The organism is Litorivivens sp. (genome assembly GCF_041624475.1).
GTDB lineage: Bacteria > Pseudomonadota > Gammaproteobacteria > Pseudomonadales > Spongiibacteraceae > Litorivivens.
The window spans coordinates 53,880-110,714 of sequence record NZ_JBFJUX010000010.1; the positions used below are offsets into that span (position 1 = coordinate 53,880).

Below are 56,835 nucleotides of genomic sequence, written 5' to 3' on the forward strand. Positions count from 1 at the left end.
AAAACTCTGACATACAACCTGAGGGTGATTCGATGCCACCTGCGCCCCGGGCATTCAAGCCCTCGGAAGAAGTGCACGCTGATACGATACTGACCATGCCAGCCGATTTTTGATAACAGGCGATAAGAATGAAGATCCGACTGTCCAACGACTTTCTCTACCAGCTGTTTGCCCTGCTGATTTCCGTGATTGTGGTGCACACTGCCTATGTCACGGTAATCCGGCCCGAGGCGCGTTTGATCGAGCTGGAACAGCAGCAGCAGATCGCCGAAAACCCGGATTACCTGCCCGAGCGTTCCCTGCTGGTGATCATTCGCGATTTTGAGCAGGAGGCCTGTTTTATTCTGCTGTTCTGGGCCTTTGCGCTGTTAATCATGAAAGCCGTGGCGGTGAGCCGCCAGCGCGACCAACTCGACCAGAACCTGATTCAGGTGTCGGAGGGAGAAACGATACTGCCCGAAGATGCACGCCATCACGCCCGGATTATTGAAGCGCTGCCGGAGCCGGAGCGCAGTTATCTCTACCCGCGCACACTGCTTACGGCGCTGCGCCGCTTTCGCTCCACGCGCAATATTCAAAATGTGGCGGACGCCATTACCCATAGCTGTGAGGCTGAAATTGAACGCCTTGAGTCAGAGCTGTCGATGATTCGCTACATCGCCTGGGCGATTCCCTCGATCGGTTTTATCGGCACCGTGCGCGGTATTGGTGAGGCCCTAGGCCTGGCGCACAAGGCTCTGGAAGGAGATATCAGTGGGGTTACCGCCAGTCTCGGGTTGGCTTTCAACTCCACGCTTATTGCGCTGGTGCTTTCCATCATCCTCATGTTTGCGCTGTATCAACTGCAGCTAATGCAGGAGCGCCTGGTGCTGGATACTCAAACTGCCTGTGACCGCGGGCTGATTCAGAATTTGCAGAGCCAATAATGCTGATACTCGATTTCAACGACAGCGCACTGCGTCTGTTTGACGACGACCAGCTCCTCGCCAGCTCTCCGGCCTGCGCGGTGCTCGACGGTGAGGATTTTTTGCTCGGTGAAAAAGCACTCGCCAAATCCCGGCTTAACCCGCGCGCAACCTATCTGAAGTTCTGGGAACAGCTCGATCAGCAGCCCCTGAATCGGCCGGCGGGCAGTGCGCGCAGTCACGCCGATATCGCCTACTACCATTTGCGTGATCTGCTGGAGGCGGCGAATACCGGCGAGCGAAAGGTATTGCTGATAGTGCCGGCCCATTACGGCAGTGAACGCCTGGCGCTGTTGCTTGGCATTGTTCAGGCCTGTTCGTTAAGGGTAACAGGCATTGTCGAAAGCGCTGTGCTGGCGGCGGCTTCAATACCGGATACGCCAGCTGGCGGTGGCGACACACTGCGCTATCTGGATATCAGCCTGCACCGGGTCAGTGTCACCGACGTTAATCGCACGGATCATTTGCAGACCGGTACCGCGCGGGAGTTATGGACACCCGGTTTGAGCTGGTGTGTCGAGCAATGCATTCATCAGATCAGTCAGCGTTTTCTGCAGGAAACCCGCTTTGATCCGCTGCATGAGGCGGCCAGTGAACAGCGTCTATTTGATCAACTCCCCGGCTGGTGGCAGACCTTTCGGGAACATCCCAAACTAACCGTGGAGTTACCTGCGGGGCTACGCCAGCACCGCATTGAGTGGCGTCGTGAGCAGGCAGAGCTCGTGCTGGACAGCTGTTATCAGGAGTTGCAGAAGGTTGTGCAGGAGGCCGCGGGGCGGGTATTGATCAGTCATCGACTGGCCGCATTGCCGGGGCTGGTTGAAACACTGCGGCCTTGCGGCGAAACGCTGGTTTTATCGGATACTGCGCTAATCGACTGCGCGCGCGAGCAGCAAGAACGGTTGTGCAGTGAAGCAGAGGCACCGCTGTGGGTAAAGCAGTTGCCGCTGCCGAGCGCATCAGGTGAGCCCGGTGCTGCAGCTCCAGACGCAGATCGCAGCGATAAAACGCAGCTCCAGGCAACCCACCTTTTACACGACAGCTGCGCGACGCCCTTGGCCAGTGACTTGCGCTGGCCAGACCACAAGCCCTTGCTGCACTTTCAGGTTGTTGAGGGGCAGTATCAGGTAGAAGCGCTGGCAGCGGCTATCCAGCTCAACGGACAGCCTCTGGCTGGCGTCGCCACGCTGGCTTTGGGTGATATCCTGCGGACACCCCAGGGCGAGGTGCAAATGATTCAGGTTGAAAGCGGGCACTGATGCGTCGTCGCCGTGGCTTTGAGCAGTTCAGTATGTCCTTTCTGGATGCCATGTCCTGTGGCTTGGGCGCGGTCATTCTGATTTTTATGATTATCAATCACGCCAGTGAAATTCGCGCTACCGATTCCTACCGGGATGTCGCGCAAAATCTCAGCCTGCTGGAACAGGAAATCCTGGAAAAGCGCAGTGCGCTGGCGGCTCTGGCCGCCGCCTTGCAGGAAACGGACGCGCAATTGGAGGCTGCCAACCGCGAAGCTGCCAGCCTGAAGGAAATTATTGACCAAGAAGACGACTCCGATCAGGAAGTGCGCACCCGGGAAAAAAACATACAGGCGCTGACCAAAGAACTGAAAGCGATAGAAAAGCAGCTCGACACCCTGCGCGACAAGCAAGGCGAGGGTGATGCCACCCGCGCCTTTGCTGGTGAAGGGCGGCGCCAGTACCTGACGGGATTGAATGTGGGGGGCGAGCGGATTCTTATCCTGCTCGACAGCTCCACCAGTATGCTGGGGGAAAAAGTGGTGGAGGTTATTCGCCGGCGCAATATGAGTGATGCCCGCAAGCAGGCCTCGCCAAAATGGCAGCGCGCGCTGAATGCGGTCGACTGGCTCACCACCCAGATTCCCGCCGATGCCCGTTTTCAGATATACAGCTTCAATACCAAGGTTACGCCGGCGATCAAAGGCAGCGAGGGCAAGTGGTTAGCTACCGAAAAAGGCAAGCAGCTGAGTGAGGCCGTCGGAGCGCTGCGCCGGGTGGTGCCGGAAAACGGCACCAGCCTCGAGCTCGCGTTTAAAGCGCTCACCGAACTCAGCCCGGCACCGGACAATGTCTTTCTGATTACCGATGGCCTGCCCACTCAGGATGTCAGTGCATCCCAGAGCGGTGGGGTTTCCGGCCGCGAGCGTCTGCGCCTGTTTGCCACGGCGGCCAGCCGCTTGCCGAAGTCCGTGCCGGTGAATGTCATTCTGTTCCCGATGGAGGGTGATCCACTGGCGGCCAGTACGTTCTGGGCATTGGCCCGCAACAGCGGCGGCGTGTTTCTCAGCCCCTCGGAGGATTGGCCATGAAACGCCGTCGTCGCGACACCGAAACCTTTGGCCTGTCCTTCCTCGACGCGATCAGCTGCGGCTTTGGCGCCATTGTGCTGTTGCTGGTGCTGACCAAAATTGCCGAGCCGACCAGACAGAAAGACGAGGGGGTTGGCCTGCAGGCCATGGCCGAAAAACTGGCGGCAGAGCTGCCGGAACTGGATGGCAAACTCGACAGTCTGGAACAGAAGCTGGCGGAAAAAGGCAAGCGTTTGGCGGAGGCAGAGCAAACGCTGGCCAGTATGCGACCGGAAGCACGTGCACTGGAGGCCGAGCGCGCCGATGCGCAACTGGAAGCCGAAGCCGCTGCCGCCATTGAGAACCGGCTGGCGATTGCCCGCCAGCAATTGACCGAAGAAATGAAGCGCCTCTACGGCAGCGGGGTGCAGCCGCAGAACCAGTCAGTGGGTGGTATTCCCGTCGACAGCGAGTACATTATTTTTGTTATCGACACCTCGGGCAGTATGCATGGCTACGCCTGGCCAACGGTGATCAAAAAGCTGACGGAAACGCTGGACCTCTACCCCAAGGTCAAAGGGCTGCAGATCATGAATGATATGGGCGACTACATGTTCAGCCAGTACGCGGGCCAATGGATTCCGGATACGCCAGGGCGGCGCAAGGCCATTATCAGTCGCATGGCAAGCTGGCAGCCCTTCTCCAACTCCAGCCCCGTTGAGGGTATTACCCGTGCCATCCGGGCCTTTTATTCGGATGATAAAAAGATCAGTATTTATGTCTTCGGGGACGAATTTACCGGCAATTCCATCCAGTCAGTGCTGGATACGGTGGCGCGCATCAATCCACGTGGCGCCGACGGAAAACCGCTGGTGCGGATTCATGCGGTGGGCTTCCCGGTTCAGTTTACCCGCAGCGGTATTCGTCCAACGGGGGTGCAGTTTTCCATGCTTATGCGGGCCTTGTGCCAGCAGAACGGTGGCACCTTTGTGGGCCTGCAGACTCTGGAGTCGCGATAATGCTAAAAACGCGATTTTTTGTGATCGTTTCCGCACTGCTGCTCAGCGCCTGCAGCCAACATGTGGTGTTGAGCGTCGATTTTCCCGAGCCCATTGTCAGTCAGTTAGCAGAGCCGGTGGTTGTTTATATTGCGCCAGAACTGCGTCGTTATGTGCATCGCTATGAGCCTGAGCAGGGAACGGATTGGACCATCGTCTTCGGTGACTCTCAGGAGAAGCTGTTTCGGTCGGTGTTTAACGGCATGTTTGAGCAGGTCGAACTGGTGTTTGATGCCGAGGCGATACCTGAAGACGCCACGGTGCTTACGCCGGTGATGCGGGATTTTCAATTCAGCACGCCGGGGATGAGCAAAACTGACTACTACGAAGTGTGGGTCAAATACTCTCTCCGTCTCAGTCGGGGTGGTGGCAAGCCTCTGCTAGACTGGCCCTTTACCGCCTACGGCCGGGAAGAGGATGGTGGCGGGCGTTCTGCCGCGGGCGCGATGCGTGAGGCCTCGCGTCGGGCCATGCGCGATGCTGCTGCCGCGATTGTCTTGAACTTTCTGAAGCAACCGGCGGCGAAGAAGTATTTTGCGGAAACAACCACGGCTGATAGCGGGCGTCATTCGCCATGAGACGTTATGTGCGCTTTCCGTTATTGCTGCTGACCATTGTGCTTGGAGGCTGTGTCAGTTCTTCGGTGGAGCAGCTGCGCAAGGCACCGGTGGGGGTCTTGAAAAAAGGCGAGACTATTGTCGTGCTCGGTCGCCGTCAGAATTTTCGGCATCAGACGGAGGCGGATTTCACCCGTTGTGTGCAGCGAACTCTTACCCGCAAAAAATTGCCGGTCAAAGCCGAGCAGAAATTCATGGACGAAATGTTCCCCTGGTTTCAGCCGCGCATGGCGCCGCGCACGGCCGAAGCCCTCGCCAAACGTCTGCAGGAGCCGGTGATCGCCGAGCGACTGAAACAAACCGGTACCCGTTATATTGTGTGGCTGGACGGTATTACCCGTCGCGGCGAAGACGGCGGCAGCCTGTCCTGCAGTGTGGGGGCGGGCGGTGGTGCCTGTCTGGGATTGCTGTGGTGGGAAGACGACGCGGAATACGAAGCAGTGATCTGGGATATGCAAACCCTGAAGTCCATGGGCAAGATATCGGTGGAAGCCAGCGGCACGTCCTACGTGCCGGCAGTCATCATTCCGATTCCGCTGGTAGCGCCGACCCAGTCCGCCGCCTGCCGGGGCGTGGCCAATCAGATCGGCGAGTTTCTGACTAAAGCGATTGAATGATGAATGAGTGTTGCTAGCGACGCCAGCAATCGGCCACAGTCGTACCCGAGGCGTTGCCGTTGAGTGTGCGCGCGCCGGTGGAGCTGATTTCCAGATTGCCGCAGCGGTCGCCGGTCATTGAGCCTGTGCGTGTGGCGCGCAGGGTGAAGCTGTTGGCCGTTGGTGTGCCGGTGGCTGCGATGGTGTAGTGAGCTGAGCCGCTCTCCGGTGCCTTTGTCGGGTAAACGGCGGCAAGGTTGCCGTCGGCATCGAGATACGTTCCGTTGCTAGTGTAATAACGCTCCAGTGCCTGAGCGCCTGTGGCAAGCGCTGACGCCGCATCAGCGCGTTTGGCTTTGGCCACTTGTTCCTGATAGCTAGGGTAGGCAATACTGGTCAGTATCGCCACCACGACCACTGCAATCATCAGCTCGATTAAAGTGAATCCTTTAGCGTTCATTGAGCGTCCTTATTTGAGTTGTCGCCAAGACTGCCGGCCGAGAGAGGTATTCGAACCTTTTTCTCGTGTTACGCCAACGCGACCGCTGGATCCGGCTGTAAACTTGTATTCTACGTCCCCTGCGCTGACGATGGCGGGAGCTTCGATGATGTCATTCTGGCCAAGGCCGCTGACTGGGACATGGGCGCCGTCGACTTCTATAAAATCACCGTCGGTGAAAAACATATCATCGTTCATATCAAATGCCGAGTAATCCAGTCTGCCACCATTCTGGGCATCGAGTTCCATCAACCAGCTGGTGCCACCGTAACCGCAGGCATCCGGATTAGGTATCATACTGCTAAAGATAATTCGGTCTTCGCGCAGCACAGGTGTGGACACAACTCTTTCACCATTGCCTGATAATGCTTCGGGTGAGAGTAGATCCAACCTCCAGCCCTTGGTAGCGGCTGTCCCTGCGCCATTGTTGCTTATCACTCTCACGGACTGCTCAGTTGTCTGATTGTCAGTGGCGTCATCTTTATTGTTGACGATCTCTGCAAAGCCTTCAAAAGTAACAGTCTGTTCAAGCAGCTGGCTGCGACTGACAACCGCACCATCATCACGTATGCCGTAAAACGTTTGAACTTGCGGGTTATCCTCAATGAGCTCATCGCCAACCTCAAAGAATTGGCCCGTGCCAAAATAAATCATTAAACCACTTTCATCGTGACGGCCAACTACTGGCCGGGTGGTTATGGGCTGAGGGTTTCCGTTGCGGTCAACGGCTGTGAACAGCGGGGCTGGATCGGCCCCCGCTTTGTATGCAACTTGCCATCCGGTTGTGGTGGTGCCAGTTACGTCGAATTTCCAGAGGTTTCCTTTCAGATCTCCCGCGTATATCACATCGGTTATCCGATCAGCATTGGTATCGATCGGGACTACGCTGGCCAGACCGTTGTCGAAGCCGGTGACGCCGGTGTCGATGGCTTTGAGTAAGGCGCCGGTTGCCAAGTCGACCACCATTAGCTTGACGTTATCTTCCGAATTGTATCCGTTACCAAAAATCGCGACCCATTTGTTACTGGCCGCGAGGCGAACGATGGTGGGAGCACTCATCGCAACGCCGAGCTTGTGCGCTGCACTGGCGCTGGTAGAAAACTCCCAAAGCAGATCACCGGCATTGACGTTGTCGGGATCTGTGACGTCAATAGCAAATACGCTTTTGCCGCCAGCGCCCGTTGCCGCAACCAGTACCGAACGCCAAGTGCCGCTAAGGTAGGCGTCAGACACCAAGGGTGCCCCATCAACAAAATAGTGGTGAACGTAGTCGCTGGTCGTCAGGCTTTTGAGATTGTCATACACGCCCAGCGGAATGTAGGCGAATATCTCCTTGCCGGTCTTGGCGTCGAAACCGTGCAGCATGCCGTCATTGGCTCCCACATAAAGCATTTCGCGTCGTCCCAGTTTGCCGCTTTCTCCGCGGAATGCGGCATAACTTAAGCCCTCATCGCCCGGCAGTTTGGAAAAGCCAAAGTTTTCATTGCTGCCAACATAGAACGGGTCTGAATTTATAATATCGCCCAGCAATTTTGTCCTCACACGTAAGCCGGTATCACTCTCTTTGCTTTGGTCGCCGCGAAGCCAGTTAAGTGCATCTATTGCGTCTTGGTCTGTTCCGGCGCCTCTCAGTGCCCCTTGCTGGTAAACAGAGAAATTCGCGTAGTTGGTTTCATTGAAAGCTATGCCGAGTGTGGTTGTTGTACCAAGATCACCTAGAGCGGTGAAAATATTGCGTCCAGCATGAGCTGGAATCGAGCCACTGTTGTCGGTGTCCCAGACAACATTTTTAAGTGAACCGTCGGGGTTGATGTCATAGGCCACCAGTTGTCCTGACCAGTCCCGGGTGTCGAATCTGGCTTGATAAATTACCGTTTGGGTATTTAGCTTGGTGGAATTAGTCGCAATCGCGGCTGCGGATGAAAAGGCGTCGACGGATATTGCGTTGAGCACAGCTGTCAGATTCCGGGCAAATTCCTTCGGGTCGTTGGCGCTGAAAAAGCCACCCCGAGAATTCAACCCCGCGTGAAGCAAGTCATCGATGCGCGCGCCGCAGATTGCGCCACTGCACGTGCCGGTGTCGGGGGCCGGGTCGGGCCAGTTAACGGTCCCACCGGTAGATATCGCTGCGCGGGCATCGTCTGGATCTACTGAACCCTGTACGCCGAGCCCAATCCCGAAGGTCGACATGTGTTGCCAAAACGCAGGGTTTCTGGCGAGTACCGGCACATTGTTTTTAAGGTCTGGCCGCAGGTCGTTTTTCCAATAATGCATTGCAACATCAGCCAGGGTATTGCTGTGGGAATCGCTGAACGGAGGGCCGGCCGTATAGTTTTCTGTGCCGCCGCTGATATCTGTGTGCACCGGGCCGTCAGTGCCATCATTGTTAAGACGAGCGTCTGATGTATCGGCCTGATGGCTTGAGCCGCCGGACCAGTATCCATCGGTCATTAGTACGGTGTAGTTTCGCCGGCAGGAGAGGTGGGGGGTTGCGTCGTTGTTGCCGGGTTTTGCGCTCCAGGGGCCATTGTTGTCCTGGCGAAGAAAGTATTGTCCCGCGGTGTCGAGTGCACGCCGCAAAGGCGTGCTTCCACGGCTGAACGGATCTTTGTATAGCTTATCGTAAAAGGCTGTTTTGTTTTGGCCGCTAAATGAGCGTACACCTTTGGATATGACTTTTGTGGAAACGCTGTCCACATCGTTTGAATCTGTGTTCAGCGTGCCGTAACCAACGCGTAAGCCTTCTGTCTGCTCTGAGAAGGCATAGCCTGCTGCAGCTCTGGCAGCCAGTGCACGAGAGCGGTAGTAGGTGTACCAATTGGCGAAGTTTCTCATTTCTTCTGTGTAGGTACATTTAGCAAAAGTCGCCTGTTCGCAATCACTGCGATTCTGGCGACCCTGGCCGCTGTAACTCAGCTGTACGGGGCGTATTTCGGTCTTCTTGTAGCTGTTGAAGTCCCAGCCATCGGTGCCTTCCTGCCAGAAATAAGTGGCCGGCCAGAAAAACTTGGTCGACGAATCGATAGTGCAGGAGCCGGACGCATCGCAACTGCGCCAATCGTTCGCGTTGTAATTCGTATTGGCGAGGGCCAGGTTGCGGCAGTTTTCCGGGCCAATGCCCACTCGCTCCGGGTGGTGTAACGCACATTCCGGGTTGGCGTCAGGATACTTGCTGCCATCGGCTTTTACCCAGGGTTCATAGGTAACGCCGGGGTTGTAGTAAATGCTGTTCTGTTGCGGTGACCGCGTTCTGGCGTTAAACGCAACGTTATCTACCGTGGCAACGTTGTTTGCGTATTCGGTGCCACCATAAATTCCATTGGCTCGTGGATAGAGGTAGAAAACATCGCCATTGGCGACATTGCGATGGATTGCCTGATCGGGCATTAACTCCCAGTGCGTCGACCCGGAATCGTCCAGCAAGAACATGATGTTGGGCGAACTTTGCGACGTCAGGAACAGGGGCAGTTGCGATATCCCAGTGGGGGCCTCCGGGCTGCAGTTGGCTTTGTCGCCGGTAATCAGAAAGGTCGCGCGGCACCCCGGCAGCGTAGTAAATACATTATCGCTAAAGAGAAACTTGTTCAGCGAGCATGTTGACCACTTAGTGGGTTCCTCGATGATTTCGACCGTGTTGATAACGCTGATGTTGCTCAGCGAGACCGTTGTGGTTTGGCTGGGTGAGCCGAAATCTACCAGTGTTTGCTGGGTTTCACAGGGGTTTGTCTGAGCCCACGCGCCCGTTGAATTGCCGGCCAGACTTGAGACCGCGATCATCCATGCTGCGGTGCATTTTAGCGTGCGCTCAAAGTTCATCTTTGGAATCCTCAGTCAGGCATTTCATCGGGTTTGTGCAGTACACGCAGCGTTGTGATGCGGTTGCCCGACGTGATCAGATGTACAGTTTGGCCCACTGCCAGATGTTTCATTTTGAGCGTAGTCGTGTTGCTATCTGGCGCCGTGCCCACGAGGGCGTTTGAGCTTATACGATAGCGCCGATTATCGATTTCGATCGTATCGTTGCTAGTTGTCAGTGCCGTAATCGCGCCTACGCGATCGTCGGCATGTGCGCGACTGGCTATTAGCAGCAGGGCGGCAAACGCGCCGAAAATAACAGCCCGTCGCGATAACTTATGATTCATGGCTCAGTTCCTGCGATACGTTGTTTGTAGAACCACCATTGAACGGTTGGTGCTTCCAAAGCCTCTGCCCGTGACGCGAAAGGTTTCTTCAGGAGCTTTTGGGCGGTCAGAGTCCAGATTGCCTGAGGAGTTTTCGATGGCGGGATATTTCTCGATAATATATTCCGGTACTCGGCTGGTTCCCTCGAGTTTTTCGTTTAGCGTAATCCAGCCGCTTGAGGCGGGATCTTGCCAATCAGGGGTGTTGCAGGCCTGACGAGTGTCCTCTCTCGGGCAGACTTCAAAGCGGCCATTGGTGCCGCCGAAGTTCAGCAAGGTCGCTTTCTCCAGTTGCGCTTCCGCCTCGCGCAGAGCGACCTCTGCCGATTGAAAGGCAAGAATCCGATCGCGTGTGTTGCCGGCTATTTTCTCCTGTCGAGTGGCAACTTGCATGGAGGAAACGGCCAGCAGGGTGAGTACCGTTAATAACGCCATGGCAACGATCATTACCGCTCCTCGCTGGGATGTGATAAGTGGCTGATGTAGTTGCGTCATTTCACCTAACCCTGTTGCGAATGGTAAAGACGTTTTTAATCGCGGCGCGGTAACGGCCGTCAGTGTTGTTGACATCCGCACCGTTGAAACGTAATCGCTGTTCGGTAGCAGAGCCGGCAGTCCCGACGACGTTTTCCTCCTGACTCGCAACCAGGAGCTCGATACGCACACTGAGTACCTTGCCCCAAGCGGTTACCGACGCGGCGTCTACATAGGTGTTCACTGCACCGGTGTTATCTGTGTCTTCGCCGTAGGTTATCTGCATATTTTCAACACCTTCGACCAGCTCAGCGGGCGGCAACTCGCCTCCTTGGGAATCCTGTTTGCGTTTCTGTATGTAAAGCGCATGGATCGGGGCGCCGTCACTGGTTGTTCGTCCGGTATCGCGGATGAAGTAGTGTACGGTCTCCACGGCGAGAAATTGTGCGTCGCCGCCGTAAGATTTTGACAGGTGAGGTTGTGTATTGCCGGCAGCAGATACCGCATGGGAAATGGTGACGCTACCGCCTTGGTCCTTTGACATACTGGTGATGCGAAAGACATCGCTGGACACGCAGTCGGTGATCATCACAATATCGCCAACGTCAAAATTGAAAGTGTTTGCCCATACCTGAATATTGGCATTGGCCGCGTCCATGTTTTTTTCGAGCTTCGCCGATTCCGTTGTAGCACGCCTGATGGTTATAGCGTCTGTTCCGGCAACGGCATTGAATTGATTGGTTGCCGCCAAATTGTCATAGCCGACGACCATGGTGCTATCGTTGAGGATATAGTCGTCTGGCGAGTTAACGGCCCAGTTGTGAGGTGCTGCAGCATCGATGGATGCGCAACCCTGATAGCCGGCCATGCGAATATCCTGGCCCATAAAGTGCATGGCGTAGCGGCTTGAGGCCTGGATCTGTGCGAGAGCCTCCTGAACCCGATAACTGGAGCGGGTGGCTACAAAAACCTGGATCAGTGCAGCAGACAGCAGTAGGCCAAGAGTGATGGAAATCATCAGCTCCACGAGTCCAAAGCCTTGATATTTATGGTTTTTGGGTTTCATAGGCGGCTCTCGAACTGAAAACGGGCGAAGTCCCCGCTGTCTGCTTCGCGGGTTTCCTTCAGGCGAGATTCATCCCACTGCACAATGACGGTGGCAGTATCGCCATCAACCTCAATGGAGCCGCGGCCAGATGGCAGGCGCGTCGCCAGCTCATCCCGCCAATCGCGAATATCCTGCGCGACAAAATCGGAGCCTGTGGGTGGGTCGTCGTAGAGTGAAATGTTGTAGCGCCCACCAAGCGCCGCTGTCCGGTTCGCCCGCATGCGATCCATTCCGTCATAGGCGAGCAAGGTAGCGTGCGACCGGGTATTGGCTATGTGGTTGAACTTGACGGCATTAAGCTGAAGTGAGGCTGCACCCAAGACGCCCAGAGCAGTGATGAACGCTGCTACCATGACCTCTATTAATGTTGCCCCCTTTTCACCCCTTCTTCGCCCTGTTGGCCTTATTCTGTACATGCTCTTTCTCTGGCACTGACATGACCAGTGTAGACCAAGCTGATATCCCGGTCCCACTTGCAATTGTCGCTGGTTCTGTAGGAGATCACAAAACTGGTGCCAGTTACAGCATTCAAAAAGCCTTCGGCTGTGTACGTGAATGAGGTTGTGTCGCCTGCCTCAATAAGCGTTGAGGCAGAATTGAAGCCGGCAACGTCGATGATCTCCTCGCCAGCGTCAAAGGTCCCGTCGCCGTCTTCATCCGCCCACACTTGGAAACCTTCATGCCAGTTAGCCCCGGTCTTTGCGCTTACCGTAACACTGGTGCCGCGGGTGATGGCTTCAGAGCGCGCAAGCTGGAGACTGCTTAGCAGAGAGCGGTACTCGGTAGCAGAACGAGATGAGCCAATAAATTCAAAAAAGTTCGGGCCGGCGGAACCCAGCAGAATGGCGGCTACGGCCATTGCGGTGAGCATTTCGATTAAAGTGAAGCCGTTCTGCGCTTTTGTTTGAGTGTTCATGGTAACCCCCTGGTTTCCGCGTTCTCTCTGTCGTTGGTCTGATTTCTCAGTTTGTGGAGTTATGGTACTTAGCGGTGGGCAGTGCCAACATTCGTAAATACCCCTACCGGAGCTGCGTATTTCGAGATAAACCCGTTAATATGTTAGTGATCACTAACTTTTGGCCGTTCTTGGCTTTCGATAAAGGCCAACCAAAAGCGTTAAAGGAGAATGGGGGTGCCATGCCAGGACACCGTGAAGTCAGCGACACTCGGTGGCCTTGACTTTCGTGCGGCCGGTGTAGGTCACCTTGAGCTCGTGGTTCCAGCTGCAACCGCCTTCGGCCAGATAGTCAAAGGCTATCGCTTTGTTGGTTGGTGGCAAGACGAAGCCGCGGCGATCAAAATGAAACTCGGTCAGGCCGTTGCGTTCTTGAAGCTGGGCGTCGGTTGCGAGTTTCGGCACGGTATACAACAGTTCCTCAGCGTCAAGTCGCTGGTCACCGTTGTGGTCTATCCAGATTTCAATGCCGGCAGTCCAGTCGCCGTCGACGGCGCTGACAATCACGGTATCTCGCTGGGTGACAGCGGCTGAGCGGGCCAGCTTAAAGGCCTTGGCGATTTCCTGGGTTTCTGTGGTCGCGCGGTTATCCAGCACGATGGCGGTTACCGTAGGAACGACGGATCCAAACAGAATGCCGACCACGCCCAGCGATATCATGCCGTTTATCAGAGAAAAGCCGCGTTGTGTTCTTTGTACCTTGTTCATTGCCCTGCCCCCGGTGTTAATTTGTTCTTCAGCGTCTTTAACGTCTATGGGTGCCATCGTACGTCTATGTCACGTGGCTCCGTAATACGTGCATTTACCTAACTGACCAAGGAATGTCCGAGGGGTTGAGCTTTGCGGTAGCAACCCCATATAGGCAGTTCGGGCTTTGCAAATGCTGGGGGACTTATGGCGGGAAAAAACAACACAGGCGTGGTATTGGATGGCGAGATGATCAATGACGGCGGGCACAGCCTCGTCATTCCGGATTCGGTGCTGCCTTCCGTGCTTTATCTCATGCCGGTTCCCAAGCGGCCCTTCTTCCCGGCCCAGATCCAGCCCATCCTGCTGGAGATGAAGCTCTGGCAGGAAACTCTGGAAAAGGTCGGCAATAAGCAGAACCACGTGATGGGGCTGCTCTACTGCGGTGACGACAATCCCGCGAGCCTGGATGCCGACGCCGCGCCCACCATTGGCACCGCGGTACGGGTACACCACGCCCATCAGGAGGGCGACACCGCCCAGATCGTTGTACAGGGGCTGAAACGCTTTCGTATCCGTCGCTGGATCAACCGCAAACCGCCCTACATTGTTGAGGTGGACTACCCGGACAATATTGGCGACCGGGATGACGATGAAGTGAAAGCCTATGCCATGGCGATCATCCGGGCGATCAAGGAGCTGCTCGCCATCAACCCGCTGTACAGCGAGGAGCTGAAACAATACCTGTCGCGCTTCAGCCCCAATGAGCCTTCGCTGCTGGTGGACTTCGCCGCGGCCATTGCCAGCAGTGCCAAGGGTGATGAGCTGCAGGAGATTATCGAGACCCTGCCCTTGCTCCGGCGTATGGAAAAAGTCCTGCTGTTGCTCAAGCATGAGCAGGAAGTGGCTGAATTGCAGGGAAAAATCAGCGATCAGGTCAATGAGAAAATCAGCGCCAACCAGCGTGAGTTTTTCCTCAAGGAGCAGCTGAAGGTTATCCAGAAAGAGTTGGGAATATCCAAGGATGACCGTACCGCTGACGTAGAAGAATTTCAGGAGCGCCTGAAGGGCAAGGACTTACCGCAGGCGGCGCGCAAGAAAATTGATGAGGAACTGCGCAAACTGCAGGTGCTGGAAACCGGCTCGCCAGAATACGGCGTTACCCGCAATTATCTGGAGTGGGCCACCGCGCTGCCCTGGGGCGTTTACTCGGAAGACCAGCTCGATCTGAAACACGCGCGCAAGGTGCTCAATCAGCATCATCAGGGGCTGGACGATGTTAAAGAGCGCATTGTTGAATTTCTGGCGGTGGGCAAGTTCAAGGGCACCGTCGCCGGCTCCATTATTCTGCTGGTAGGGCCGCCGGGGGTGGGCAAGACTTCCATCGGCCGCTCGATTGCCGATGCATTGGGCCGCAAGTTCTATCGTTTCAGTCTGGGCGGTATGCGTGACGAGGCGGAAATCAAAGGGCATCGGCGCACCTATATCGGCGCCATGCCCGGCAAGCTGGTGCAGGCCCTGAAAGACGTTGAAACCGCCAACCCGGTCATCATGCTAGACGAAATTGACAAGGTTGGTGCGTCCTATCAGGGCGACCCCGCATCGGCCCTGTTGGAGGTGCTCGACCCCGAGCAGAACGTGGAATTTCTCGATCACTATCTGGATATGCGCCTTGATCTGTCCAAGGTGTTGTTTGTATGTACCGCCAACCAGCTCGACACCATTCCGGGGCCTCTGCTAGACCGCATGGAAAGCATTCGGCTGGCAGGCTATCTGGCCGAAGAAAAGCTCGAGATTGCCCGCAAGCACCTGTGGCCGAAACTGCTGCAGCGAAGTGGTATTGCCAAAAAGCGCCTGAGCATTACCGCTGCTGCCCTGCGTCATGTGATCGAAGGTTACGCCCGGGAGGCCGGTGTGCGGAATCTGGAAAAACAGTTGGGCCGTATCGTGCGTAAGTCCGCGGTCAAACTGCTGGAGGACGACACACTGACCCTGAAGGTCGGCGTAGAGGATGTGGAAGACTTTCTCGGCAAACCGATCTTCAAAAAGGACAAGCCTCAGCGTGGCGTGGGCGTGGTCAATGGCCTCGCCTGGACCGCCATGGGTGGTGCCACCTTGGGTGTTGAGTGCTCCCGGGTGCACAGCCTGAACCGCGCCTTCAAACTCTCCGGCCAGCTCGGCGATGTGATGAAGGAATCGGCGGATATCGCCTACAGCTATGTGATCGCCAATCTGGAAAACTTCGGCGGTGACCCGAAGTATTTCGATGAGGCCACCGTGCACCTGCATGTGCCGGAAGGCGCCACGCCCAAAGACGGCCCCAGCGCAGGTGTCACCATGGCCAGCGCGCTGTTGTCGCTGGCGTTGAATAAGGCGCCCAAGGCAGGCTTTGCCATGACCGGTGAACTGACCCTGACCGGGCAGGTTCTGCCGGTGGGTGGCATTCGCGAGAAGGTGATCGCGGCCAAGCGAATCGGCATCAAAAAGGTGATTCTGCCGGAAGACAACCGGCGAGATTTTGACGAGTTGCCGGACTATGTGAAAAAAGGCGTAACGGCGTATTTTGCTGAAAGTTTTGAGCAGGTGCGGGAGTTGCTGTTTGGCTGACAGAGTGTCGTGCCCCTATCTTTTGCACATGGTCTGCGAGCTTAATAAGCGCCTGTTGTCTGCAGTCTGATCCCAAGCGAGATAATCGAGATAGATCAAGGTTTCGAGCGATAATCTGTTGGAATGGTTTGGCCTTCCCTGAAGGCAAGTTAGGTTTTTGCGCCTAATATAATCGTTACGAGTAGCTTGTGAGGGTTACATCGGAAAGCGATTAGTTTGGTATTAGCTCGATCTCGATGGCGCCCAACTCTCTTATATTTCCGGAGACGAGTTCGTTGGTTTTGTCGGCGGACAGGATGGCCTTCAGTGGAATAACTCTCGGCTCTCCATCACTTGAAAAAACAACGTTATTAACGGGGGTGTAGTTGTCCGTTGTGAAGCGGAGCCAGCCGAATTCGGGCGATAATTCTCTCAGATCATCGTACAGGCCAATTCTGGCCGCTGTTACCGGGCTGCCATTCTCCAGCATCACAAGTCGGTAGTTCACGCCCTTTGGGCACGTGACCAAAAATGTTGTGCTTCTCTCCAAAGCCCTAACGGGCTCGATGTCGGTAAAATCCAATGAAAGTCCGCCAGTCGGGCTTAGTATCCGGCAGCTCTTTCGACGAACGCTTTTTGTGAGTTGGTCACCCAGTTCGTCAGGGCGAATGTCCAGCACAGGTCTCATGTCGCGGTCGAACAGTACATCGGTGTTTACGATAGATTTTCCCAGCTTTGTGGTTGCGTCTATCAATTTTCTGGATGTGTCGGTTCCGAAAATAACGCTGCTTGGACGTGGGTTGTTGGCTATCAACGCAGGGGATGCTTTGTAATCAGAGTTCGGACGTGGAGCGTCGAGTAGAGTATCTTTTGTCGCCGATAGGGCGGCGGACAAAGGAGGTGCTGAGTGTACCGGAAAAGAAAGCAGTATTAGCGTTGCCAGTGTCAAATATCGGGTCATTGTTTGTTACCTCTTCCCAGCGTATACGTTGGTAGAGAGTCGTCAAAGCTATCTATATTAAGTATATAGACCTGCCCTTCATAACGAATACGGTTTTCTCCAAGCAAGAGATTTTCAGCGAAAGCACCAAAGTTATAAAGGCGGTAGTCGCTACCATTTACATTGATGATTTCTCCCGCCGGTACGCCATCTATCATAATGAACGCGGCAGGTGAATTGAGTGTGAACTTGGCGAGCCCGGCTTGCCCTGGAACCGTGGAAACTTCCTCCAATGTGCGCTGGACCAGATTGTTTTCCGGGAGCGTGCTGGTGTCTATGCTGGCAAAGCGGCGCCCAAAGCCTGTGACGGGTAATATACCTTTTCCGTAGCGGTTGCTTTGAGAGGATCGTCCTTCCACTGAAAACCCAACATGGGGAAGCTGGGTATCAACAATAGCGAGGGCCTCATTGCTGGTTAGTTGTCGCCCGGCATATAGCGCGGGAGCGTTTGCAAAGCCAAGGGCAAAACCAAGATCCGCAAACTGCTCATAGCGCTCGTTTTGGTAGCGAGCCTCGTATGCCGCATTGAAATGGTCTGAAGCCCACCCTACACCTGCAGAGCCTCTGTTGCTGTGTGTCTGATCCTCGTGAAAGGCTTCGGCACGCCAGTTCAGAGAGTTGGTCTTATTTCTACCGCGCGCAACCAGAAACGATTCATATTTGTCTGAATATTCCCTTGTCTGGCTGCCGAGTTGAACATAGGAAACTGGGCCGCCAAATGAATAGCCAAAGGCCAGCGTGAACAGCGGGTCTTCGTCATCCTGCCCTTGAACACTGGCATCCATTGAAAATCGCCCGGCGCGCCAACCTAGGCCCAATCCGTACGATTGAATATCGTCAGTCTCAGAAATGTTGCCCGAAACGAAAACATGCCGAAAACTTAACCCAGCATAAGCTCGCCATCCCTCCAGCTGTCTACGTCGCCCGCCAATGGTCGTGAATTGATCGTCCTCCCGAAAGCCTGCAGCGCCGATGGAATAGTGATACCGGTTCCCAAGTAGCCCGGCTTTTCGCCACGACAGCCGATAAGAATCAGCTTTGTTTTCCAGATCGTCCCGCGATGTTTTGGCGGTAGCATCTAGCTGGCCAATGGCCGTGTTCCACAAGAGCGACGCGCCAGCATTCCAGAGATAGTCGTTGCCGCTGAACAGAGGGCTGGTTTCCTGATAGCTCGCGCCTTCTCCCAGCAATCCGAAGGTCAGTCTCTCTGTCACGCCGTATGCAACTCTGAAGGAGGCCGCCTGTGCGTCTTTGTCAATGTCTCCCTCGGCGTCGCGTAGATAGCCTCCCGCCAGTGAAAAATCCCAGACCCCTCTGCCCAGATTGCGTTGATCTACGATCAGGTCGGTTTCGACGAGACGCCGTGTTCCAAGTGCGTCGGTTATCACCAGAAGAACTTTGCCAGAGCCTGAAGGGCGATAGTCACTGAGTTGGACGGGGCCAGGCCGATCAATCTGCTGGCGCCGTTCAAGCTGACTGTTGCGATACAGCTCAATAACCGACGGACGTTCAGCCAGTGTAAAAAAATCATAAACCGGTCGGCTGGTAATATCGGGGCGGGTGGAAAAATTCCGGTAAATGCGGAAGCCGGTTATACCAATAGTGGCATCGTTGGGGTCCGCGTCGGTTCTGACTTCGCCGAGATCAAAGCTGATCTGCGAATCTATAAAGTGATTGACTAGTTTGGTTGGCAGTCTCCGGGTATCGCTTAGTTCGCCATTTTCTATATGGCGAACGCCTGTCTCGAGTACGCCCAGTGGGCCAAGGCTGAGGCTGGATTGGAGAATGCCGATACCTGCCGTATCTTCATCCTCTGCGTCCCGTACGGAAAAGGTAAAATTGTTGATAAAGGCAAAGCGACGCTGGAGGAATTGGGCTGATGCTTCCCTGGGCTTGAAAAACCGCAGGTTGTTGGTCGGCATCAGGTCGGGCCGCAGACTGAGATAGCCTTTACCGGAGCGACTATCTTCTCTATAGGAGCCAAGGTCATTGAGGCTTATGCAATTTACGCATTCTGGCGTGCCGATTCGCGGGAGCGATTCGAGCGCCTGACGGGCGATTGTGTCGGGCGGAATGTCCTCTGGGTCTATCAGTACCCCTTGATCGGTTTCGTGCAGGACAACGACTCCGGCGTCGGCATCTTCAACAGTAAGCTCGATCACGCGTTCGCCTGCCTGCGAAAGCATCGGCATAAACAGAAGGTACCACCAAGGCAGTCTACGGGCAGTCATCTTCAGTTCACAACGATGTCGTCGCCATAGGCCACTTTAAAGCGAAAGGGACGCTGCCAGTCCTTGAACAAAAAGAGTTCCTTGCGTCCGGGCAGGATGCGTTTGTTTAGCGGCTGGTCTCTGCCTCGGGCGTCGGTTGCCCCGCGAATTTCCAAAAGTGTGTTGCCGGTGTTGGTCACTAGCACCCGGAAGCCTTCCGGGCTTGGCTTCGTTTGTATTGAGGCCTTCGGTTTCACATTTCGATCGATATAGTAAACCGGAAAGCTTGTTGCAATGGGTATGTTTAGGCCGGACGAAGGCTGCTTTGGCGCTTCGCCAACGGGGTCGGATTCGCGCAGCACGAAGCGAAAAAACAGCGGCGGTGATAAAGACTTTTTATCGCGTAGCAAGAGACGAACGATTTGTGTCTCCTCGGGCCCGAGCTCAAACACGGGTGGGTAAGCGATCATTTCCGCTCCGGTAGCTTTGGTGGCCTCATCCCAGGGCTGGGCGACGACGCTGTATTCGCGCAGGCTTTTGCCCGGGTTAGAGACCTTGACGGAGACTGAGCGCTGATCTGCGTTATAGAAAATATGCTTTTGACTGATACGGTAATCGGCGTGGGAAGTAACATTGAAAAAGGCAATGATCAGCAAGATTGCCGGAAGCAAATTGTGCTTGGCCAGATGAAGTGCCATGAAAAAACCGTTTGGTTGATTGCGCAAGGGAAAGCGAAAGGCCGCGGGAGTTCCGCGGCCTGATGGTCACTTGTCGTTGGGTAAAATCAATCCACCCACACCGTAATGTTGCCGCTGCCACTCAAGGTGCCACCGCTACCACTGGTGATTTGGGTGGTATCCAATTGGGCGAACAGTGCTACCGCCGTTGCGGATTGATCACCTGCGCTGGTGTAGTCCGGGCTAGTTCCCCCGATCGCCGTGCCTGTCGACTGGTCGCCATTGTCGTCTGTCAGTACCGTGAGATCGACAGTGGTGTTGTTGGTGCCGTCATTGTAGGTGGCAGTCAATGTGTTTGAGCCAGTGCCTGCTTGCGGGTCAGTACCGGCAGTGGACAGATAGATATTGGTGGCCACCGTTTCATTGCTGCAAGTTACGGAGAATGCCACCGGGTCAGAGCTGGCCGTTGTGCCATCCGCGTCAATTGCGCCGAAATCAAAGTCAGTATCTGACGTCGTTACCGAGCAGCTCAGGCTGTTATTAACGGTCCCGGTAACGGTTACCGCGACGGTATCAACAAGTGCTGACGTGCCAGAAGGAGCTGGAGGTGTATCACCTGTAAGCCCGGCAATAGCAGACTGTACCGCGGGCTCGCAGGTGTCTGCCGCAGTATCGGTTGCGCAGCCTGCTGCGATGGCAGTTGCTGCCGCGATTACTGGCGCAGTAGGATCTTCTCCGCCGCCGCTGTTGGGAGTGCCAATAATCGTAGCGGCTGTGCTGTCAATGGTTGGGCCGACGCCGTCGATATCGCGAACCCCTTGGTCTGCTAGTGGCCCCGGCGCTTGATCGCTGCCGTCCATCAGTGTGTCTGCGGCGTCTGCTAGCACATTAACAACAGCAGCATTTTCTGGGTTTTCGTAGTCGCGGATTGCATCACCGGTTTCGCTCGCATAGGCAGCGCTCCCCATAAGCAGCAGGCTGGCAGATGCGAAGCCGAGCATCCATTGTTTTGTGGTGAGTTCTTTCATTCTTAGTACCTCAATCTTTTGATTGGTTATTGCCCTGTACAGGCATTGCGAGGTCTCCCGGCCGGCACTGATATGCCCGTCAGGAGTGTTCCAAGAAGTAAAGTAAGCGCCGCTCGAGTGAGCGTTGGGGGCGGTTAACGGTTTGTACTAGTGATACACAATCCATGGTTACACTACCATCCCGGCGGCCCCGCTATCATAGTCTGGAAACCAGACCTTAGACCGGAGGCTTTGCGAACCTGCCTTTCGGCAGGGGTGCCTTTACTTCGAAACGCACTGTTAAAGTGCGCACTTAGACTGTATTTTCAAAATGTGAAAAGTGCAACATTTTTTTCTTGTTGAATGGTTTCTTGAGTGATAAGGGGTGAGCCTCAGCAGCTAACGTTACAATTGTGTTATCTGCCGTGACATTTTTTATATTTTTTCCCGCTATAACACCAGCAGGATTCATTTCTTCCAAAAACTTTGGGCGGTAAAAACTCGCCGCTGAGGTAAATCCAGCGGCCATCGCGGCGCTCGAAGGTGGAGCATTCGTGCAGTTGTTCGACGCCCGAATCGTCTTCGTAAAACGCGCTAAATTCGACCGTATTTTCAGCGGCCTTGAGGATGTGCAGGGCAAGCCAGTGTGTGTTGTTGCAGCTGTCTTCCAGTAAGGCTCGTTCGTTGGCTGCGTGCCGCTCCGGCGCGCTGGTCTGCAGCAGGTAATCCACCTTTCCCAATGCAAAGGCGCTGTAGCGCGAGCGCATCATCGCCTCGGCGGTGGGGGCTGCGGTGCTGCCTTCCAGAAAGGGTTGGCAGCATTCGGAGAAGGGGTGCCCCGAACAGCAGGGGCAGACTATCGGGACGGCCACGATCAGAGAGGGAGGTCCGACTGATCACAACCTTCGCTGTTGTGGTAAAGCGTGTTGTCTTTGACCAGCACGTTATTGATCCACTGGTTGACCAGCGCTACGGCTTCTTCGTCCACCACGCTGCGGCCCAGTGGCGGCATTCGGGCTGCCGCAGAGGTGGCCTCGGGGCCTATCCGGAACGCGACGATCGAGTCCATGGCGTTGGTGGGGTGGATGTCAAAGGTGCGACGGCCGCTGCCTTCCTGGCCGGTGGCGGTGGGCTTTTTGCAAATGCCGTAGTTTTCGTAGCTGGCCAGATCCGGCAACGCATTCAGGTAGAAGCCGGTATTGGATGCAAAACCACTGACGTTATGGCAGTGCTGACAGTTTACTTCCAGCCAGGCGCGGGCGCGTTCTTCTATGTCGGCATCGCTGCCTGCGGCATGGCCGGAATCGCCGGGCTTGTTAAAGGCTGGAATGCGCTCCAGATTGGTGGCGATTTGGGTCTGGACGTCTACGCCGAGATCGGCAGGACAGTCACTGAGTATGCCATTGGCACACCACCAGGCGATCTGGTTGCTGCCTTCTACCGGGTGGGTGTTGGCGATGAAATCCGACTCCGGATAGTAAGGCTTGTTCAGGAAGCGCACTTTGGGGCCAATGGGCACGGCACCGGGCTCACCTTCTTCCCGGCCATGGCAGCTTAGGCACTGGTTGGCGTTGGGCACCAGATAGTCATTGGTACTGCCACGATGCACCGAGCCTGAGTCGACGTCGGTGGTATTCCAGGTGATGGATTCTGTGCTGCCTTCCATCTTCAGGCGCGCAACGTTGCGCCCGTTTTCTTCCTCCCACAGATAGGGCAGGCCGACCCAGTAGGCCTGGCCGTCGGGGCGCTGCCGCTTGATGATCAGTCGGGTCTCGATGGGGCGCTCGGTGCCCGCCTGTTCATCGGCGGCGGCAAAGGTCTTGCTCAAGATGGTGCCAACCGGAAAATCGAGGGTGATGTTGAAGCCCTTCTGCGAGGCGTTATCGCTGGAATCGCGATACTGGGCGGATTCGCCCGGTGGCAAAAACAGCGCGCGGTACTTTACGGTGTAATCGGAAAACAGCTTGGTGGTGAGCACGAAAGGCACACCATTGCCGTTCAGCGTGCTGCGCGGCTCTTCCGCGTCGGCAAACAGGTGGTACTGATCCAGGGTCGGGCAGTTGACGCGCAGAGCAGCCTCAAAGTTGACTTGCCCGGCCACGCCGCCTTCGCACAGGGCCTTGGTCTCGGCCTCGCTGGGCGCCGGCGCAATCTTGCCGCTGGGTACAAAGGGTGGGATCACGACTGGCGGCAGCGGGGCAAGAGTTTTGCCGTAGGCCGTCGGGCATTTGTGGGCCGACATATCGAAGTCGGAGGCGAAATTCTCCAGATCGCTTGCGGTGAGCCCCCCGAGAATATGAGTAAAAAAGGCTTCTCCGGTTTCCGGGTCTTTGGGCTGCTTTGCCGTGGCGGCTGCAATAACCGCTTCCAGCCCCTTGGTGCCTTTGAAGTTGGCAAAGGTCAGGCTGTCGCTCTCAAACTGATTGTTCTCTGCAATACACGACGCAAACCAGTCCGGCACAATGCGCTCGCCCTGGCTGTCGAACTTGTAGGCGTTGTAGCGGCAATCCACCTTGTGGGTGTTGTTGTACAGGGGCTTGCCGCGCGCGTCCTTGGGTACCCCATCGGGGTAGGCGCAGTTTTCATTGTGCGAATCCAGCAGCCCGTCCCAGAGAATATGCGCGCCGCGATAGCCGCTACCGCCGTTACTCAGGCAGGTGGCGGCATTGCTGGGGTTCAAGCAGGCCGCCTGGTTTTTCAAGCCGGCCAGTGGTGGCAGTAGGCGGGCGAGGGTCTGTTCCTGAATATCGTTGCTGGTGGGTGTCGGCAGGTTATTGCCGTTGTTGATGAAGGTGTTGTTATAGATGTGCAGCCCTTCGGTGTAAAAGTCGATGCGCTTTTCGCTGGGACGACCGGCCCCCTCCGGAAAGATTTCATAGCTTACGTGGATGATTCCGGCGGTGTTGTTGTTTTCAAAGACATTATTGAAAACTTCAATGCGATCGTAGGCCAAAGTGATCATGCCACTGCCCGGAGGTACATCCCCGACAAAACCACCAGAGGTAAAGTTGTAGGTATTGTTGTTGCGGGAGATGTTGTTAAACATGCGGGTGCGGTCGCCGTACTGACGCAGGCCGTCCAGGTCGTAAACCAGAAAGCCGCCGGTATTGCATTCGGCCAGGTTGCTGTCGTACTCACCGCCGCGCACGTTTTCAATTTCAAAGCCAAAGACGTTGTAGGCCGCCCGGCTGTTGCGAATGATGGCGGTGGACGTCTGGCCCACATAAATACCGGCGTCAGAGGCGCCTACGGATTCGGCTTCTTCAATCAATATGTTTTCCGACGACACGGGGTAGATACCGTAGCGACCGGATTTCGGGCTTACCGTGTAATCCGGTGATGTGGTGTCGCCTATGCCGTTTTCAACGGCATTAGGGTCCTGAGTGGCGGGATTGGTACAGGCCACGTGCAGTCGTTCGGCGTTATTGGCAAAGGCGTTATCGGCAGTAATGGGGTCCTCGCTTTCGCGACCGCCACCGGATGACCAGAGTGTGCGCACGCGCTTCAGGCTGGCGTGATTTACCCCGCGCAATTCGATGCCGTTGCCGCCGGTGTCGAGTACGGTAAGGTCTTCAATCCACAGGCCGTGCACGTTAACCCCGAGAATCCCTTCCGGGGCGTTGTTGTTCTTGAAGGACAGTACGGTCTTGTCCTTGCCGCAGCCTTTAATGGTGATGTCTTCGTTATTAATGATCTGCAGCGTGGCCGCCAGCTCAAAATAACCGCAGCCAAATTCAATGGTGTCGCCCGGAGCCGCTTGCACCATGGCTACCGTCATGTCGGTGGTGGCGCTGTCGCCGGGCTGGATAGTAAAGGTCCGTCCAATCGTTGTGTCGGGCGTCTCCGGGGTAGGAGTCTCGGTGGTGGGCGTTGTCGTGCCACCTCCGGATGAACTGCTGTCGTTGCAGCCGCTGAGTAAAGTGGTGAAAAACAGTGTGGCCGCCATCAGCCGGATGGGAGTAGCGAGGTGTGTCATGAGGTACCCGTGAGAAGTGGAGCTGATTATAATTTGATCGCTATCTTAAAAGATCGCGCAGAGAGAGTGAAGAAAAAAGGGTAACAGGTGTGTATCAAAACCGTCGCGACCCGCCAAAAGGCACTTTCAGCGTCGATAACCAGGCTGTACAGGGGGGGGGAGGAAGTGACACCGCGACGGCCTTGAACGTCAGGCAGGCTAGGGAAAATGGCGCGCCCGGAGAGATTCGAACTCCCGACCAAGTGGTTCGAAGCCACCTACTCTATCCAGCTGAGCTACGGGCGCGCAGGCGCGGCAGTGTACCGCAAAGTGCCCCTGCCCGCTAAGGGAAATTAAGGTTTTTGACCTGTCGGTCGATATCAACAGGTAAATTCAGTCGCCGCAACTGCGGCAATCTCGTATACCAATCAGCCTACTGTCAGTAGAGACTTCTACGTACTCAAGAAACTCTGATTTATGCCGATCTCCTGTTTGCTAGGCGCTGTAGGCCGCGCGATTCGGCATCGGCAACACAAGCGAGCAGGGGTATTACTGTGGATATCGCAACATTAATAGGGATGCTAGGGGCGCTCGGCGTTATTGTCGGGGCGATACTCTTTGGCGGCAGTGCAGGCGGTTTTTTCGATATCCCCAGTGTGTTGATCGTTATCGGCGGGACCCTCTTTGCCAATCTCATCAAATTCCCCCTGGAGCAGACACTGGGGGCCTTCAAAGTGGCCTCGCGCGCCTTTGTGCACAAGCCAGTCAGCTCAGAAGCGCTGATCAACGAGTGCATCGAACTCGCTGGCGTGGCGCGCAAGGAAGGGCTGCTTGGTCTGGAAGCTATTGAAATACAAAACGAATTCTTGGAGAAGGGCGTGCAGATGGCGATTGACGGCCACGACGCCGATTTCGTCAGGCGCCTTCTGAGCAAGGAAATCAATCTCAATATAGAGCGCCAGGAGATGGGTGAAGCCATCTTTCGTGGCTTTGGCGATTCTGCCCCGGCGATGGGCATGATCGGTACCCTCGTGGGTCTGGTTCAGATGATGTCCAATATGTCTGATCCGAAGGCTATCGGCCCGGCCATGGCGATCGCTCTGCTGACCACGCTCTACGGCGCTGTTTTGGCGAATGCTGTCGCGGTGCCCATGGCTGAGAAGCTGGCCTATCGCACCGCCGAGGAGCGGCGCCACCGGCATCTGATTCTCGAAGCGATTCACGGTATTCAGGAAGGTCTCAATCCCCGCGTGCTGGAGTCACTGCTGTCGGCCTACCTGCCCGAAGGCCAACGTGACACCGCATCCAACGATAAAGAGTCCGCACAAGGTGCAGAAGCCGCCTGATGGATGACGCGCCGCAAAAGAAGCAGGCACCCGGTACCCCGGCCTGGGTAATGACCTTCGCCGACCTTATGTCGTTGCTGCTGGCCTTCTTTGTATTGCTGTTCTCGTTTTCCGAAATGGATAAACAGAAGTTCAAAGAGCTTTCCGGCTCCATGAGGGATGCTTTTGGTGTTCAGCGCGAGGTGCCGGCCTTCAACCCCCCCATTGGCTCGAGCTTTATCGCACGGGATTTTTCCCCCGGCATGCCGGTACCTACCGAACAGAATGAGGTTCGCCAGCAGGCGCTTGAGGAACTGAATAAAGTCACTGAAGACGGTGAGGATGAGGAAGAGACCACGCTCGCTGAAGACCTGGAAAAGGTGCGCAACTACCTCGCTGTTGAAATCGCAGAAGGTATGGTGGAGATCGACCACGATGGTGAACGGGTTATCACCATTCGTATTCGCGAAACCGGTTCATTCTCTTCTGGCAGTGCCGAGTTGAGTAATGATTTCAGCCCGGTGATTGGCAAGATCGCGCGACTTACGGAAGAAATTGGTGGTCGAGTAGCGGTGGCGGGTCATACCGACCCGATACCCATAAGTACCGATCGCTTCCGTTCAAACTGGGAGCTGTCTTCCGCGCGGGCGGTTACAGTGTTGGAAAAAATTGTTGCTGAAGGCGACATTGACCCCGGCCGTTTTCAGGTGGCCGGTCACGGGTCCACCCGGCCGATAGATACTAACGAAACGCCCGAAGGGCGAGCGCGCAACCGTCGGGTAGAAGTGATACTGCTGCGTGGTGGATCGCTGGATTCGAATTATTCCGGTAGCAGCGCGTCGCATGAGAGCAGTGTTCTCGACGGCTTTATACCGCTGGATTAAACACACTCCGCAAAGTATCGGCGCAGGATTACAATTGCCGTCGTTAATTATATTAATAACTTCACCCTCACCTCCTTTTCAGTCTGCCACGTGGAGAAATTCACGGGTAAATTTTTTTGCAGAGAAGCATCTGTACTTGCCACCCCTTATAAGCATCCCGTGCGCTGTTGGGCACAGCCTGAGGAAAAAGGCGTTGCTCTTAACCAACACTTTCAGAAGTGTTGCCTTTGGCGGACGAAAAAATGCCTGTCTTTTGGCGGGAAAATGCGGCTTTTAAATGTGATATTGCCACTCCAAGGAACACGGCAGGCCACCGTGAAGTCAACCATATCGACAACCACAGTAACCTGTAAAAGGAGGATTATTCATGGGTCAAAAACGAACGGGCGTAAAAGCGATTACTGTTTGCGCAACATTTTCAGCGTTGCTGTCTGCTCAAGCTTTAGCGCAGCCGGGTCTTGGATCGGCGCCTGCTGGAGGGTTGAGTGCCCTTAGTGGCTCCCTATCGGGAGGCATGGGATCGTCGTCCGGTTCGAACGATGGCTTCTCGCAACTGAGTTCCATGGTCGCCCAACAACAAGGTGGCTCACCAACAGCGGGTGATAGTGGCTCTTCAGAGCAGGCCCTCCCCGGGTTGGAGGCGCCGAGCGAAGGCAATGCCCAGGCAGAGCCGGAACCCTACCGTTTTGATGGTGGGCTCACTGTGCGTCAGGAAACCGGCGGGGAGGAATTTACCCCCGGCTCGGGTGGTTTGGCTGAAGCGCGCAACCCCTCGTTTTTCGAGCGGCATACCGTGGCTGAAGATCACTCAAGTGTCAGAACCTGTCTGGCTGCCGGCGAAGTCTGCCGGGCTGAGTTTGATGTGATTGTCGCAACCAGTGAAGAAAGTCACTACGACTCGGCAGTGCTCATCAATGATGAGCAGGTATTGCCGCCGCCAGAAGATGGCTGATCTGACCTAAGCAGCCCGATATGGATCGGGCTTAAACCATAAAGCGTGATACCGGCATTGTCTCTGCAATGCCGGTTTTTTTGTGGGTGGCAGTATTTGACGGGCCGCCGATTCGACCGTAAGGTGACGGCGAACACATTTAGACCTTAGACTTCCCAACAACCATAATCAGTCGCGGGCATCCTATGTCTCATCACTCGGCCTCTGTAGAAGTGGCTATTATCGGCAGTGGCTTCGGCGGACTTTGCGCTGCCATCAACTTGCGCAAGCGCGGCATTGAGGATTTTGTGATTCTCGAACGGCGCGATTTCATGGGCGGAACCTGGTTTCAGAATCGCTATCCCGGCGCGGCGGTGGATGTACAGTCTGCGTTGTACTCGCTGGTGGACGAGCCTTACGACTGGAGCCAGTTGTTTGCCGAAGGCCACGAGCTGCGCGACTACACCCAGAAAGTTATCGAGAAACACCAACTGGCGGAGAGAACCCGGCTCAATTGGACGGTAAGCCGCGCCGAGTGGCAAGAGGGCGAGCAGCGCTGGCAGCTCACTCGGGATAACGGCGATACCGTTTCCGCCCGCTTTCTGATCAATGCAACCGGCCCGCTCAGCACACCGGTTACGCCGGAGTTTCCTGGAAGAGACACTTTTCAGGGAGCCAGTTTTCACACCAACGATTGGGATACCACTTACGATCACCGCGGCAAACGGGTCGCAGTGATCGGCAGTGGCGCCAGTGCAGCTCAGGTGATCCCGGCTATCGCTGATGAGGTGAAAGCGTTGCATGTCTTTCAGCGTACCCCTCACTGGGTCATTCCGCGGCCTGACTATATATTCAAGCCCTGGCAGCGGAGGCTTCTGAGGCACAGCTTTGTCTATCAGTTATTGCGCAAGATTATTTACTGGGCCCTCGAGGGAAGAGTGCTTGGTTTTAAATATTCGAAAGCCTTTTTAAATATTGTCGCTCGGCGTCGCGCGATGAAGTTACTGAAGCAACAGGTCGCTGACGAACAGCTGCGCAAAAAACTGACGCCTGACTACACCATCGGCTGCAAGCGGATCATCCTGTCTGACACGCTTTACCCAGCCTTAACGCGCCATACCACCCAGCTGCATGATAAAACCGACGGCATTGCTCGAATAAACGAGCGCGGGATAGTCACCCAGCAGGGACAAGCGATCGATCTTGATTTGATCGTCTATTCAACCGGGTTTGATGCAACGGACGGCCTGATATCCTATCCGGTATTCGGTCGCGGGGGCGTAGCACTTCGCGACAAATGGGCGACCTATCCTCGCGCTTATCTCGGCACGGCTGTTCCGGATTTTCCGAATCTGTTTATTGTGACCGGGCCCAATACCGGCATTGGCCATACCTCGGCGCTGTTTATTATCGAGTCGCAAATGCTCTACATCATGGGTTGTATCGATAGAGTGAAACGCGGTGGCGCTGACAGTATAGAGGTTCGCGCTGACGCCGAGGCCAGTTATACCCGCCATATACACAACGAAATGGAGCGTACTGTATGGAAGTCGGGCGGCTGTCATAGCTGGTACCAGAGTAAGAGCGGGCATGTCATTGCGATGTTCCCTGGCTTCAGTTTTACCTATCGGCGATGGACGCGGAATTTTCGTGCCGAGGACCACAGCATTGCATGATTCTGGAGTGTTAACTAAAGGCATGAATACATGAAGCTGGAAGACCGCGATGTCGTCGTTGTAACCGGTGTCGCCTCCGGTATGGGGCGTACCTATGCGCTGGCATTCGCCAAGATGGGTTGCCGGCTTGCCTTGTGTGATATTGACGAAGAGGGCCTGGCAGAGACGAAAAACCTGGTTGCGGCTGTCAGCGCGGCGGACATACTAAGCGAGTGCGTAGACGTTACAGATGCAGACGCGGTTTTAGCTTTCGCGCAGAACACAGAAGAGAAGCTCGGTAGCGCGCGTATTGTCATCAACAACGCAGGTATTGAGGGCAGTGCTCAGCCGAGCTGGCGCACGCCGTTGCCTACCTACCAGAGAGTCATGGCAGTCAATTACTTTGGTGTTGTTCATGGCTGCCAGGCTTTTTTGCCGCAGCTGCTTTCACACGAGCAGTCCTGGCTGGTGAACGTGTCCAGCGTGTTCGGGTTGATAGGTACGCCCAATCACACCGATTACTGCGCCAGCAAATTTGCGGTGCGCGGTTATAGCGAGGCGCTGCGGGCGGAGCTGGAGGGTAGTGGTGTCCATGTGATGCTGGTGCATCCCGGCGGTGTGAACACAAAGATAGCACGCCAGGAGTTCAGTCAAACCTTCGCCAAACATTACCTCAGGTCGACCCCAGAGGACGTGGTGGATAAGGTCTTGCGCGCGATGGCAAAAAGGCGAGCGCGTGTTGTTTGTGGCCACAATAGTTGGAAAACAGCCTTGGCAGCACGATGGATTCCGCTGGGCTACTTGAGTCGGCTTATCTGGCGTGAACTTTCGGAATTTATCGATACCAGCCACTATCCAGCGCGTAAAACGCGCTCAGAAGAGACTTTGCGAGAAAACCAATGAAAAAAATCATAGGGCTTGTCGGCACGCTGTTGCTGATCGGTGTTGTCTGGGCTGTTTCAACCTATCCGCAAGTGGGTAAGTTAATTTACAAAAGCGCCATCTCTGCTGAAGCAGCAGTATACGGTTTTGATAAAAGAAGCCAGCAACTCAGCGAAATAGAGATGGTTTATTTTGTAGCTGGGTCGACGGAAAAACCAACGATTATTATGTTGCATGGCTACAGTGCAGACAAAGATGTTTGGTTGCGGTTTGGGAAACATTTCACTGATGACTATCAGGTCATCATTCCGGATCTCGCCGGCCATGGTGAAACCGGCTTCAAAGCAGAGTGGGACTACAGCATCGCTGCGCAGACCGACCGGGTTGCAGAACTACTGGATGCGCTCGGAATAGAGAGAGCCCATATTATTGGCAACTCCATGGGGGGGTACATCAGCGCAGCATTCGCAATTACCTATTCCGAGCGTACCCTGAGTGTTGCACCTATGAACCCAGCGGGTGTGACTACGCCGCAGCCCAGCGATATGGACAGAATGCTAGCTGAGGGCCGTAACCCCTTTCTCCTTAAAAACAAACAAGAGTTTCAAGAGTTCTATCATATGACCATGGCCAGGCCGCCGTGGTTGCCGCAGATCGTGCTCGATGCGATGGCTGAAGACTATCGAATCCGCCAATCGCAACTGGCGGCAATTTTCGATGACCTTCAGAAATCCGCACCACTGACGGATCGCTTGGGCCAGATCGAAGCACCAGCGTTAGTTCTCTGGGGCTCGGAAGATGCGCTTATTCATGTGAGCGGTGCTGAGCGTTGGCATGAGCTCATGCCGAACAGTCAGTTGCAGGTGTGGGAAAATATTGGGCACATGCCCATGCTGGAAATTCCCGCTGAGTCCGCCGAGCGCTACCGCGAATTTCTGCAGTCGTTGTGAGTGCAATCCTCAAATAATGCAGGTTATGCGCAAGCTATCGCGAGGCTCGATTCAGTAGGTTACGGTAACCGATATCGTATCGGTGTAACTTCCCGCTGCGGCGTTCTGGCCGGCCGGAATACGCCCGTAAACCACGTGATTCATCGGCAGTAACAGCAGGCCGATGGAGCCGGAGACGGTCGCCGTGCCGCCACTGCCGTCTCCCCAAATAGTGAGGTAGGTCGGGTCGGTATACAGGTTGTAGTTCAGGGAGTTGCCGCCATTTATCAGCTGCCTGGGGGAAAAAGTGCCAGCACCGCCGGACGACAGAGACACGGTATAGCCTAGAGAGAGCAGGCAGCTCACGCTGACGCTTCCGACGCTGTCTACCGCTAGGCCTGACAGAGCATTGTAGTTGCCGAACGCAAGGCTGTTGGCGCTGGCGCTGCATTGGGCCGCAGCGGGTGTTGCCCATATGCCAAGGGCCAGGGTGATTGCGGCACAGCGCCAACAGCAGGCAAGTCTTACAGGCATTGCAGCTCACCCAAATCGGTAACGGGCTCAGCGGACTCGGGCACGTTGAGCTTAAAGCGGCAATGATTGTCGCGCCACCAGGCCTGCATTGTGTGATCGCCCGCCCCGGTTTCTATGTAGCCCTGACCCTCTCGGCCAATGCTCGACTGCTGTCCCGATGCGGCATTCAGAAAGCGGGCACCGCTCGGCACGGGCTTGCCGGTGCTGTCCAGCAGACGAAAACCCACCCAGCGAGAATGTTTGATCGCAAAATTCAGTTTAACTCCCTGGCGATAGGCGGGAACGGTGGTGCGTTCCAGCGAGGCAACTTCAATGTCCAGTGGCAGCATGGCGTCGTCAAGACGGATACGGTTTCTCTGATAGTCGCGCAGCCCCGGTACAATTGCCTTGCCGTCGCCGTTGGTTTTTGCGAGCAGTTGATTGTCGCGGTATATCGATACGCCTTCCATATCCGGCACTTCAACCAGTGCAAAACTCTGGTCCAGACGCTGGCTGAAGTAGGGCCGGCGATCCATGAGCGCGATCCCGCCATCGAAAGAGGCGCGGTATTCGCGTTGCGAATCCAGTTGCGCGGCCTGAACACTCAATAGCCCGACCTGGTTGCGCCAGCTGGTTCCGGCTTCAAAGCGCTCCCGCTCGCCGCTTTCTGCAGACAGTTGGTAACCAAAGCCATTGCCTGCCGGAAGGTTTCTGCGCAACTCCGCGCGATGAGTTGATTCTGAGGACTGGTTTCTGGAGCTGACCATGGCAGAGCTTCGTCTGCCAAGAGGAAGCGAAATAGAGGCGCTCGCATTGCGCTCGAGGCTGTCATCAAGAGGCTCGAGGTAGCTGAATCGGAGATGGGCATTGTGGGGTAGGCTGATGGAGTACTGCAGAGTCGCAAACTCGGTGTCCTCATCGTCGCGGCGTTTGCGTTGTACATGACTGACCGACAGACTACCGGCCTTGCCCAGTCCAACCGCTGCGTACGCCGTCGACTCCAGCGCGTCGGGCGAGCGCGCTGTGTCGGTGCCTAATTGGGCAAAGTCTTCGCTGCGCCAGACTGCCATTGCGCCGAAACTAACTCGCCGAGCCTGCCGTCTGACGCCGACAGAAGCCAGCTCTCCACTGTCGCCGTCCGCCGTGCTGCTGGCCGCGAGTGCAACATCAAATTCGGCGACTGCGGGCCAGACCAGGTTGGCGGCCGTGCCCAGTGTGCTTTGATCCGCACTGAGCTCTGCGCGCAGTTCGCCGGTAAACCATGAGTTAAATCCATAGCGGTGCGTGCCGCTGGCAAAACCGGTGGCGTAGTCATTACTTTCCCGGGTGAAGTTCTGTCGCAATACGCCAAGTTCATAACTGTATTCGTGCAGGCCGGGCTTCAGTAATCGCGAGCTGGCGTAGAAAGGGCGGGTGACCACTGTTTCGCGACCAAACAAGTCTCGCGTGACGACACGCATTTCACCTGCGCCGGTAACGACGGGCACATCGGTAATGGCAAAAGGCCCCGGTTCAATATCAGCGCTGGAGCGCCGCGCATTGTCCACAAAAATATCGACTGTGGACGGCACCACGGAATTGCCGGCGATAATTTCCGTGGGGAATGTGATAAAACCCGGCTGGGTGGAAAAATTTGTTCCCCATTTCAGGCCGCCAAATCGCGCGGGGCGCCCCCAGGCCCCGGCATCGTTGAGGGTGTCGCCCACAATCAGCGAGCGCATCTGCTCGGGCCAATCAATGCGCAGGTTGGATTCCAGGCGAATGTTTTCACGCGCTTCATCCGTGATATTTTTTACCAGATACTGACTCGATAGAAAGCCGCGACCAAGAAAAGCCCCCAACTCAAATTGTCCGCTCAGCCGGCTGTCGTCTTCGCTGTGTGAGCCGAAGAGCGCGTAGTTCAGTAAAGCGCCCTGCTGGTCAAAATCCGGCTTCACAAAGTCTGCCTCATTGCCGGACAGTCGATTCGGATAAAAGGCATTGGCGCCGGCGTAGAGCGCGAGTGACTGCCGCTTGGGATCAAACACGGGAATCACGTGCTGCATGTCGTCCACCGCGTAGAGTTCTTCTCCGGCCGCAGACGCTACCGGTGTGCGAAGCTTACTGTGCTTAAGGGTTTCTTCGTTGAGATAGAAGCGTTTCTGTTTGTCGGTGAACGCCTTTATCAAGCGTGGTTGGCGAGCTTCGTTAACATGGAATTCCACCCAGGTTTCTTCCACGTCGGCGATTTTTTGATCTGGACGAGTATCAATGCTCAGCAGCTGCCACTGTGGGTCAATCGTCAGATCGTACGGCCAAAGCGTATCGATCGCCAGATATTGCTGACCATAAATTGTCAGGGGCGCCAGATCAGGCAGTGGCAGACCGAGTGAGCGCACAGTATCGCGTGCGATCAACCAACGATCCTTCTGCTGCAGCAGTACAATTTTCCGGTCTATTTCATGCTGGTTGACAATAACCCGCACGGTTACCTTGCGGATATCGTCGCTGCCCCGCGGGATGGGCTTGCGAGGCCCCTGGAACGGGGCGCTTTCTTCAGCGAGAAGCTTGTCGTCAGTAATCGACTTTGAAGACGTTAGGGAAATCCTGTGCTGGCCCACTTGCGCATCCACGCGATAGCCGTCGAGATTTCTAAGGGGCAGGAAAGGATAGCCGTCGACAAGGACCTGCTCCTGCAGCGCAATGGGTAAGCCGACGGACAGCATGTCTACCGCGCGGAGATAGGGATTACCCTGGTCATCGATCATTGCGGGTAATTGTGTGCTGACGATGCGACCGTTAACGAGTAACTCAATGGTGTGCGCAGACAGCGAACGGGCATTTACCCACGGCAGGGTATCGCTCGCGGCGTGAGTGAAAATTGCGGTAAAGGAGCTAAAGAGCAGGAGCAGGGGAGATAGCAACCACCGGGATCGCACCATGGTTTGCCCCGGCCATTCCTAATGAACCAGCGCACTGACGCGCTGCTCAATTCGACCGTTGGCCACAATAATGTCGACTTCGTCGCCAGCAGCGGGCAGTGCCGACGGTTTAACTGACCAGCTGAGACGGGAGCCGGGTAAGACATAGTGAAGCTTGGTCTCTGCGCCCAAATCTTGGCCACCATTCTGCAGGCGCCAGGAGGTAAATTTGAAATGGCCGGTCCCTCTGTTCTCGACGGAAAGTGCCACGCGGTTTTCGTCTTCGCGCTGAACAAACCACTTAAGGTCCGGCGTGGGAGAATGCGATGGTTTGACGAACAGTGGCAGGCTCATATTCAGTGCGAACTGTAAGCCCCCAGCGTTGGACGAAGGGCCGGGTATTTCCTGAAGAATTACCCGGTAAGCCTGCTCAAGGTGCAGTGGCTCGACCTGGCGCAAACCAATGCGTACGGTCTGTTCGTCGCCTGGCTCAATTGTGAATGTGGGCGGAACGGCAATAATGTCTCGGGTGTTGCTCAGTGAATCCTCGCCGTCCGCTTGGGACCACTTGCGGGTGGCAAGTTGAAGGGTGACGGAGCCTTTCTCCCGATTGCGAACGTTAAGCGTAGTTGCGGGCTGGGCCGCGGAAAGCTCCAGGGTCACCGGGTGCACAGAGTAGGAGCCGGCAAGGCTCAGTGCTGATCCGAACCAACACAGCAAGGCGACTGTCCATGTCTTGCGCGTCATCAAAATCAGGCTCAGAAGTTCAGGGTGACGTTAATAGTGTCTGTATAACTACCGGTCTGCGTTGCCTGCTGGCCGGAGGGTATTCGGCCATACACCAAGATCGGTACGCCAAGGCCAGTACCGATACCTGTTACATCGTTAGTGGCGGCGGTTTCTCCCCATACCGACGTTCGCAAGGTATCGCTGTAAAGCTGGTATGAAAGGTAGTTTGTGCCAGCGTCTTTCATGCGGCGAGTACTGACCGTGCCATCGCTGCTATTGGCGCCGTCATCGAGCAGCACCGAATAACTAGTTCCCAGAGAGCAGGTTACAGTAACAGAGCCGGCCGCATCGATGTTGAGGTTGTTAACCGGCTCGACATTGCCGAAGGCTAGGTTGTTAGCGCTGACGTCGCAGGAGTCGATGACCGTTGCGGTTACATTGAAGGTCGTGGTTGCCTGTGCGAACAATTGACTGCTCGCCAGGGTCGCACACAGGCATCCAGTTGCAAACGCCAGCTTCTTGATTGCTCCCATCGTTATCTCTCCTCGGTTCCGGTGTCAGGATCGATAAAACGCACGGTACCCGACGTAACTTTGCTCTCCGAGGGTAGATAACTACTGCGGTCAGGTGAATACGCGATACTACGTAGCGGTTAGAGCGCGGTGTGTATCAGGGGGAGCTGAAGAGCAGGGTGAGCACGGAGGTATGGCCCGCCCGAGAGGATGTACCGGAAAAAGCCTGAGGGCTTTTCCGCCCTACGGGCTCGCTGCGCTCGGTTCAAATTGCGGTGCAATTTGTCGAACCTCCAGAGGTTCGAATCGGAGGACTGTGTAGCTGAGAGCAAGTGCCGGAATAGCGTAGGAGATCGAATGGCCCGCCCGAGAGGATTCGAACCTCTGACCTCTGCCTCCGGAGGGCAGCGCTCTATCCAGCTGAGCTACGGGCGGCCTAATTGGAGGGCGCAACTATATCAAAGTGATTGGAGAGGCTCAATTTGGCGGTTTCGTATGGTCATCGTTTAATCTCGGCGTCGAAAGGCCTGGAGTCCGCCCACTGGCTCAAGCCTACTTCTCAGAAAGAATGGCAACTCTGGGTCAACGCCATATTTAAAAACGGAGGATGCTGTCGCTGAGAGCGTTAGATACATATTTCCTTTCTTGTCCGGTACTACAAAAGCGCCGGATGTATCCCGGCTGTCAAAAGTGCCAATCAAGTCACCTGTCTCAGGATTAATCTGGGCGACAACCACCTTTCTGGGTTGCGGGAATGGTGAAGGCCCCAAGTCCACGACATAGGAAAGATCAAGAAAGGTCCACAAGCCAGAGTCTGTGACGGTGATCAAACCGTCAACGGTTGCTACTCGGTCAAACAGCAGGTGCCAGCTAAGTTTCTCTACCGCTACGTGATGATAGTTGCGACGCCATTTCACGGTTCCATTCTTGCCGTTGATGGCGACTATTGTTCCCTCCTCGCCATTGAATGAATAGACGGTGCCATCCGGCCCGATAGAAGGTGATGCCTGCCCCATCGTGTCACTGGCGCTCCATACGATCTCGCCGCTATAGGTATCAACAGCAATCATCACGCCGTTATCGTCGATGGCATAAACCTTCTTGCCATCCGGCGATATCGCTGGGCTGGTGCCGGAACCTCCGCCCATGGGTGTTGCGAAAGCGATGTGGATGCCGGCTGGCTTCACATCAAGGCCAAACAGTACGCCATCCTCTGGGTTTTGTGCGGCTGCGGTAATATAAATCCGCCCCGTCGTGGCGTGTACTGCAGGGGTATTGGTAACCGCCATATTGCGGCCGTAAAGGATGTCCCACAGCAACTGATGAAATGATGCCTCTACAAGCCCGCCCTGCCAGATTCCTGGGGGGAGCGGTGCAGAGGGTTTTCCCTGGCTCACGGGTAGCGTAAACACAGGTACCGCCAACTTGCCGGTCTGCCGATCGAAAAACGCGACTTTACCGTCACTGCTAACGCCGCCCACCCAGCCGTTTGCCTCGAATACCGGCGTAATGAACAGACCTTCGATTGCGTATTCACGAAGGTCAACAACCCAGCGTACTGTACCCTCGGGTGTGAACGACCAAAGCTGATTCAGATCATTGGCAAATATATTGCCTTCAGTGTCGACGATAGGGGCTGAAATCAACGCGCCGTAGTCCATATCGTCCTCAGTCTTCATGGGCGGCGTTTCCCAGAGTAGGGTGCCATCGTCACTGAAGGCATGAAGATGACTGGTACCTTTGCCGCGCCCGGTTGGAACGTAGAGCCGGTTTTGCTGATCGAATATCGGGCCTACAAATATTGCTGCGCCATCGAGAGCAGACCAGTACGGTTCGACATTCGAGCTAGGTGAAAGAGGAACATAATCCGAGTTATGGCTGTCACCATGTACGCTGACCCAATGGGTGTCGGCATAGGGTAGGGTGTCGCTCAGTGCCGTTGTATGCACAATAGCCGTGAACATTCCGAGTATGGCACGCTGGCAAATTTTTGGCGCTTTTATCATTCTAGTTCTCCCATCGGTAGATAAGGTTGAGGCCATAGCTGCGGGCTGCTCAAACATGACAGAATGCCCTGATTGGGCCAGATTATGTACCTTGTTGGCGCTGTATCCAGACCTCTAGTTCTGCAATGAGCTAGCTCAGGCGTTTATTCAATGGATCAATTCCCTGAATCAGCTCAATCTGCTCGCTATTGGGCGGGAGCGTCACTTTCGGCTTTTCGGGGATAAAAATTTCGAAACCCGTGTTGTCCCTTATTTCATCAATACTGACGCCATCATGAATGCTGGTGACTCTGATAGTGTGATTGGGGCCATTAAAATCCATTACGCAAAGATCCGTAATGATTCTTCGCAGGTCAATTTCATCAAAGCTATAGCCTCTGGGTAATCTCGACGTGTTATAGCCGATCGTACAGACTATGTCGCATTCTCCGGGCACAAACACCTTTCTGCTGTGTTTGGGTATGAGAAAGGTATTGGTATGGCAGATAGAATTGCCAGGGAAGCCTCGTACGCCAAGCATTTGCACAGTAGGTGCGTTGTGGTCATCACCAATCATTGAGATGTTGGCCTGTCCAAATTGGTCTATTTGTGTCGGCGTGCAGGTGATATGCCGCTTACCTCCCCAAACGTTGTCAAATATACGCGAAAGCCCCATCCAGGATTCGGTGGATGGCTTGAAGTCGTCCGGTCGGTCCAGTGGATTGGGCTTGGATAGTATCCACGCTTCAGAATCGGTCATCATCATATCGGGGTTGCAGGTCAGCATGGCGAGGCTGGCGGCGACTCGCGGGAGGACACCAATGGGTGTTACCAGCACTTCACCGTCGTCTTGGTAGCCCGCGGCGTTTGCGCAGATCATGGTATTGATGCGTAGCTCGTGTGCTTCGATGTCTGTCATTCCACTAATGCTCCATATCATCCAAAACGCCTAACTCCGCAACAGCACGCGCAAACCGCACGAATACATATTCCTTGAAGTCGTCCGCTGGGTCGAAATAATCTTTGTAAGTTTCCACAAAGCTAGCGATTCTCTCTTCGGGACTGATCGGGTCGTGAGCAGCGTTGTGTTGTGAAAGATCGGCCACAAGATTTACCGCTTCACCCCATAGTTTTATGTTATCCATGCTGTGCCACCTCCCTAGAGCGTTTGATCTCTACTATCTGCAATTGTGCTGAGCGACCGTTTAGTAGTGGCCAATTAATGACTGCGCCCAATGGTTCCCCGATCAACGCGGTGCCAACCGGTGAAAGTATGGATATGCGAAGCTTTGTAACGCTCGATTCCCATGGCATTACGATGGTCACTGTTTTTTCTGCGTCTGTTTTCATATCCCTGAACACAACGCTGTCGTACAGCGCGACAACGTTTCCGGGCAGGCTTTGGTCCGGGCAGATGTCTGCTTTGGCCAATTCTTCGTCGAGTTCGTAGGTCGCGGTTGAACGGCTAACATCAACCAAGTGGGACAATCTTCGATAGTCAGATTCGGATATTATTAGTCCGTGTTTCATTTCTTCAGGCATAGCAAGCCCCTCATGCGACGGATTGTCGTCGTACGAATGTGGAAAAACCTCGCAACAGCGTGGTGCGAAGCGCTTAACGTCGGATTGTGGATCTGGCGGCTAAGTAAACTGCGACTTAACCGCCCACAGTGAGGAAGGCACTAACAGGGTATGCCGCCTGTGTGCTCATCGGGAGGAGAAAAGAAATGGGTTTTCTGCTGTTCATACAGCAAGACTAACCGAGATTTAAAATAAAGCAATAGTTCGCGGCCGAAGTTGCTGTCGAGTCATCCATTTGTGTTGAGCTTCCTCCACTTTGAATGACCGCTCTGGGTTATTCTTTGGATTTTACTGTATAGATTGATTTAACTAAGCTAACGAAAACGGGGTTCGTTTTATTGAAACGCTCACTGCAGGTGATCCAGCTCATAGCGCGCTACCAAGTCGCCGAGTTGACGAATCTGAATGGCTTCTATGCCGTGGCTGGACAGGGCGTCTGATATCACTACCACTTTATCAGATTCGCTGAATTCATCCCGGTTCATCATTATGTGGGCGGCATTGGCCAGTGTTTTCTCCGGGTCGGAGCTAAAGTTGATGCGGTAGCTGAGCACATTGCGGTTAAGCACTAGCTGACGGCGGGTGCGGCTGTCATTGGTAAAGGCGCAGATAATCGAACTCTGGGGGTGGCAGTTGCTGACGAGACTGGCCATAAGTCCGCGCCTTGTTGGCACGACAATGGCCTTGGCCTGAATGGATTCGGCCAGCTTGACCGCAGCGGCGGCAATTTCCTGTTTGTCGTTATCCATAATCAGATCGTCGCTAAAGCGCAGGCCGCGATTCTTTTCTACGGAGCGGGCGATGCGGTCCAGCACTTCCACGCACTTCACCGGATACTTGCCAACGGTGGTCTCGCCGGACAGCATAATGGCATCCGCCTCTTCATAGACGGCGTTGGCAACGTCCGTGACTTCGGCGCGGGTGGGCATAGGGTTCTCAATCATTGATTCCAACATATGGGTGGCAACGATTACCCTGCGGCCGTATTTGGCGCACTGGGAAATGATTTTCCTTTGGACAATCGGCAGCTCTTCAAAGGGTATTTCCACGCCCAGATCACCCCGGGCGACCATCACCCCGTCGGCTTCCTGAATAATGGCGTCGAGATTTTTTACTCCCTCCTGGTCTTCGATCTTGGCAATGATTTTGATTTTGCCGACCTTGTCGCCCAACAGGGTTTTCAGCTCGCGTATATCGTCGGCACTGCGCACAAAGGATAGGGCGATGAAATCCACCTCCTGTTCCATGGCAAAAAGAATATCGCGGCGGTCTTTCTCCGTAATGGCGGGCAGATTTACCCGGATGCCGGGCAGGTTGACGTGGCGTTTGCTCTTTAGCACACCGCCATCAATGACCCGGCACTTCATGGTGCGCTGTTCCTTGCTCAGCACTTCCAGATTAATCAGTCCGTTATCGACGGTGATCTTGTCGCCGATATTCACATCGTTGATCAGGTCTTCGTAATTGATCTGGATCGAGCTTGCCTCCACATCGGCTTCGCCTCGCGCCACCACCGAAATGACATCTCCGGTTTTCAAGCTGAGTTCATTGTTGATATCGCCAGTGCGGATCTCTGGGCCCTGTGTGTCGATTAGCACCGCTACCGGGTGGTGGAGTTTGCGGTTGAGGGTTTTGATCGATTTGATTATTTGCGCGCAGCTGTCGTGTTCGCCGTGGGACATGTTCAGGCGCACGATATTCATACCGGCGTCGGCGAGTTTTTGCAGAGATTCGTAGCCGCTGGTTGCCGGTCCAATAGTGCAGATGATTTTGGTTTTGCGCATAGCAGGCCTACTGTTATTTGAACTGTGCAGTGATTATGGCAAAAAACGCCGCCAGAGAAAGGTTAATATGGGAGCAGTTTGTTGAATGCCGGTCTCCATTGCCCTATCTGTGATTGACATCAGTCTCTGGTTCACGGAGCCGCGGTGGGTATTCCCGAGGGTTTTCACAGCTCCCTTTCCAGGTTATTGATCCAAATCAAACAAACCTTGTATATGCCTTGTGGCCGGCTTTTGCGTGGGCATAGACTGAATCAAAACATGCCTGAGGATCAACCGTGGCCACAGTTTTAGATCAACTGGTTGAAGATCATCACCACCTGCGCACTTTACTGCGCTATCTGCGTGAACAGATTGCTCACTACGATGACCCCAATATCGAGACGGACCTGCCACGGGTGATTGAGGCGTTGGATTATCTTAATAGTTACCCGCAGGTCTATCACCACCCGCTGGAAGACGCAGCCTTCGATGACATGGAGGAGCGAGCGATCGGCGATGCGGCTGTGATTGAAAAAATTCGCGGTCAGCATCATGAGTTGGAGCGGGAAACTGCGGCGGTGCGACGGCTTTTCGAGGCTATCTACAATGATCAGGTGGTTCCAGTGAGTCGCTTGAAGGAAACCTTTAATCGCTATCTGGATATGCAGTTCCGGCACCTGCAAACCGAAGACGAGGAGATATTTCCTGTCATGGCCGACGCGTTTAGCGCGAGCGATTGGGAGCGTATTGCGGCCAAAGTGGATCCGGCCGACGACCCGCTTTTCAGGCCGGGTTCGATAGAAACCTACCGGGAATTAAGTGCCAGTCTCGGCCTTAGGTAGTTCGCCGGGATGCAGTCCCGCGAGTGGGCTATCCGTGCTTGTAGCGGGTAAGGGAGCGACTTTGGTGAGAATACAACATTTCGTTCTAAGGTTTGCCGTTGTCTGGCTCTTTGGGGCATCACTGGTGAGCGCCGAGTCTGGCTACGCCCCAGGTGACCCTCAGAGTTGCTTGGGCTGTCACGGCGAGCACAGCATGAAACCCGCGGCTGGCATTATGGCTACCGTGCATGGTCAGAAGGCCAATCCCAAGTCGCCCATGGCGACCAAGGGTTGTCAGAGCTGTCACGGGCCGAGCGCCACGCACCTCTCCGACTACAGTAGCGGGAAACCTGCGAAGCCGGCTATTACCTTTAATGCCAAGACGCCCGTTGCGCAGCAGAATGCCGTATGCCTGGATTGCCACCAGTCCCGTGAGCGCACGCATTGGCCGGGGAGCCCTCACGAATTTGCGGGTGTGAGCTGTGCGGGTTGTCACAGTGTTCATTCGCCACGCGATAAGGCGATGCACAAAAATACGCAGGTTGACGTTTGCGTGGATTGCCACAAGGAGAAGCGGGCGCAAATGCACAAGCGCAGCGCCCACCCCTTGGCCGAGGCGGAAATGACCTGCACCGACTGCCATAATCCCCACGGCACGCGGGGCGAGAGTTTATTGATTGCGGGCTTTGTAAACGAGAATTGCTTCCAGTGTCATGCAGAAAAACGCGGCCCTTTTCTGTGGGAGCATGCCCCGGTGCGTGAGAGCTGCGCAAACTGTCATGAACCGCACGGCAGCGTTCATGAGTCCATGCTGGTCACACGCGGCCCCTGGTTGTGCCAGCAGTGTCATATGGCGTCCTTTCACCCCAGCACAGCCTATAGTGGCAGCGGTATTCCGCCGGCCGGGGCGGCTCAGCAGATGCTGGACAAGAACTGCATGAACTGTCACACCCAGGTGCACGGTTCCAATCACCCCTCCGGGGCGCGCTTGACGCGTTGAGGTGTTGCGATGAAAACCAGCGTAGAGCAGGGCAATCGATTTTCAAGCACGTGTTTGTTGGCCTGTTGCTTGCTTACGCCTGTGGCTATGGCAGGTGAGGGAGTTTCTGGCAATCTAAATATCGGCATGGGCTATGTCAGTGACGAGGCATTCAAATTTGGTGAGTACAACGGGCTCGACAATCAGGGGCTTTATCCGGTGCTGGATTTCTCATTGCAGAGTGCAGCGACCTCGCGGTGGTCCGATGCAGATTACTGGGAGCTGTCGGGCAATGATCTCGGGCTTAATTCGCGCGAGCTCAGTTTTCAATGGGGGCAGCGCTTTACAGCCATATACGACGAGATCACTCATCAGCGCTCTAGCGGCGGGGGTAGCGTTTTTGTCGACAATGACAGCAGCGATCTACGCCTGCCCGCGAACTGGACGGCGGCGACTAACACTGCGGGGATGGCGCCGTTTGCGCTCAATGAGCTGGATGAATCGATCAAGCGCCGTCGGCTGAAGCTGGGTTACCAGCTGCCCGCCTTTGGCGACTGGGAGCTGGATTTCACCTTTCGCCATGAAGTGCGCGATGGTAATCGTGTGCGTTACGGAATCATCGGCAATACCGGTGGTAATCCTCGGGCCGTTGCCCTGCCATCACCGGTGGATTTTACCGAGAACGCCCTGACAGTGACCGCCTCACGAGCTGGTGATGGCTTTTCCCTGCAGGGCGGATATCGCCTATCACTGTTTGACAACGACAATACCGCCCAGAGCTGGGACAACCCTTATGCGGCTATTGGTGGTTGGAGTCCGGCTGCGGGCTATCCGAGCGGGCGCGGCGCCATTGCGCTGGAACCCGACAACCGCTACCAGCAGCTTTTCACTTCGCTGTACTACCGTCTGTCAAAATCAGCCTCGATACACGGCAGCGCCAGCTATGCACGCATGGAGCAGGATGAACATTTTCTGCCCTATACCATTAATCCTGCGCTAGCCGTAACGACGCCGCGCCCCCGGGATTCCCTCGAAGGAAAAATCGACATTAGCCGCTTGCGCGTGACTTACCAGCACCGCCTTACGCCGCGCCTGTCGTTACGGGTGAATGGCGCTTATGAAGATCGTGACAACAAAACGCCACGCGATCTTTACATCTATATCGGCGGGGATTCTCAGGACCAGAGCACGGCCGCTAGCAGCCGTGCCCGTTATAATCGTCCCTACTCTGATACACGCACCGAGGTTGATGCGGCCCTGCGTTATCGCTGGCAAACCGGCACCGAGCTGGCGCTGAGCCAGTCACTGCAGCGGGTGGACCGTGACTACAGCGAAATCAGCCGAATGGAGGAATCTGTTAGCGGGCTGGCACTGTCTCGACGCCAGAGCGACAGTCTGCAATGGCGTGCGAGTTACGCCCTAGAGCGACGCGACCCCTCTGCCTATCGCGGCGATCGGCCGTACTACGCTTCCCACAGTGATGCCTATATCGCGAGCACACCCGAGGCTGAACGCTTCGAAAATCATCCCTTGCTCCGCAAATACTACCTGGCTGAGCGCGACCGACAAAAGGCGTCGGCCGGCCTTACCTGGACAGCGTCGGCAAACGTGCAGTGGGGCTTGAGCTATCAAAGTACCCGTGATGATTACGACAAGTCCGAGCTGGGATTACTGCAGGCCCGTACCCAGGGTCTGAATGTCGACCTGTCGGTCATTGAGGAGGAGCGATTCAGTTGGAACAGTTTTTACAGCGTGGAGCGTCTTGAAAGCGAACAGGCGGGACACAGTTTCAGAGGCTTCGCGGTGACGGCCGATATCGGCAATCCGGGCCGGTCCTGGGAGCATGACAGCGAGGACAATGTAAAAACACTGGGCAGTGACCTGACCCTGTATCGGTTGTGGCCGAAGGTTGATATGACCCTGAGTTACCTACTGTCTTACGCCGTCAGTGAACTGGACACCCAAACCGGCAACGCGCTCTCGGCGGAACCTATTTCTCCACAGGGGGATAAATTAAAACGTTTGTCAGCCAAGTTTGACTATGAGCACAGCCCGCAACTGGGTGTAAGTGTCAGGATCGCTCATGAAAGCTATGAGGTGGATAATTTCAGCTACGACAATGTGGCCGCCGATACTATGGCTAACGTTATTGCCTTGGGCCGCTCCTCCGGTGACTATTCCATCAATTGGTTGGCGCTTTCCTTCCGCTACCGCTTTTGATGTGCGGCCTACATGCCGTCCGGCAGGTTGTGAGCAATACCTTTATGGCAATTGATGCAGGTTGCGCCACCCTGCAGGGCCTGCTGGTGAATCTGCTGTATGTGGGGCTTGGTCTGCATCTTGTCGGGGTTATGGCAGTGGCGGCAAGCGGCAGAATCGTCAGCCTCCATTCGCGCCCACTCCCGTTCAGCCATCTCCCTGCGGTGCGCCTCGTACTTTTCCGGCGTATCGAGCGTCCCCAGCATATGGTGCCAGACTTCACGAGCGGCAATGATCTTGCGTTCGACTTTGGGAATCAGCGCTCTGGGGATGTGGCAGTCGCCGCAGGTGACCGTGAAGCCGACCCGGCTTTGGGCGTGAGCCTTGCTTTGGTATTCGCCGTGCGGAATGCTCATCTCATGGCAGGACAGGCAAAACTCCTGCGTGCTGGTGGCTTTCATCGCGCCGTCGAAACTGACGGTCCCGGCAATGCCGAGCACTGCGCCGCCGCCGAGCAGCAGCAATATCTTCCGGTCAATTCTCATAGCGTGCTCCTTAGCCCGCGAATAGCAGGCCGGCCACCAGCAAGGCCAGTGTCAACAAAGTCAGTGCAACATTGAAACCGAGATAGCGTTGCAGCTTATCCAGCGAGTCGGCATGGCGCAGTACCCCAGTAATGGTAGGCACAGCCAGCACGATGGTTGCCAGCCCCCACAGCGCACCCGACGCCAAGCCGCCAGTGATAACGGCTGTGAAAATGCATAGATAAGTGGTTGCCAGAAACAGCGTGAATACCCACGCGGCAGTTTTGCGCCCGTAGCGAATTGGCAAATGATTACGGCCAACCGAGCGGTCTGCCTCGACGTCCGGCAACTGATTGAGCAGCAGCAGGTTGTTGACCAGGAAAAATGCCGGTAGAGACGCCCAGAGTGCCGCCAGTGGCAGCTTGCCAGTCAGTGCGATAGCCGTTCCCCAGACCATAAGCAGACCGAAAGCGGTGCCTGGGGCAATAAGGCACAAAAAGGCGTAGCGATTTAACCATCGTGTGTAGGTAAGGATGGTGATAACACCAATGACGCCAAGTGCCAGCAGCGGAGCGCCGCGCAGGGACACCAGATACAAACCGATGAGGACCGTGGTGGCCAGACTCAGCGCAGCGAGCGTGAGCACAGCTTTGGCGGCTGCGGGGTTATTAGGTAATGCGCCGCTGCCGCCGCTAAACGGCGTCTTAACCGTTTTCAGATCAAGACCGCTGGTGAAGTCCTGATATTCATTGAGTGCATTGACGGCAATATGGGCACCCAGTGCCGCGATCAGCAGCAAGGTTAACAGCATCGGGTCGATATCGAGGCCTGTTTGCAAGGCTGTGGCGTAGCCCAGCATCACGCATAGAGGGGTTAGCACGAGGAATTTCGGGCGGGCGCTTGCCATTACTGCGGTGGCTGTTGTCATTGCTCTTCCTGAGTGGCTGCGTTATGCCTGACGAATTGATGATATACCGTCACCTTAGTCACATATGTCCCAGACTACGACAGCTTATTCTCGGGCGACATTGATGCAAATCAAGTATGGGCTTGAAAGCATCTAAAGCAGCTGTATCTGCCGGTCGATACACGCAAATATTTCTCGCTCCATAACCTGTTTCAACTAAACTGAAGTGGAGTCTTGGCCATGTTGTTTCTCGAGGCCGAACACCGCCACAAGGCTTGGTGCTCCAACCCATGCTAGAGAACGTATTTTTACAAATCGGCATTATTCTCGGCGTCGCCGCAGCAGCCGGCGCGTTGGCGCAGGCCTTGCGGCAGCCGCTGATTGTGGCGTTCATTGGGGTGGGTATACTGCTCGGTCCCTCGGGGTTGAGCATCGTGGTGCACAGCAGCGAAATTGAGCTGTTCGCCCGCCTCGGTATCGCCTTGCTCCTGTTTGTCGTTGGTCTCAAGCTCGATCTGCATATTATACGCACCGTCGGCCCCGTGGCGCTGGCATCGGGTTTGGGGCAGGTGCTGTTTACCTCGCTGGTGGGCTACGCCATTGGTTTGTTGTTGGGAATGGATCACATCACCGCGATCTATGTGGCGGTCGCCCTGACTTTTTCCAGCACCATCATTATCGTCAAACTGTTGTCCGACAAGCGCGAGGTGGATTCGCTGCACGGCCGCATTGCATTGGGCTTTCTAATTGTTCAAGACATTGTTGTCGTGCTGGTGATGATTGGCCTTACCGCTTTTGGCGAGGCCGAAAGCGGGCTGCATATCGGTCGGGAGGCCTTGCTGATTCTCTTCAAGGGCGCACTGATGCTGGCCACTGTGGCTGCCTTGATGCGCTATGTGCTGCCCTCCTTGTTACACCGCCTTGCCCATTCTTCTGAGCTACTGATGTTGTTCGCCATCGCCTGGGCCGTTTTAGGTGCTGCCGCAGGCGATGCCCTTGGTTTCAGCAAGGAAGTTGGGGCTTTTTTGGCCGGCATTTCCATTGCGTCCACTCGCTACCGGGAGCAGGTGGCGGCGCGTCTGGTAAGCCTGCGTGATTTTCTGTTGCTGTTCTTTTTTATCGAACTGGGTGCAACGCTCAATCTCGGCGCGCTCAGCGGGCAGGTAGGTGAGGCACTGGTGTTTTCAGCGTTTGTTTTGGTGGGCAATCCGCTGATCGTCATGGCGATTATGGGCTACATGGGCTATCGCAAGCGGACGGGCTTCCTGGCGGGCCTCACGGTGGCGCAAATCAGCGAATTTTCGCTGATACTGGCGGCTCTCGGATTAAGCCTGGGCCATCTGAGCCAGGAAACCGTCGGGCTGATCACTCTTGTCGGGCTGATCACCATCAGCGCATCCACGTACATGATTTTGTATTCCCACGAACTGTACCAGCGTCTTTCACCCTACCTGTCCGTGTTTGAGAGAAAACGCAAGCATCGCGAGGATGACGGATTCGTCGGTGAGGAGTCTGTGGATGTGCTGGTGGTTGGCCTGGGCAGATTTGGCGCCACCATGGCCGCAGACCTGCGTCAGCGCGGTTGCAAACTGCTGGCTCTGGATTTCGATCCGGCCAATGTTCAACGCCACGCCCGCGATGGATACAGCGTGCACTACGGCGACGCCGAGGACGCAGAGCTCCTCGCTTCGCTGCCACTGGCGCGAATACAGTGGGTGGTCAGTACGCTGCGTGACCCGATCGTGAATCGGATGCTGCTTCACAGTCTTCGCCGATTGGGATATCAGGGAAAAGTTGCGCTATTTACGGCCAACGCACAAGACCGGCAGCGTTTTGTGCAGGAGGGCGCGGACTTGGTATTAAGCCCCTATGCGGACGCGTCCCGGGAAGCCGTAGATCGCTTACTGAGCAATATCATTAAGCGTGGCCCTGAGTATTCGGTGGGAGAAACAGCATGAAGCGATTTAAAAATATTTTGTATGTCGCAGGTGAGACGGTGACACAGAGTGCAGCTATTGAACGGGCTGTTGAGCTGGCCGCAAATAATCAGGCGGAGCTAACTGTCATCGACGTGGTTCCCCACGCACCAGAAGATCTTGACCGGACAACCCGGGCTCGAGCAGAAGAGTACTGGCTGGCTAAGCGGCGCTCTTCGCTTGATAGCCTCCTCGCACCTTACAAACGAAGATTAAACTGCCAGATAGTTACCGTTGCCGGCAAGCGCTTTCTGGAGGTACTTCGTGCGGTGCTTAGTAACGAGCACGATCTGGTTATTACAGAGGCCGAAGATCCCGACTGGTCACACCGCTTGTTCGGGAGTAAGGATATGCACTTATTGCGCAAGTGTCCTTGCCCGGTATGGCTCACTAAACCCGAGGAAAAGCCAAACTATAACTGTATTGTCGCAGCGGTCGATATTGATGTTTGGGAGTCGAACCCCGAGCAGCAGCTACTCAACGAGGAAATTCTTGAGTTGGCTAGCTCGCTGGCAGTGTCAGATTTCGCAAGCCTGCATTTGGTACATGCATGGGACGCCCCGGCCGACTGGGTATTCACCGCTTGGGCGGACAATCCGGAGAAGACCACCAATGACTACGTTCAGGGTATGCGCTCGCGTCACCGCAGGGCTATGGCGCAACTACAGGCGCACCTGCGTGAGCACATTGGCAAGGATGCTTACGACTATATTGCCCCCCAGGTTCACTTGCCCCAAGGCTCACCGGGCGTTGTGATTCCGGAGCTGACAAAGCAGCTTGATGCGGATTTGGTGGTGATGGGGACGGTTGGACGTTCTGGCATACCCGGGTTGTTGATGGGCAATACCGCCGAAACGATCCTAGATCAACTGTGTTGCTCTGTGCTGGTGATGAAGCCCCCCGGCTTTGTTTCACCCGTCCGGAGCGGCGTCGAATAATCAGAAGACTGCATTGTCAAAAGTTCAGGCTCGATTACGATTAACATTGGCTACCTGGCGCAATCGGTGTATGTCTTCCAGGATAATTTCCTTGTTGTTGCTGGTCACTAGTCCATTGCGCGCAAACCGGGTAAACAGGCGGCTGACAGTTTCAATAGTGAGGCCGAGGTAGTTGGCAATATCTGTGCGTGACATGGGTAATCTGAAGCGTGTGCTGGAAAGATTCCGACGCGCATTGCGCGCGGAAATACTTAATAGCAGGGCGGCAATTCGCTGTTCTGCACTGCTTTTACTGAGTAGAGTTATCAGCTTCTCGTCTTCTACTATTTCCTGGCTCATCAATTGGAAAAAGTGTTTCTGCAGACTGGGCAATTGCATGCTCAGCTCACCCAGAGAAGCGAACGGGATTTCGCAAATGCTGGTAGTTTCCAGCGCTTTTGCGGAGCTACCAAAACGGCCGCAACCGATCCCTCCCATCCCGACAATTTCGCCCGGAAAGAAGAACCCGGTAACCTGTTCCTGACCATCGTCGGTGATATGGTAAGTTTTGATCGTACCGCTATGAACGGCGTAGACCGAACGGAAGGTATCGTCTTCGCGATAGAGGTGGTCGCCGCGTTGAAGAGGTAGTTTGCGTTCAACGATATTGTTCAGCCGCTCGACATCGGCGGCGGCCAGCGCGATAGGCAGGCAGAGTGCGCCCAGCCTGCAATTGCGGCAGTCCGCAAATTGCTGGTGAGCGCAGGGCTCTGAGTGTTTGGTCGTCGTGATCTTGAGGACCGGTTTCATTGACTCGCTCTCCAGAGTGCCTTTCAGATGGTCGCGCAATAGATCAGGCTTTCATCTTTATTCCAGGCAGCATTCGAAAGCTATACATATTTTCCGCAATAATCGCCGTTTCTTCGCTACTGTGTTGTGACTAGCTGTTGGGCTTGCTCTATAGGTGGTTGTTTTATTAGCGCTTTTGTCGTTACTCAGTGCCTTCCAGGACCAGGTTTGAGCAGCCGTTCGTCATCGAGACTGACTAGCAGTCGCATGCTGTCGAGCTTTGTTGCGGGTCTGAAAGCGTTATACAAATTCAGGATCTAATGTGATGTTGTCATTGTCGGCCTGTGAATCGGGTGTACTACAAAGCTGATTGTCGTATTGCTTTAACCCCTGAGCATTATCTGTTGGACAGTAACAATTCCCGAGAAAAGTCGAAAACCGATTTCAGAGTAGAGTTTGATCCTGATCAAGGCGGTGTTGATACAGGCATTGTAGATTGCTATCAGGGTAATCGAGAACGAAAAAGCGCTGCAAAGGAAAAGGCAATACAAGGTATTTTTGCTGGATCCGCGAGTGTGCTTGAAAGTGCTTAAAGTAGGGTCTGACAGTGACTTTCTTACCTTGGCTATGTTGGAAAGTCAGCTGGCTACCCCTGATATCTGCGGTGCTGATGTTGCGTGGCACACACATGCGGGGTAAACCAGTTTCTATTTTGGAGATTTTGCGATGGACAAAGTAAATGCTAGCGAACAATGGTTGCAGAAGCTCAAGACTGAGCGTGACGAAATACGCGTTCGCGTTCATCTTGCCGCTGCAGAAGTGCAGGACGAGTGGCAGGATCTTGAAAAGCGCTGGGAGCACTTTCAGGCAAGATCTCGGGAAGTAGGCGCCGCTGCCAGTGAAAGTGCTGAGGAAGTAGGAACCGCTCTGGATTTGCTGGCAAGCGAACTAAAAGCGGGCTATCGCCGCATTCGCAAACACCTTCACTGAGTGCTTTATATGGCAAAATTCCCCCAGGACTACGTGGTGACAGCCTCTGCCATTGTTGACGGTTCTGTCGATACCCAGGCTGAGGGAAAGCCCCCTCTGGCTGTTGCGCCGCCCAAGACCTTTGGTGGGCCTGGCGATATCTGGTCGCCGGAAGAATTATTACTGGCGGCGCTGGCCGACTGTTTTATCCTCACCTTTCGTGCGGTGGCCTCAAGTTCGGGGCTTGCGTGGCAGCATATAAGCTGTCGAGCGACAGGTGTACTGGATCGCGATGGTTCGGCTATTTTATTTACAGGCTTTAATCTCGACTGCGAGTTGAAGATCAGCGATCAGGCCAGAGAGAGCGATGCGGCGTCGGTGTTGGATCGTGCAAAGCAAGGCTGCTTCGTCTCCCGTGCCTTGGCGGTTGAGCCGACAGTGCATACGGCTATTGCATCTGCGTAAGGGGGAAACCGCATGACAAACTTCTCGAACATTCTGGTAGCTGTGGATTTGTCTGGCGAGGCCGACCAGGTTATCGCCGCTGGTGCGGAACTCGCCTCGATAAATCGTGCGGAGATTAGTGTTGTTCATGTGGCGCATGCACTGACTTATTATGGCGATGCTCCTTATTATGTCAGCCCTATAGACCGCGATTTGTACAATCAGGATGAAGTCCGAAAAATCCTATTTGATGAGCTGGATAAGATGGTGGAGCCCTATGACATTACACGGGGCTCTATAGATATTCGATTTGGCTACGCTGCAGAAGAGATTGTCCGAAAGGCAAAGGACGATAGTGTAGACCTTATTGTTCTGGGCACTCATGGTCGGCGCGGTGTGCGGTTATTGCTTGGTTCGACGGCGGACAGGGTGCTTCACCACGCGCCTTGCAATGTGCTGGCCATTCGCATAGCAGACTAGCGACTACAAATGTAAGTCTTTCAGCTGGATTAGTTCAGACTTAATCTGATGGTTGCCGGTTTTGAAAAAGGCTCCGGCAGGTAAAGTCTTAATTGCTGCACTTTAGTTGAGTTTTAAAAAGTGATCGCTTCACCTTCGCCAGGGATATGAGGCTGCCAACCAGATTTTTCTGCGACCGCTGCTAAAGTATCTTTTGCATTGTCTTCACCATGTACCAGGAAAAGCCTGGGTTTACTACCGTTGAAGTGGCTCAACCAGTCCAGCAGTTGGCTTTGTCCCGCATGAGCGGAGAAACCGCCCAGGGTGTGAATAGATGCTTTGACGGCGATTTCATCCCCACCGATTCTGAAGTGAGTGGCGCCATCGACCAGTGCTCGACCGGGTGTTCCATGCGCCTGATATCCGACAAAAATGACGTGCGATTGTTTTCGCCAGACATTGTGCTTCAGGTGGTGTCTGATTCGGCCGCCATTACACATTCCGCTACCGGCGATGATGATTGCGCCTCTTTCGATCTTGTTCAGTGCCATCGACTCTTCAGTCGAAGTGGAGTACCTGAGAATGGGCAAGAAGCTATGCAAGCTTTTACCTTTGGCGTGCACCGCAGAAGACGAGGACTCAATAGTAGCTTTGTGTTCGGTGTTGTAGACATCTTGATAGCGGTGATATATCTCGGTAACGGCGATCGCCATTGGGCTGTCGAGATAAATTACGAGGTGGCGCAAGTCCCCCTTTTGATAAAGCTCACCCAGCCGAAATATGATTTCCTGGGTTCTTCCAACCGCGAACGAAGGTATCAGAATGTTACCTCCGTTTTCTGATGCAGCAGCGATGACATCGGAGAATTCCTCCAGGGTTTCATTCATCGTGCGGTGGTTTCTGTCGCCGTAAGTAGATTCCAGAAGCAGGACATCTGCTTGTTCGACTGAGTCCGGATCCCGCAACAAAGCGGCTTGAGAGTTGCCTAAGTCGCCAGAGAAAACCAGTTTTTTCTCCACGCCACGTTCATTGATATATATTTCAACTATTGCAGACCCGAGAATATGGCCAGCATCTTTAAAACAGATGTCCACGTTCTCGGTGATATTTGTTCGTTGATAATAACTGACGCCACGGCAGTGGTTCAGGGTTTCCTCTACATCGTCGAGACAGTAGAGCGGCTCAATTTCTTCCTTACCGGACCGCCGCCTGCGCTTGTTTTCCCATTCAACATCGCGTTCTTGCAGCGAAGCAGCGTCCTTTAGAAGGACTTCGATAAGATCGCAGGACGGCCGGGTCATATAGATCGATCCGCTAAAGCCCTCCCTGGCCAGCAGAGGTAGCCGCCCCGAGTGATCAAGGTGGGCATGGGAAAGCACTATGGCGTCAATGTCGGTAACGGCAAATGGCAGCGCCTTTCTATTGCCTTCCTCTTCCTCGCGCCGACCCTGGAACAATCCGCAGTCGAGCAGCAGCGTGCTACGGTCGGTTTGCAATAAGTACATGGAACCGGTGACACCAGTGACTGCGCCATAGAATGTCAGTTTGGCCATGATTATCCTCCGCTTACGCCGGTTCCTTTTATGCAGTATAGGAGAGCGGGCTTAATCAAGTATCCAACCCCGGTCATTAACTCTAGATATATAGCTTTATGAGTTTGGACATATTGTCGATAAGCCACTAAGCGTTCTCGCGGAATTGCTTGTAATACAGCGAGTTAGAGCGTGGTTTATCGCTGCTTAGCCAAGCCGAATCAGTGGAAATGCTTGCCGAATTCTAGTGGGATATTGATCGTGTCTTACTCAACATCGTCGCGCGCGAGTATTGCGGTGATTGCTGCGCCGGCAGGTTAGCCATCGGGCTGTGTTATGTTCGGCTGTTTCGAATGCGCAACGCTAATAAAGCTTCTTAAGGTTATGAATTTGACAGTGTCACTTATCAGTTCCTGACGAGGCCGCGAGGAGATATTCGAACTTCAGCTTGATAAGCCTGTTTTATCGAAGGCAGTATCATCGTTGGAAATAGCCTTTGGAGCTAAGTACGCGCAAACGCTGTATTGGGAACTTACCTTGAATCTTTGTCCAGCATAAACAGGAGAATAACAATGAGCGTTCCAAAAACCATGCGCGCCTGGCGTGTACACCAATATGGTGAGCCACTGGATGTTCTGCAGCTGGAGCAGGTTGATACGCCCGAGGCGGGGCCGGGTCAACTGCTGGTTCAAGCTGAAGGCATCCCGCTGAATCTCAATGACCTGGAGCGCATCAATGGCGGGAATATGATGGTGCGCCCTGAATTTCCTTACGCACCCGGTATGGAGGCAATGGGCAAGGTTGTGGCCGCCGGCGAAGGCGCGGAGTCCTGGCTGGGCAAGCGCGTGGCAGCTGTCGCCGACGGCGCCCATGGCGGCTTTGCCGAGTTCGTTAAATGCCCTGCGCTGTCGGCCTTTGAAGTTCCCGAGGATCTGCCCATGCCCGATGCGGCCGCGCTGTTTTTCCCCTTTCACCTAGCCTGGCTGGGGCTGTATGACCGGGCGCGTCTGCAGGCGGGCGAAACCGTCTTGATACATGCGGCAGCCGGGGGTTCCGGCAGCGCCGCGATTCAGTTAGCCAAACACATCGGCGCCACCGTTATTGCCAGTGCGGGTAGCGAGGAAAAGCTAAAGTTTTGTCGCAAGCTGGGGGCTGACCACACAGTAAATTACAAAGAGACAGATTTTTGTGAGCTGGCCCTGCAAGTGACCGACGGCAAGGGTGTGGATGTGGTGTTTGATAACGTCGGTGAAGCCGTCATGGAGAAATCAATGAATGCGCTGGCCTACAATGGCCGCTATGCCATGATGGGTTTTGCATCCAACAAATCCGTGGCCGATGAACCCTTTTTGGTACCGCGCAAGTTGGCGCTGGGAAACTTTTCGATGTTGGGTGTCATGCTGTCCTATATGGATGACTCGATGGTCAATGGGCTTAAAAGCGCGATGGGCTGGAATTTCCCACCACGCTCGCTCGGCGAAGAGATTCAGTCCTCGCTGATGAAGCTGTATCGGGACGGTGCAATCAAAGCCGTCGTCGGCAAGGCCATCAGCTTTGAAGACATTCCCCAGGCAATTGCTGATGTGGCCGCCAGTAAAACCATGGGCAGGGTGGTCGCAGTCGTCTAAACCCGCTGCCGAGAGCCTGTACTATCTGTAATGACATGGCTGTCCGGTTTTTTGGGACGCTGTCACTTGGCTTTGCCAGCGGCGGGGAGTCTGCTTGAGCCGAATCAAAACGCATACAATTGAAGAAGGGCTGTTCGAATGAAGAATCCTGTGTTCTACGGTTGGTGGCTGGTAGGCGTTGCTTTTATCGCACAGATGGTCGGCGCTGGTGCGATCATGTATTCCTACAGCGTTATCGTGTTGCCCTTCGAAAGCGAATTCCAGGCCAGTCGCATGGCAATGATGTTAGGGGTCACCGTTATGCCGCTGGTCAGTGCGCTGATCTCGCCATTTCTGGGGCGGGCGCTCGATCGCTATTCACTCAGGGCGTTCATGCTTGTCGGCTCTCTGGCGTTGCCGCTGGGCTTTATGGCGCTGTCATTTGCAACGGCTATCTGGCAGCTGCCGGTGGTCTACGCATTATTCATGGCCTTCGCTTCCCTGCTGATGGGGCCCTTGGCCGCCTCGACGCTGCTGGCGCGCTGGTTTCGTACCCGGCTAGGGCTGGCTATGGGGATTGCCGCGATGGGTACCTCGGTGGGCGGGTTTCTGTTTCCGCCGCTGGTGGAATGGCTGATCGACGCCTTTGAGTGGCGCGTTGCTTATCGTTGGCTGGCGCTGATCCTGCTGTCGCTGACTTTGCCGGCAATGCTGCTGGTCGTTAACCGTCCTGGGGATCGCGGCTTGCGCGCCTATGGCGCGACTGACGCGGAAGCTTCGGGGCGCGGGCAAACTGCGTTCTCCACATCGGCAGTGCTGAAAAATCGCAATTTCTGGCTGGTGGCAGGTGTCATCAGTGTTCTGTTCGCCACCTACTCGGCCTTGCTCAGTAATCTGGTGCCATTCGCGCTTGATACCGGGATCAGCAAGGAGCGTGGCGCCATGCTGATTTCCGTGCTCGCCTTATTCGGTATGCTCGGCAAAATAATCTTCGGGGTGGTTGCCGACTATGTGGATCTGCGCGCGGGGCTGGGCGTTGCGGCGGCTTTAATTGCGGGTGGCTTGTCATTATTTCTCGACGGCAGTTTTCCAGCGCTGCTTGGCGGCAGTGTCTGCATCGGGCTGGCCGCTGGCGGCATGCTGCCGGTGTGGGGCGCATTGCTGGCCCGGTTGTTCGGTGCCGACGACTACGGTCGCGTGATGGGAATGATGAATCCGGTGCTGATGCCCATGACCGTTA

At 55.1% G+C, this 56,835-nt stretch carries 51 protein-coding genes, 2 tRNA genes and 1 riboswitch (1 of these 54 cut by a window edge); of the genes, 24 read left to right on the top strand and 29 right to left on the bottom strand.

From position 1 onward, the window contains the following. The first annotated feature begins 128 nt into the window (after positions 1-128). From ABY734_RS11570 to ABY734_RS11595, 6 genes are read left to right on the top strand one after another with little or no spacing between them, the layout of a single operon-like run. Complete coding sequence (locus tag ABY734_RS11570; protein WP_372779309.1) at positions 129-926, top strand: MotA/TolQ/ExbB proton channel family protein; 798 nt, start codon at positions 129-131, stop codon at positions 924-926. Then, complete coding sequence (locus ABY734_RS11575) at positions 926-2,224, top strand: hypothetical protein (protein WP_372779310.1); 1,299 nt, start codon at positions 926-928, stop codon at positions 2,222-2,224. The genes ABY734_RS11570 and ABY734_RS11575 overlap by 1 nt, the downstream gene beginning before the upstream one ends. Continuing rightward, on the top strand, positions 2,224-3,294 hold the full coding sequence (locus ABY734_RS11580; protein ID WP_372779311.1) for a VWA domain-containing protein: 1,071 nt from the start codon (positions 2,224-2,226) through the stop codon (positions 3,292-3,294). Before ABY734_RS11575 ends, ABY734_RS11580 begins: the two co-directional genes overlap by 1 nt. Further along, on the top strand, positions 3,291-4,292 hold the full coding sequence (locus ABY734_RS11585) for a VWA domain-containing protein (RefSeq protein WP_372779313.1): 1,002 nt from the start codon (positions 3,291-3,293) through the stop codon (positions 4,290-4,292). The genes ABY734_RS11580 and ABY734_RS11585 overlap by 4 nt, the downstream gene beginning before the upstream one ends. After that, a complete protein-coding gene (locus ABY734_RS11590; protein ID WP_372779314.1) occupies positions 4,292-4,909 on the top strand; it encodes a hypothetical protein in 618 nt (205 codons plus the stop codon). Before ABY734_RS11585 ends, ABY734_RS11590 begins: the two co-directional genes overlap by 1 nt. Then, complete coding sequence (locus tag ABY734_RS11595) at positions 4,906-5,565, top strand: hypothetical protein (protein ID WP_372779315.1); 660 nt, start codon at positions 4,906-4,908, stop codon at positions 5,563-5,565. The genes ABY734_RS11590 and ABY734_RS11595 overlap by 4 nt, the downstream gene beginning before the upstream one ends. A 13-nt stretch (positions 5,566-5,578) precedes the next feature. Here ABY734_RS11595 and ABY734_RS11600 read toward each other — a convergent pair whose 3' ends face one another. From ABY734_RS11600 to ABY734_RS11635, 8 genes are all read right to left on the bottom strand, one after another. Next, a complete protein-coding gene (locus ABY734_RS11600) occupies positions 5,579-6,004 on the bottom strand; it encodes a type IV pilin protein (protein ID WP_372779316.1) in 426 nt (141 codons plus the stop codon). 9 nt (positions 6,005-6,013) lie between these two features. After that, complete coding sequence (locus tag ABY734_RS11605) at positions 6,014-9,859, bottom strand: pilus assembly protein (protein ID WP_372779317.1); 3,846 nt, start codon at positions 9,857-9,859, stop codon at positions 6,014-6,016. An 11-nt stretch (positions 9,860-9,870) separates the two neighbouring features. Beyond that, entirely contained in the window at positions 9,871-10,185 is a 315-nt protein-coding gene (locus ABY734_RS11610; RefSeq protein ID WP_372779318.1) for a hypothetical protein, read from the bottom strand. A 3-nt stretch (positions 10,186-10,188) separates the two neighbouring features. Further along, the gene (locus ABY734_RS11615; protein ID WP_372779319.1) at positions 10,189-10,671 is read right to left on the bottom strand and encodes a PilX N-terminal domain-containing pilus assembly protein; all 483 of its coding nucleotides are present in this window, start codon (positions 10,669-10,671) and stop codon (positions 10,189-10,191) included. A 49-nt stretch (positions 10,672-10,720) separates the two neighbouring features. Continuing rightward, the gene (locus tag ABY734_RS11620) at positions 10,721-11,764 is read right to left on the bottom strand and encodes a PilW family protein (RefSeq protein WP_372779320.1); all 1,044 of its coding nucleotides are present in this window, start codon (positions 11,762-11,764) and stop codon (positions 10,721-10,723) included. Further along, positions 11,761-12,222: a type IV pilus modification protein PilV gene (gene pilV / locus ABY734_RS11625; protein WP_372779321.1), complete on the bottom strand. Its 462-nt coding sequence runs from the start codon at positions 12,220-12,222 to the stop codon at positions 11,761-11,763. Before pilV ends, ABY734_RS11620 begins: the two co-directional genes overlap by 4 nt. Further along, on the bottom strand, positions 12,210-12,722 hold the full coding sequence (locus ABY734_RS11630) for a GspH/FimT family pseudopilin (protein ID WP_372779322.1): 513 nt from the start codon (positions 12,720-12,722) through the stop codon (positions 12,210-12,212). Before ABY734_RS11630 ends, pilV begins: the two co-directional genes overlap by 13 nt. 240 nt (positions 12,723-12,962) lie before the next feature. Further along, positions 12,963-13,469 carry a GspH/FimT family pseudopilin gene (locus tag ABY734_RS11635; RefSeq protein WP_372779323.1) on the bottom strand — a complete coding sequence of 169 codons (507 nt, stop codon included), beginning with the start codon at positions 13,467-13,469 and terminating at the stop codon, positions 12,963-12,965. A 186-nt stretch (positions 13,470-13,655) separates the two neighbouring features. On the opposite strand from ABY734_RS11635, the gene lon reads away from it, so the two are divergent. After that, complete coding sequence (lon, locus tag ABY734_RS11640; protein WP_372779324.1) at positions 13,656-16,055, top strand: endopeptidase La; 2,400 nt, start codon at positions 13,656-13,658, stop codon at positions 16,053-16,055. A gap of 211 nt (positions 16,056-16,266) precedes the next feature. Here the strand turns inward: lon and ABY734_RS11645 are convergent, their stop codons facing one another. From ABY734_RS11645 to ABY734_RS11675, 7 genes are all read right to left on the bottom strand, one after another. Continuing rightward, entirely contained in the window at positions 16,267-16,848 is a 582-nt protein-coding gene (locus tag ABY734_RS11645) for a hypothetical protein (RefSeq protein ID WP_372779325.1), read from the bottom strand. Positions 16,849-16,991: 143 nt separating this feature from the next. Next, complete coding sequence (locus ABY734_RS11650; protein WP_372779326.1) at positions 16,992-19,226, bottom strand: hypothetical protein; 2,235 nt, start codon at positions 19,224-19,226, stop codon at positions 16,992-16,994. Positions 19,227-19,267: 41 nt separating this feature from the next. Beyond that, entirely contained in the window at positions 19,268-19,942 is a 675-nt protein-coding gene (locus tag ABY734_RS11655) for a molecular chaperone (RefSeq protein ID WP_372779327.1), read from the bottom strand. Between the two features lie 86 nt (positions 19,943-20,028). Further along, complete coding sequence (locus ABY734_RS11660) at positions 20,029-20,949, bottom strand: hypothetical protein (protein ID WP_372779329.1); 921 nt, start codon at positions 20,947-20,949, stop codon at positions 20,029-20,031. A gap of 180 nt (positions 20,950-21,129) precedes the next feature. After that, a riboswitch (cyclic di-GMP riboswitch) is annotated at positions 21,130-21,219 on the bottom strand. Positions 21,220-21,344: 125 nt separating this feature from the next. Next, positions 21,345-21,800: a YchJ family protein gene (locus tag ABY734_RS11665; RefSeq protein ID WP_372779330.1), complete on the bottom strand. Its 456-nt coding sequence runs from the start codon at positions 21,798-21,800 to the stop codon at positions 21,345-21,347. Between the two features lie 2 nt (positions 21,801-21,802). Continuing rightward, on the bottom strand, positions 21,803-24,904 hold the full coding sequence (locus tag ABY734_RS11670) for a parallel beta-helix domain-containing protein (RefSeq protein WP_372779331.1): 3,102 nt from the start codon (positions 24,902-24,904) through the stop codon (positions 21,803-21,805). A 208-nt stretch (positions 24,905-25,112) separates the two neighbouring features. Beyond that, positions 25,113-25,189, bottom strand: a tRNA-Arg gene (locus ABY734_RS11675). A 248-nt stretch (positions 25,190-25,437) separates the two neighbouring features. Between ABY734_RS11675 and pomA the strand changes: the two genes are divergently transcribed. The 6 genes from pomA (at position 25,438) to ABY734_RS11705 (ending at position 31,510) form a co-directional block, all read left to right on the top strand. Next, complete coding sequence (pomA, locus tag ABY734_RS11680) at positions 25,438-26,229, top strand: flagellar motor protein PomA (protein WP_372779332.1); 792 nt, start codon at positions 25,438-25,440, stop codon at positions 26,227-26,229. Then, positions 26,229-27,092 (top strand): flagellar motor protein MotB, encoded by an 864-nt coding sequence (locus tag ABY734_RS11685; protein ID WP_372779333.1) that lies wholly within the window; start codon positions 26,229-26,231, stop codon positions 27,090-27,092. The genes pomA and ABY734_RS11685 overlap by 1 nt, the downstream gene beginning before the upstream one ends. A 514-nt stretch (positions 27,093-27,606) precedes the next feature. After that, positions 27,607-28,044 carry a hypothetical protein gene (locus tag ABY734_RS11690; RefSeq protein ID WP_372779334.1) on the top strand — a complete coding sequence of 146 codons (438 nt, stop codon included), beginning with the start codon at positions 27,607-27,609 and terminating at the stop codon, positions 28,042-28,044. A 185-nt stretch (positions 28,045-28,229) separates the two neighbouring features. After that, positions 28,230-29,699 (top strand): flavin-containing monooxygenase, encoded by a 1,470-nt coding sequence (locus tag ABY734_RS11695; RefSeq protein WP_372779335.1) that lies wholly within the window; start codon positions 28,230-28,232, stop codon positions 29,697-29,699. A 30-nt stretch (positions 29,700-29,729) separates the two neighbouring features. Beyond that, positions 29,730-30,581: an SDR family NAD(P)-dependent oxidoreductase gene (locus ABY734_RS11700; RefSeq protein ID WP_372779336.1), complete on the top strand. Its 852-nt coding sequence runs from the start codon at positions 29,730-29,732 to the stop codon at positions 30,579-30,581. Continuing rightward, positions 30,578-31,510 (top strand): alpha/beta fold hydrolase, encoded by a 933-nt coding sequence (locus ABY734_RS11705; RefSeq protein ID WP_372779337.1) that lies wholly within the window; start codon positions 30,578-30,580, stop codon positions 31,508-31,510. Before ABY734_RS11700 ends, ABY734_RS11705 begins: the two co-directional genes overlap by 4 nt. A 51-nt stretch (positions 31,511-31,561) precedes the next feature. Here ABY734_RS11705 and ABY734_RS11710 read toward each other — a convergent pair whose 3' ends face one another. From ABY734_RS11710 to pyk, 10 genes are all read right to left on the bottom strand, one after another. Next, complete coding sequence (locus ABY734_RS11710) at positions 31,562-32,023, bottom strand: spore coat U domain-containing protein (protein ID WP_372779338.1); 462 nt, start codon at positions 32,021-32,023, stop codon at positions 31,562-31,564. Continuing rightward, positions 32,014-34,923 (bottom strand): fimbria/pilus outer membrane usher protein, encoded by a 2,910-nt coding sequence (locus ABY734_RS11715; protein WP_372779340.1) that lies wholly within the window; start codon positions 34,921-34,923, stop codon positions 32,014-32,016. The genes ABY734_RS11710 and ABY734_RS11715 overlap by 10 nt, the downstream gene beginning before the upstream one ends. Before the next feature lie 18 nt (positions 34,924-34,941). Then, positions 34,942-35,649 carry a molecular chaperone gene (locus ABY734_RS11720; RefSeq protein ID WP_372779341.1) on the bottom strand — a complete coding sequence of 236 codons (708 nt, stop codon included), beginning with the start codon at positions 35,647-35,649 and terminating at the stop codon, positions 34,942-34,944. A gap of 11 nt (positions 35,650-35,660) precedes the next feature. Beyond that, on the bottom strand, positions 35,661-36,164 hold the full coding sequence (locus ABY734_RS11725; protein WP_372779342.1) for a spore coat U domain-containing protein: 504 nt from the start codon (positions 36,162-36,164) through the stop codon (positions 35,661-35,663). A gap of 337 nt (positions 36,165-36,501) precedes the next feature. After that, a tRNA-Arg gene (locus ABY734_RS11730) sits at positions 36,502-36,578 on the bottom strand. 71 nt (positions 36,579-36,649) lie between these two features. Continuing rightward, the gene (locus ABY734_RS11735) at positions 36,650-38,149 is read right to left on the bottom strand and encodes a PQQ-binding-like beta-propeller repeat protein (protein WP_372779343.1); all 1,500 of its coding nucleotides are present in this window, start codon (positions 38,147-38,149) and stop codon (positions 36,650-36,652) included. Positions 38,150-38,279: 130 nt separating this feature from the next. Continuing rightward, the gene (locus ABY734_RS11740) at positions 38,280-39,047 is read right to left on the bottom strand and encodes a CoA-transferase subunit beta (protein WP_372779344.1); all 768 of its coding nucleotides are present in this window, start codon (positions 39,045-39,047) and stop codon (positions 38,280-38,282) included. A gap of 4 nt (positions 39,048-39,051) precedes the next feature. Further along, the gene (locus ABY734_RS11745; RefSeq protein WP_372779345.1) at positions 39,052-39,273 is read right to left on the bottom strand and encodes a hypothetical protein; all 222 of its coding nucleotides are present in this window, start codon (positions 39,271-39,273) and stop codon (positions 39,052-39,054) included. Beyond that, a complete protein-coding gene (locus ABY734_RS11750; protein ID WP_372779346.1) occupies positions 39,266-39,670 on the bottom strand; it encodes a GreA/GreB family elongation factor in 405 nt (134 codons plus the stop codon). The genes ABY734_RS11745 and ABY734_RS11750 overlap by 8 nt, the downstream gene beginning before the upstream one ends. 386 nt (positions 39,671-40,056) lie before the next feature. Next, complete coding sequence (gene pyk / locus ABY734_RS11755; protein WP_372779348.1) at positions 40,057-41,493, bottom strand: pyruvate kinase; 1,437 nt, start codon at positions 41,491-41,493, stop codon at positions 40,057-40,059. 275 nt (positions 41,494-41,768) lie between these two features. Between pyk and ABY734_RS11760 the strand changes: the two genes are divergently transcribed. The 3 genes from ABY734_RS11760 to ABY734_RS11770 all read left to right on the top strand — a co-directional run bounded on the left by ABY734_RS11760 (position 41,769) and on the right by ABY734_RS11770 (position 45,492). Continuing rightward, on the top strand, positions 41,769-42,314 hold the full coding sequence (locus ABY734_RS11760) for a hemerythrin domain-containing protein (protein ID WP_372779349.1): 546 nt from the start codon (positions 41,769-41,771) through the stop codon (positions 42,312-42,314). 124 nt (positions 42,315-42,438) lie between these two features. Continuing rightward, positions 42,439-43,293 carry a DmsE family decaheme c-type cytochrome gene (locus tag ABY734_RS11765; protein WP_372779350.1) on the top strand — a complete coding sequence of 285 codons (855 nt, stop codon included), beginning with the start codon at positions 42,439-42,441 and terminating at the stop codon, positions 43,291-43,293. Positions 43,294-43,302: 9 nt separating this feature from the next. Beyond that, positions 43,303-45,492, top strand: a complete 2,190-nt coding sequence (locus ABY734_RS11770; RefSeq protein WP_372779351.1) for an MtrB/PioB family decaheme-associated outer membrane protein — start codon at positions 43,303-43,305, stop codon at positions 45,490-45,492. Positions 45,493-45,500: 8 nt separating this feature from the next. Here ABY734_RS11770 and ABY734_RS11775 read toward each other — a convergent pair whose 3' ends face one another. Next, the gene (locus ABY734_RS11775) at positions 45,501-46,016 is read right to left on the bottom strand and encodes a NapC/NirT family cytochrome c (RefSeq protein WP_372779352.1); all 516 of its coding nucleotides are present in this window, start codon (positions 46,014-46,016) and stop codon (positions 45,501-45,503) included. Between the two features lie 10 nt (positions 46,017-46,026). Further along, positions 46,027-46,923: a prenyltransferase gene (locus tag ABY734_RS11780; RefSeq protein ID WP_372779353.1), complete on the bottom strand. Its 897-nt coding sequence runs from the start codon at positions 46,921-46,923 to the stop codon at positions 46,027-46,029. A 269-nt stretch (positions 46,924-47,192) separates the two neighbouring features. Between ABY734_RS11780 and ABY734_RS11785 the strand changes: the two genes are divergently transcribed. Continuing rightward, positions 47,193-48,860: a cation:proton antiporter gene (locus ABY734_RS11785; protein WP_372779354.1), complete on the top strand. Its 1,668-nt coding sequence runs from the start codon at positions 47,193-47,195 to the stop codon at positions 48,858-48,860. After that, the gene (locus ABY734_RS11790) at positions 48,857-49,816 is read left to right on the top strand and encodes a universal stress protein (RefSeq protein WP_372779355.1); all 960 of its coding nucleotides are present in this window, start codon (positions 48,857-48,859) and stop codon (positions 49,814-49,816) included. The genes ABY734_RS11785 and ABY734_RS11790 overlap by 4 nt, the downstream gene beginning before the upstream one ends. A gap of 24 nt (positions 49,817-49,840) precedes the next feature. Here ABY734_RS11790 and fnr read toward each other — a convergent pair whose 3' ends face one another. Next, a complete protein-coding gene (gene fnr, locus ABY734_RS11795) occupies positions 49,841-50,605 on the bottom strand; it encodes a fumarate/nitrate reduction transcriptional regulator Fnr (protein WP_372779356.1) in 765 nt (254 codons plus the stop codon). Positions 50,606-50,937: 332 nt separating this feature from the next. Between fnr and ABY734_RS11800 the strand changes: the two genes are divergently transcribed. From ABY734_RS11800 to ABY734_RS11815, 4 genes are all read left to right on the top strand, one after another. Further along, on the top strand, positions 50,938-51,177 hold the full coding sequence (locus ABY734_RS11800; RefSeq protein WP_372779357.1) for a hypothetical protein: 240 nt from the start codon (positions 50,938-50,940) through the stop codon (positions 51,175-51,177). Between the two features lie 133 nt (positions 51,178-51,310). Then, positions 51,311-51,574 (top strand): hypothetical protein, encoded by a 264-nt coding sequence (locus ABY734_RS11805; RefSeq protein ID WP_372779358.1) that lies wholly within the window; start codon positions 51,311-51,313, stop codon positions 51,572-51,574. A gap of 9 nt (positions 51,575-51,583) precedes the next feature. Beyond that, positions 51,584-52,018, top strand: a complete 435-nt coding sequence (locus ABY734_RS11810) for an OsmC family protein (RefSeq protein ID WP_372779360.1) — start codon at positions 51,584-51,586, stop codon at positions 52,016-52,018. Between the two features lie 12 nt (positions 52,019-52,030). Beyond that, complete coding sequence (locus tag ABY734_RS11815; RefSeq protein ID WP_372779361.1) at positions 52,031-52,477, top strand: universal stress protein; 447 nt, start codon at positions 52,031-52,033, stop codon at positions 52,475-52,477. A 113-nt stretch (positions 52,478-52,590) separates the two neighbouring features. Here ABY734_RS11815 and ABY734_RS11820 read toward each other — a convergent pair whose 3' ends face one another. Then, a complete protein-coding gene (locus ABY734_RS11820; RefSeq protein WP_372779363.1) occupies positions 52,591-54,009 on the bottom strand; it encodes an MBL fold metallo-hydrolase RNA specificity domain-containing protein in 1,419 nt (472 codons plus the stop codon). A gap of 551 nt (positions 54,010-54,560) precedes the next feature. Between ABY734_RS11820 and ABY734_RS11825 the strand changes: the two genes are divergently transcribed. Together ABY734_RS11825 and ABY734_RS11830 are read left to right on the top strand one after the other, a co-directional pair. Beyond that, positions 54,561-55,616: a zinc-binding alcohol dehydrogenase family protein gene (locus ABY734_RS11825; protein WP_372779365.1), complete on the top strand. Its 1,056-nt coding sequence runs from the start codon at positions 54,561-54,563 to the stop codon at positions 55,614-55,616. Between the two features lie 138 nt (positions 55,617-55,754). Next, a protein-coding gene (locus tag ABY734_RS11830) for an MFS transporter (protein ID WP_372779366.1) crosses the window boundary here: on the top strand, positions 55,755-56,835 show its 5' portion. 149 nt of this gene lie beyond the right edge of the window; the window shows 1,081 of its 1,230 coding nt (coding positions 1-1,081); the start codon lies at positions 55,755-55,757; the stop codon falls past the right edge of the window.

What these genes read in the sequence shown, in the direction of transcription:
- ABY734_RS11580 (WP_372779311.1), top strand. Translation starts at nt 2,224, where the DNA reads ATGCGTCGTCGCCGTGGCTTTGAGCAGTTCAGTATGTCCTTTCTGGAT.
- pilV (WP_372779321.1), bottom strand. Translation starts at nt 12,222, where the DNA reads ATGTACAGAATAAGGCCAACAGGGCGAAGAAGGGGTGAAAAGGGGGCA.
- ABY734_RS11785 (WP_372779354.1), top strand. Translation starts at nt 47,193, where the DNA reads ATGCTAGAGAACGTATTTTTACAAATCGGCATTATTCTCGGCGTCGCC.
- ABY734_RS11725 (WP_372779342.1), bottom strand. Translation starts at nt 36,164, where the DNA reads ATGGGAGCAATCAAGAAGCTGGCGTTTGCAACTGGATGCCTGTGTGCG.
- ABY734_RS11610 (WP_372779318.1), bottom strand. Translation starts at nt 10,185, where the DNA reads ATGAATCATAAGTTATCGCGACGGGCTGTTATTTTCGGCGCGTTTGCC.
- ABY734_RS11570 (WP_372779309.1), top strand. Translation starts at nt 129, where the DNA reads ATGAAGATCCGACTGTCCAACGACTTTCTCTACCAGCTGTTTGCCCTG.
- ABY734_RS11670 (WP_372779331.1), bottom strand. Translation starts at nt 24,904, where the DNA reads ATGACACACCTCGCTACTCCCATCCGGCTGATGGCGGCCACACTGTTT.
- ABY734_RS11660 (WP_372779329.1), bottom strand. Translation starts at nt 20,949, where the DNA reads ATGAAAGAACTCACCACAAAACAATGGATGCTCGGCTTCGCATCTGCC.
- fnr (WP_372779356.1), bottom strand. Translation starts at nt 50,605, where the DNA reads ATGAAACCGGTCCTCAAGATCACGACGACCAAACACTCAGAGCCCTGC.
- ABY734_RS11790 (WP_372779355.1), top strand. Translation starts at nt 48,857, where the DNA reads ATGAAGCGATTTAAAAATATTTTGTATGTCGCAGGTGAGACGGTGACA.
- ABY734_RS11775 (WP_372779352.1), bottom strand. Translation starts at nt 46,016, where the DNA reads ATGAGAATTGACCGGAAGATATTGCTGCTGCTCGGCGGCGGCGCAGTG.
- ABY734_RS11805 (WP_372779358.1), top strand. Translation starts at nt 51,311, where the DNA reads ATGGACAAAGTAAATGCTAGCGAACAATGGTTGCAGAAGCTCAAGACT.
- ABY734_RS11815 (WP_372779361.1), top strand. Translation starts at nt 52,031, where the DNA reads ATGACAAACTTCTCGAACATTCTGGTAGCTGTGGATTTGTCTGGCGAG.
- ABY734_RS11705 (WP_372779337.1), top strand. Translation starts at nt 30,578, where the DNA reads ATGAAAAAAATCATAGGGCTTGTCGGCACGCTGTTGCTGATCGGTGTT.
- ABY734_RS11820 (WP_372779363.1), bottom strand. Translation starts at nt 54,009, where the DNA reads ATGGCCAAACTGACATTCTATGGCGCAGTCACTGGTGTCACCGGTTCC.
- ABY734_RS11700 (WP_372779336.1), top strand. Translation starts at nt 29,730, where the DNA reads ATGAAGCTGGAAGACCGCGATGTCGTCGTTGTAACCGGTGTCGCCTCC.
- ABY734_RS11710 (WP_372779338.1), bottom strand. Translation starts at nt 32,023, where the DNA reads ATGCCTGTAAGACTTGCCTGCTGTTGGCGCTGTGCCGCAATCACCCTG.
- ABY734_RS11650 (WP_372779326.1), bottom strand. Translation starts at nt 19,226, where the DNA reads ATGCCGATGCTTTCGCAGGCAGGCGAACGCGTGATCGAGCTTACTGTT.
- pyk (WP_372779348.1), bottom strand. Translation starts at nt 41,493, where the DNA reads ATGCGCAAAACCAAAATCATCTGCACTATTGGACCGGCAACCAGCGGC.
- ABY734_RS11685 (WP_372779333.1), top strand. Translation starts at nt 26,229, where the DNA reads ATGGATGACGCGCCGCAAAAGAAGCAGGCACCCGGTACCCCGGCCTGG.
- ABY734_RS11695 (WP_372779335.1), top strand. Translation starts at nt 28,230, where the DNA reads ATGTCTCATCACTCGGCCTCTGTAGAAGTGGCTATTATCGGCAGTGGC.
- ABY734_RS11655 (WP_372779327.1), bottom strand. Translation starts at nt 19,942, where the DNA reads ATGGCACTTCATCTGGCCAAGCACAATTTGCTTCCGGCAATCTTGCTG.
- ABY734_RS11810 (WP_372779360.1), top strand. Translation starts at nt 51,584, where the DNA reads ATGGCAAAATTCCCCCAGGACTACGTGGTGACAGCCTCTGCCATTGTT.
- ABY734_RS11715 (WP_372779340.1), bottom strand. Translation starts at nt 34,923, where the DNA reads ATGGTGCGATCCCGGTGGTTGCTATCTCCCCTGCTCCTGCTCTTTAGC.
- ABY734_RS11595 (WP_372779315.1), top strand. Translation starts at nt 4,906, where the DNA reads ATGAGACGTTATGTGCGCTTTCCGTTATTGCTGCTGACCATTGTGCTT.
- ABY734_RS11780 (WP_372779353.1), bottom strand. Translation starts at nt 46,923, where the DNA reads ATGACAACAGCCACCGCAGTAATGGCAAGCGCCCGCCCGAAATTCCTC.
- ABY734_RS11735 (WP_372779343.1), bottom strand. Translation starts at nt 38,149, where the DNA reads ATGATAAAAGCGCCAAAAATTTGCCAGCGTGCCATACTCGGAATGTTC.
- ABY734_RS11635 (WP_372779323.1), bottom strand. Translation starts at nt 13,469, where the DNA reads ATGAACAAGGTACAAAGAACACAACGCGGCTTTTCTCTGATAAACGGC.
- ABY734_RS11720 (WP_372779341.1), bottom strand. Translation starts at nt 35,649, where the DNA reads ATGACGCGCAAGACATGGACAGTCGCCTTGCTGTGTTGGTTCGGATCA.
- ABY734_RS11750 (WP_372779346.1), bottom strand. Translation starts at nt 39,670, where the DNA reads ATGCCTGAAGAAATGAAACACGGACTAATAATATCCGAATCTGACTAT.
- ABY734_RS11620 (WP_372779320.1), bottom strand. Translation starts at nt 11,764, where the DNA reads ATGAAACCCAAAAACCATAAATATCAAGGCTTTGGACTCGTGGAGCTG.
- ABY734_RS11690 (WP_372779334.1), top strand. Translation starts at nt 27,607, where the DNA reads ATGGGATCGTCGTCCGGTTCGAACGATGGCTTCTCGCAACTGAGTTCC.
- ABY734_RS11590 (WP_372779314.1), top strand. Translation starts at nt 4,292, where the DNA reads ATGCTAAAAACGCGATTTTTTGTGATCGTTTCCGCACTGCTGCTCAGC.
- ABY734_RS11745 (WP_372779345.1), bottom strand. Translation starts at nt 39,273, where the DNA reads ATGGATAACATAAAACTATGGGGTGAAGCGGTAAATCTTGTGGCCGAT.
- ABY734_RS11770 (WP_372779351.1), top strand. Translation starts at nt 43,303, where the DNA reads ATGAAAACCAGCGTAGAGCAGGGCAATCGATTTTCAAGCACGTGTTTG.
- ABY734_RS11575 (WP_372779310.1), top strand. Translation starts at nt 926, where the DNA reads ATGCTGATACTCGATTTCAACGACAGCGCACTGCGTCTGTTTGACGAC.
- ABY734_RS11605 (WP_372779317.1), bottom strand. Translation starts at nt 9,859, where the DNA reads ATGAACTTTGAGCGCACGCTAAAATGCACCGCAGCATGGATGATCGCG.
- ABY734_RS11740 (WP_372779344.1), bottom strand. Translation starts at nt 39,047, where the DNA reads ATGACAGACATCGAAGCACACGAGCTACGCATCAATACCATGATCTGC.
- ABY734_RS11585 (WP_372779313.1), top strand. Translation starts at nt 3,291, where the DNA reads ATGAAACGCCGTCGTCGCGACACCGAAACCTTTGGCCTGTCCTTCCTC.
- ABY734_RS11600 (WP_372779316.1), bottom strand. Translation starts at nt 6,004, where the DNA reads ATGAACGCTAAAGGATTCACTTTAATCGAGCTGATGATTGCAGTGGTC.
- ABY734_RS11630 (WP_372779322.1), bottom strand. Translation starts at nt 12,722, where the DNA reads ATGAACACTCAAACAAAAGCGCAGAACGGCTTCACTTTAATCGAAATG.
- lon (WP_372779324.1), top strand. Translation starts at nt 13,656, where the DNA reads ATGGCGGGAAAAAACAACACAGGCGTGGTATTGGATGGCGAGATGATC.
- ABY734_RS11615 (WP_372779319.1), bottom strand. Translation starts at nt 10,671, where the DNA reads ATGATCGTTGCCATGGCGTTATTAACGGTACTCACCCTGCTGGCCGTT.
- ABY734_RS11825 (WP_372779365.1), top strand. Translation starts at nt 54,561, where the DNA reads ATGAGCGTTCCAAAAACCATGCGCGCCTGGCGTGTACACCAATATGGT.